This is a genomic window from Kitasatospora sp. NPDC032757, from assembly GCF_055579305.1.
The window spans coordinates 1-56205 of the sequence record NZ_JBVINN010000008.1; the positions used below are offsets into that span (position 1 = coordinate 1).

At 73.4% G+C, this 56205-nt stretch carries 48 protein-coding genes, 1 tRNA gene and 1 rRNA gene (1 of these 50 only partly in view); 22 read left to right on the forward strand and 28 right to left on the reverse strand.

The features are described from left to right. Positions 1-176 precede the first annotated feature (176 nt). Positions 177-293, forward strand: a 5S ribosomal RNA gene (rrf, locus tag ACZ5WK_RS12985). A 76-nt stretch (positions 294-369) separates the two neighbouring features. Here rrf and ACZ5WK_RS12990 read toward each other — a convergent pair. Both ACZ5WK_RS12990 and ACZ5WK_RS12995 read right to left on the reverse strand, forming a co-directional pair. Further along, on the reverse strand, positions 370-822 hold the full coding sequence (locus ACZ5WK_RS12990) for a GNAT family N-acetyltransferase (RefSeq protein ID WP_465547407.1): 453 nt from the start codon (positions 820-822) through the stop codon (positions 370-372). Between the two features lie 132 nt (positions 823-954). Further along, on the reverse strand, positions 955-1764 hold the full coding sequence (locus ACZ5WK_RS12995) for a VOC family protein (protein ID WP_465547408.1): 810 nt from the start codon (positions 1762-1764) through the stop codon (positions 955-957). Between the two features lie 158 nt (positions 1765-1922). Between ACZ5WK_RS12995 and recD2 the strand changes: the two genes are divergently transcribed. From recD2 to ACZ5WK_RS13010, 3 genes are all read left to right on the forward strand, one after another. Then, entirely contained in the window at positions 1923-4169 is a 2247-nt protein-coding gene (recD2, locus tag ACZ5WK_RS13000) for an SF1B family DNA helicase RecD2 (RefSeq protein ID WP_465547409.1), read from the forward strand. Between the two features lie 224 nt (positions 4170-4393). After that, complete coding sequence (locus ACZ5WK_RS13005; protein ID WP_465547410.1) at positions 4394-5683, forward strand: citrate synthase; 1290 nt, start codon at positions 4394-4396, stop codon at positions 5681-5683. Between the two features lie 528 nt (positions 5684-6211). Further along, the gene (locus tag ACZ5WK_RS13010) at positions 6212-6931 is read left to right on the forward strand and encodes an SDR family NAD(P)-dependent oxidoreductase (RefSeq protein WP_405361525.1); all 720 of its coding nucleotides are present in this window, start codon (positions 6212-6214) and stop codon (positions 6929-6931) included. Between the two features lie 61 nt (positions 6932-6992). Here the strand turns inward: ACZ5WK_RS13010 and ACZ5WK_RS13015 are convergent, their stop codons facing one another. The 3 genes from ACZ5WK_RS13015 to ACZ5WK_RS13025 form a co-directional block, all read right to left on the reverse strand. Continuing rightward, positions 6993-9281 carry a heavy metal translocating P-type ATPase gene (locus tag ACZ5WK_RS13015; RefSeq protein WP_465547411.1) on the reverse strand — a complete coding sequence of 763 codons (2289 nt, stop codon included), beginning with the start codon at positions 9279-9281 and terminating at the stop codon, positions 6993-6995. An 86-nt stretch (positions 9282-9367) separates the two neighbouring features. Continuing rightward, positions 9368-9586, reverse strand: a complete 219-nt coding sequence (locus ACZ5WK_RS13020) for a heavy-metal-associated domain-containing protein (protein WP_465547412.1) — start codon at positions 9584-9586, stop codon at positions 9368-9370. Positions 9587-9825: 239 nt separating this feature from the next. Then, positions 9826-10764: a PrsW family intramembrane metalloprotease gene (locus ACZ5WK_RS13025; RefSeq protein WP_465547413.1), complete on the reverse strand. Its 939-nt coding sequence runs from the start codon at positions 10762-10764 to the stop codon at positions 9826-9828. A 149-nt stretch (positions 10765-10913) separates the two neighbouring features. On the opposite strand from ACZ5WK_RS13025, the gene ACZ5WK_RS13030 reads away from it, so the two are divergent. Beyond that, positions 10914-12089, forward strand: a complete 1176-nt coding sequence (locus ACZ5WK_RS13030) for a PP2C family protein-serine/threonine phosphatase (RefSeq protein WP_465547414.1) — start codon at positions 10914-10916, stop codon at positions 12087-12089. On the opposite strand, the gene dhaL is transcribed toward ACZ5WK_RS13030, so the two are convergent. Both dhaL and dhaK read right to left on the reverse strand, forming a co-directional pair. Beyond that, positions 12080-12712, reverse strand: coding sequence for a dihydroxyacetone kinase subunit DhaL (gene dhaL / locus ACZ5WK_RS13035; RefSeq protein WP_465547415.1), 633 nt, complete (start codon positions 12710-12712; stop codon positions 12080-12082). The two genes, ACZ5WK_RS13030 and dhaL, sit on opposite strands and share 10 nt — an antisense overlap. Before the next feature lie 14 nt (positions 12713-12726). Further along, positions 12727-13722 (reverse strand): dihydroxyacetone kinase subunit DhaK, encoded by a 996-nt coding sequence (dhaK, locus tag ACZ5WK_RS13040; RefSeq protein WP_465547416.1) that lies wholly within the window; start codon positions 13720-13722, stop codon positions 12727-12729. Between the two features lie 228 nt (positions 13723-13950). Here dhaK and dhaM point away from each other — a divergent pair, with 228 nt between their 5' ends. Further along, a complete protein-coding gene (dhaM, locus tag ACZ5WK_RS13045) occupies positions 13951-14343 on the forward strand; it encodes a dihydroxyacetone kinase phosphoryl donor subunit DhaM (protein ID WP_405361533.1) in 393 nt (130 codons plus the stop codon). A 20-nt stretch (positions 14344-14363) separates the two neighbouring features. Here the strand turns inward: dhaM and ACZ5WK_RS13050 are convergent, their stop codons facing one another. Next, on the reverse strand, positions 14364-16082 hold the full coding sequence (locus tag ACZ5WK_RS13050) for a bifunctional 3'-5' exonuclease/DNA polymerase (RefSeq protein ID WP_465547417.1): 1719 nt from the start codon (positions 16080-16082) through the stop codon (positions 14364-14366). Between the two features lie 171 nt (positions 16083-16253). Here ACZ5WK_RS13050 and ACZ5WK_RS13055 point away from each other — a divergent pair, with 171 nt between their 5' ends. After that, positions 16254-18278 (forward strand): M3 family metallopeptidase, encoded by a 2025-nt coding sequence (locus ACZ5WK_RS13055; protein WP_465547418.1) that lies wholly within the window; start codon positions 16254-16256, stop codon positions 18276-18278. Positions 18279-18360: 82 nt separating this feature from the next. Here ACZ5WK_RS13055 and ACZ5WK_RS13060 read toward each other — a convergent pair whose 3' ends face one another. Both ACZ5WK_RS13060 and ACZ5WK_RS13065 read right to left on the reverse strand, forming a co-directional pair. After that, positions 18361-19827, reverse strand: coding sequence for a glycoside hydrolase family 5 protein (locus ACZ5WK_RS13060; protein ID WP_465547419.1), 1467 nt, complete (start codon positions 19825-19827; stop codon positions 18361-18363). Between the two features lie 121 nt (positions 19828-19948). Next, positions 19949-20575 carry a TetR/AcrR family transcriptional regulator gene (locus ACZ5WK_RS13065; protein ID WP_465547420.1) on the reverse strand — a complete coding sequence of 209 codons (627 nt, stop codon included), beginning with the start codon at positions 20573-20575 and terminating at the stop codon, positions 19949-19951. Between the two features lie 152 nt (positions 20576-20727). Here ACZ5WK_RS13065 and ACZ5WK_RS13070 point away from each other — a divergent pair, with 152 nt between their 5' ends. Beyond that, on the forward strand, positions 20728-21948 hold the full coding sequence (locus ACZ5WK_RS13070; RefSeq protein ID WP_465547421.1) for an acyl-CoA dehydrogenase family protein: 1221 nt from the start codon (positions 20728-20730) through the stop codon (positions 21946-21948). A gap of 108 nt (positions 21949-22056) precedes the next feature. On the opposite strand, the gene ACZ5WK_RS13075 is transcribed toward ACZ5WK_RS13070, so the two are convergent. The 3 genes from ACZ5WK_RS13075 to ACZ5WK_RS13085 form a co-directional block, all read right to left on the reverse strand. After that, positions 22057-22290 (reverse strand): hypothetical protein, encoded by a 234-nt coding sequence (locus ACZ5WK_RS13075; RefSeq protein WP_465547422.1) that lies wholly within the window; start codon positions 22288-22290, stop codon positions 22057-22059. A gap of 136 nt (positions 22291-22426) precedes the next feature. Further along, positions 22427-23236, reverse strand: a complete 810-nt coding sequence (locus tag ACZ5WK_RS13080; protein ID WP_465547423.1) for an enoyl-CoA hydratase/isomerase family protein — start codon at positions 23234-23236, stop codon at positions 22427-22429. 92 nt (positions 23237-23328) lie between these two features. Then, positions 23329-24015, reverse strand: a complete 687-nt coding sequence (locus tag ACZ5WK_RS13085) for a TetR family transcriptional regulator (protein ID WP_465547424.1) — start codon at positions 24013-24015, stop codon at positions 23329-23331. Between the two features lie 238 nt (positions 24016-24253). On the opposite strand from ACZ5WK_RS13085, the gene ACZ5WK_RS13090 reads away from it, so the two are divergent. After that, on the forward strand, positions 24254-25729 hold the full coding sequence (locus tag ACZ5WK_RS13090) for an MFS transporter (RefSeq protein ID WP_465547425.1): 1476 nt from the start codon (positions 24254-24256) through the stop codon (positions 25727-25729). 169 nt (positions 25730-25898) lie between these two features. Here the strand turns inward: ACZ5WK_RS13090 and ACZ5WK_RS13095 are convergent, their stop codons facing one another. Next, on the reverse strand, positions 25899-26447 hold the full coding sequence (locus tag ACZ5WK_RS13095) for a GNAT family N-acetyltransferase (RefSeq protein ID WP_465547426.1): 549 nt from the start codon (positions 26445-26447) through the stop codon (positions 25899-25901). A gap of 87 nt (positions 26448-26534) precedes the next feature. Here ACZ5WK_RS13095 and ACZ5WK_RS13100 point away from each other — a divergent pair, with 87 nt between their 5' ends. Continuing rightward, positions 26535-27167, forward strand: a complete 633-nt coding sequence (locus tag ACZ5WK_RS13100) for a TetR/AcrR family transcriptional regulator (protein WP_465547427.1) — start codon at positions 26535-26537, stop codon at positions 27165-27167. Between the two features lie 384 nt (positions 27168-27551). On the opposite strand, the gene ACZ5WK_RS13105 is transcribed toward ACZ5WK_RS13100, so the two are convergent. Next, positions 27552-27624 (reverse strand) — tRNA-Arg (locus ACZ5WK_RS13105). Between the two features lie 651 nt (positions 27625-28275). On the opposite strand from ACZ5WK_RS13105, the gene ACZ5WK_RS13110 reads away from it, so the two are divergent. The 5 genes from ACZ5WK_RS13110 to ACZ5WK_RS13130 all read left to right on the forward strand — a co-directional run bounded on the left by ACZ5WK_RS13110 (position 28276) and on the right by ACZ5WK_RS13130 (position 33929). Next, the gene (locus ACZ5WK_RS13110) at positions 28276-28824 is read left to right on the forward strand and encodes a single-stranded DNA-binding protein (RefSeq protein WP_465547428.1); all 549 of its coding nucleotides are present in this window, start codon (positions 28276-28278) and stop codon (positions 28822-28824) included. Positions 28825-29170: 346 nt separating this feature from the next. Continuing rightward, entirely contained in the window at positions 29171-30628 is a 1458-nt protein-coding gene (locus ACZ5WK_RS13115) for a Cys-Gln thioester bond-forming surface protein (RefSeq protein ID WP_465547429.1), read from the forward strand. Between the two features lie 263 nt (positions 30629-30891). Continuing rightward, positions 30892-32556: an energy-dependent translational throttle protein EttA gene (gene ettA / locus ACZ5WK_RS13120; RefSeq protein WP_396325003.1), complete on the forward strand. Its 1665-nt coding sequence runs from the start codon at positions 30892-30894 to the stop codon at positions 32554-32556. Positions 32557-32665: 109 nt separating this feature from the next. Continuing rightward, entirely contained in the window at positions 32666-33139 is a 474-nt protein-coding gene (locus tag ACZ5WK_RS13125; RefSeq protein ID WP_396325004.1) for an acyl-CoA thioesterase, read from the forward strand. A 97-nt stretch (positions 33140-33236) separates the two neighbouring features. Continuing rightward, positions 33237-33929: a DUF8185 domain-containing protein gene (locus ACZ5WK_RS13130; RefSeq protein ID WP_465547430.1), complete on the forward strand. Its 693-nt coding sequence runs from the start codon at positions 33237-33239 to the stop codon at positions 33927-33929. Positions 33930-33995: 66 nt separating this feature from the next. Here ACZ5WK_RS13130 and ACZ5WK_RS13135 read toward each other — a convergent pair whose 3' ends face one another. From ACZ5WK_RS13135 to ACZ5WK_RS13180, 10 genes are all read right to left on the reverse strand, one after another. Further along, a complete protein-coding gene (locus ACZ5WK_RS13135; RefSeq protein ID WP_396325006.1) occupies positions 33996-34400 on the reverse strand; it encodes a globin in 405 nt (134 codons plus the stop codon). A gap of 91 nt (positions 34401-34491) precedes the next feature. Continuing rightward, entirely contained in the window at positions 34492-35694 is a 1203-nt protein-coding gene (locus tag ACZ5WK_RS13140) for an ABC transporter permease (protein ID WP_465547431.1), read from the reverse strand. Next, positions 35691-36608: an ABC transporter ATP-binding protein gene (locus tag ACZ5WK_RS13145; protein ID WP_396325008.1), complete on the reverse strand. Its 918-nt coding sequence runs from the start codon at positions 36606-36608 to the stop codon at positions 35691-35693. Before ACZ5WK_RS13145 ends, ACZ5WK_RS13140 begins: the two co-directional genes overlap by 4 nt. 244 nt (positions 36609-36852) lie before the next feature. After that, positions 36853-38166, reverse strand: a complete 1314-nt coding sequence (locus ACZ5WK_RS13150; protein ID WP_465547432.1) for an FHA domain-containing protein — start codon at positions 38164-38166, stop codon at positions 36853-36855. A gap of 72 nt (positions 38167-38238) precedes the next feature. Further along, positions 38239-39594 carry a vWA domain-containing protein gene (locus ACZ5WK_RS13155; protein WP_396325010.1) on the reverse strand — a complete coding sequence of 452 codons (1356 nt, stop codon included), beginning with the start codon at positions 39592-39594 and terminating at the stop codon, positions 38239-38241. 66 nt (positions 39595-39660) lie between these two features. Next, positions 39661-41010 carry a PP2C family protein-serine/threonine phosphatase gene (locus tag ACZ5WK_RS13160; RefSeq protein WP_465547433.1) on the reverse strand — a complete coding sequence of 450 codons (1350 nt, stop codon included), beginning with the start codon at positions 41008-41010 and terminating at the stop codon, positions 39661-39663. Positions 41011-41013: 3 nt separating this feature from the next. Continuing rightward, positions 41014-43656 carry a serine/threonine-protein kinase gene (locus ACZ5WK_RS13165; RefSeq protein ID WP_465547434.1) on the reverse strand — a complete coding sequence of 881 codons (2643 nt, stop codon included), beginning with the start codon at positions 43654-43656 and terminating at the stop codon, positions 41014-41016. Between the two features lie 5 nt (positions 43657-43661). After that, positions 43662-45047: a hypothetical protein gene (locus tag ACZ5WK_RS13170; RefSeq protein ID WP_465547435.1), complete on the reverse strand. Its 1386-nt coding sequence runs from the start codon at positions 45045-45047 to the stop codon at positions 43662-43664. A 205-nt stretch (positions 45048-45252) separates the two neighbouring features. After that, the gene (locus tag ACZ5WK_RS13175; RefSeq protein WP_465547436.1) at positions 45253-46200 is read right to left on the reverse strand and encodes a glutamate ABC transporter substrate-binding protein; all 948 of its coding nucleotides are present in this window, start codon (positions 46198-46200) and stop codon (positions 45253-45255) included. A 16-nt stretch (positions 46201-46216) separates the two neighbouring features. Beyond that, on the reverse strand, positions 46217-47605 hold the full coding sequence (locus ACZ5WK_RS13180; protein WP_465547437.1) for a hypothetical protein: 1389 nt from the start codon (positions 47603-47605) through the stop codon (positions 46217-46219). Between the two features lie 328 nt (positions 47606-47933). Between ACZ5WK_RS13180 and ACZ5WK_RS13185 the strand changes: the two genes are divergently transcribed. The 3 genes from ACZ5WK_RS13185 (at position 47934) to ACZ5WK_RS13195 (ending at position 50650) form a co-directional block, all read left to right on the forward strand. Beyond that, positions 47934-48509, forward strand: coding sequence for a nucleosidase (locus ACZ5WK_RS13185; protein WP_396325016.1), 576 nt, complete (start codon positions 47934-47936; stop codon positions 48507-48509). Between the two features lie 39 nt (positions 48510-48548). Next, positions 48549-49067, forward strand: a complete 519-nt coding sequence (locus ACZ5WK_RS13190) for a DinB family protein (protein ID WP_465547438.1) — start codon at positions 48549-48551, stop codon at positions 49065-49067. Between the two features lie 107 nt (positions 49068-49174). After that, positions 49175-50650 carry a trypsin-like serine peptidase gene (locus tag ACZ5WK_RS13195; RefSeq protein ID WP_465547439.1) on the forward strand — a complete coding sequence of 492 codons (1476 nt, stop codon included), beginning with the start codon at positions 49175-49177 and terminating at the stop codon, positions 50648-50650. A gap of 86 nt (positions 50651-50736) precedes the next feature. Here ACZ5WK_RS13195 and sigJ read toward each other — a convergent pair whose 3' ends face one another. Further along, the gene (gene sigJ, locus ACZ5WK_RS13200) at positions 50737-51648 is read right to left on the reverse strand and encodes an RNA polymerase sigma factor SigJ (RefSeq protein WP_465547533.1); all 912 of its coding nucleotides are present in this window, start codon (positions 51646-51648) and stop codon (positions 50737-50739) included. A gap of 134 nt (positions 51649-51782) precedes the next feature. Between sigJ and ACZ5WK_RS13205 the strand changes: the two genes are divergently transcribed. Continuing rightward, a complete protein-coding gene (locus ACZ5WK_RS13205; RefSeq protein WP_465547440.1) occupies positions 51783-52547 on the forward strand; it encodes an SDR family oxidoreductase in 765 nt (254 codons plus the stop codon). Positions 52548-52624: 77 nt separating this feature from the next. Next, complete coding sequence (locus tag ACZ5WK_RS13210; RefSeq protein WP_465547441.1) at positions 52625-53155, forward strand: hypothetical protein; 531 nt, start codon at positions 52625-52627, stop codon at positions 53153-53155. Positions 53156-53164: 9 nt separating this feature from the next. On the opposite strand, the gene ACZ5WK_RS13215 is transcribed toward ACZ5WK_RS13210, so the two are convergent. Continuing rightward, positions 53165-53782 (reverse strand): cysteine hydrolase family protein, encoded by a 618-nt coding sequence (locus ACZ5WK_RS13215; protein WP_465547442.1) that lies wholly within the window; start codon positions 53780-53782, stop codon positions 53165-53167. A 71-nt stretch (positions 53783-53853) separates the two neighbouring features. Between ACZ5WK_RS13215 and ACZ5WK_RS13220 the strand changes: the two genes are divergently transcribed. Then, the gene (locus ACZ5WK_RS13220) at positions 53854-54807 is read left to right on the forward strand and encodes a GlxA family transcriptional regulator (RefSeq protein WP_465547443.1); all 954 of its coding nucleotides are present in this window, start codon (positions 53854-53856) and stop codon (positions 54805-54807) included. A 9-nt stretch (positions 54808-54816) separates the two neighbouring features. Here the strand turns inward: ACZ5WK_RS13220 and ACZ5WK_RS13225 are convergent, their stop codons facing one another. After that, complete coding sequence (locus ACZ5WK_RS13225; protein WP_465547444.1) at positions 54817-55833, reverse strand: TetR/AcrR family transcriptional regulator C-terminal domain-containing protein; 1017 nt, start codon at positions 55831-55833, stop codon at positions 54817-54819. A 262-nt stretch (positions 55834-56095) separates the two neighbouring features. Between ACZ5WK_RS13225 and ACZ5WK_RS13230 the strand changes: the two genes are divergently transcribed. Next, on the forward strand, positions 56096-56205 hold the 5' portion of the coding sequence (locus ACZ5WK_RS13230; RefSeq protein WP_465547445.1) for an FAD-dependent monooxygenase. Its footprint extends 1003 nt past the window's final position; 110 of the gene's 1113 nt are visible here — the first part of the coding sequence; it begins with the start codon at positions 56096-56098; its stop codon lies off the right edge, out of view.

The following is a 56205-nucleotide window of genomic DNA, read 5'->3' on the forward strand; positions in this document are numbered from 1 at the left end:
GGCTCCCAGTAGACGACTGGGTTGATAGGCCGGATATGGAAGCCCTGTGAGGGGTGGAGTTGACCGGTACTAATAGGCCGAGGGCTTGTCCTCAGTTGCTCGCGTCCACTGTGTTGTTCTGAAACAACGACCCCATGACATGGCCTGTCGTGGTGCGGTTGACAGTTTCATAGTGTTTCGGTGGTCATAGCGTGAGGGAAACGCCCGGTTACATTCCGAACCCGGAAGCTAAGCCTCACAGCGCCGATGGTACTGCAGGGGGGACCCTGTGGGAGAGTAGGACGCCGCCGAACAATCATTCACAAAGAACCCCCGATCCGTCACGGATCGGGGGTTCTTTGCGTTTCCGGGACAACGGTGTTCCGAAAACTACAGCGCGAGTTTGAAGCCGAGGTGCGAGGCGACGAATCCGAGGCGCTCGTAGAAGCGGTGGGCGTCGGTGCGGGTCGCGTCGGAAGTGAGCTGGACGAGGTCGGCGTCGAGTTCGCGGGAGCGGTCGACGGCCCAGAGGATCAGCTCCGTGCCGAGGCCGCTGCCGCGCTCGTCGGCGTGGATCCGGACCGCTTCGATGATGGTCCGGGTGGAGCCCTTGCGCGAGAGGCCGGGGACGACGGTCAGCTGGAGGGTGCCGATGGTCCGGCCGGCGCGTTCGGCGACGACCAGGTGCTGGTGCGGGTCGGCGTCGATGCGGGCGAAGGCGTCGCGGTACGGGGTGAGGTCGTCGGGGCTCTCGCGGGTGGCGCCCAGGGTGTCGTCGGCGAGCATGGCCACTATCGCCGGAAGGTCGTCGGCGGTGGCCCGGCGGATCGTCAGGTCGGTCATGATCACAGCCTAGGCGGACCCCTGGAAGCCCGACCAACCCCCTGCCCCGCTCCCTTACCTCTCCGCGGCCCGGCTGTGCCCCACAGCAGCCCTCCAGGCCCCCCAATGGCCCTCCCGGCGGATGACCCGGCGTCACCCACCCTCCGCCGCGCTGGTGATGACGGCGAAGACGGCGTCGTGCGGGTCGATCAGCTGGGCGAGTCGGCCGACGCCGTGGACGTCCATGGCGGGAATCCGGACGGTCGCGCCGAGCTGTTCGGCGAGGGCGACGGCGGCGTCCACGCTCCGGACCTCGATGTAGGGGAGCCAGTGCGAGGTGGTGCCGGCGGCGGTCTGTTCGGGGCCGAGCTGCATGATGCCGCCGTGCGCGTCGTCCGTGCCGCCGCCGGCCGGGGTGAGGACGGTGTACATCACCTCGCCGAGCGGGACGTCCTGTTCCTGCCAGGAGAAGACGGCGCGGTAGAAGGTCTTGGCCGCCTCGGCGTCGACGCTGTAGCACTCGGCCCAGCAGAAGGTGCCGGGTTCGGTGACGGCGTCCAGGCCGGGGGTTTCGCGGGGCTCCCAGACGGCGAACTCGGCACCGGCGGGGTCGGTGCAACCGGCCGTCCGGCCGTCGGTGAAGACGCTGAACGGGGCGAGGCGGACCGTGCCGCCGGCGGCCTCGACGAGTTCGGCGGTCCGGTCGGCGTCGAGGGTGCGGAAGTAGATCGTCCAGCCGGGGCGGGTGGTCCCTTCGGCCGGGTCGGCGGCGGCACGGTGCGGGGCGAGGGCGGCGACGGTGCGGCCGTCCTGCTGGAAGAGGCCGTAGCCGCCGGCCTCCGGGCCGGTGGAGGCGAAGGTCCAGCCGAAAACGGTGGTGTAGAAGGTGACGGAGGCGGCGGTGTCCGGGCTGGTGAGGTCGAGCCAGTTGGGCGAGCCGGGGGCGAAGGCGGTGGTGAGCATGGCGGCACTGCTCCTCGGGCGATGCCTGTCGCGATGGGGCGCGGGCAGGACGGAAGGTCCCCCTCTGCGTCTACCAGCCTGGCACCAGGGCGCCCGGTGTCGCACCCGGGCGGTACGGTGCGTAGCGGAACTGCACCCGTACTGGTAGAGGGGGCCGGGTGGCCAGGCAGACTCAGCAGGCGCCGGCGGGTCCGGCGGGCCCGCCGCGTCAGCTCGCCCAGGTCGAGGGCGTCCTGGAGCGGATCACGTACGCCAACGAGGAGACCGGCTACACGGTCGCGCGGGTGGACACCGGGCGCGGCAGCAACGACCTGCTGACGGTGGTGGGCGCGCTGCTGGGGGCGCAGCCGGGGGAGTCGCTGCGGCTGCACGGGCGGTGGGGGTCGCATCCGCAGTACGGCAAGCAGTTCGTGGTGGAGAACTACACGACGGTGCTGCCTGCGACGATCCAGGGCATCCAGCGCTATCTCGGCTCGGGGTTGATCAAGGGGATCGGGCCGCGGTTCGCCGAGCGGATCGTGGAGCGGTTCGGGGTGGACACCCTGGAGGTGATCGAGCACGAGCCGGGCCGGCTGATCGAGGTGCCGGGGCTGGGGCCGAAGCGGACCAAGAAGATCGCGGTGGCGTGGGAGGAGCAGAAGTCCATCAAGGAGGTGATGGTCTTCCTGCAGGGCGTCGGCGTCTCCACTTCCCTGGCGGTGCGGATCTACAAGCAGTACGGGGACGGTTCGATCGGGGTGGTGAAGAACGAGCCGTACCGGCTGGCGTCGGACGTCTGGGGTATCGGCTTCCTGACGGCGGACCGGATCGCGCAGGCGGTGGGGATTCCGCACGACAGTCCGGAGCGGGTGAAGGCGGGGCTGCAGTACGCGCTGTCGCAGAGCAGCGACCAGGGGCACTGCTACCTGCCGGAGGAGCGGTTGATCGCGGACGGGGTGAAGCTGCTCCAGGTGGACGTGGGGCTGGTGATCGACTGCCTGGCGGAGCTGGTGGCCGCGGAGGGGGTGGTGCGGGAGTCGGTGCCGGGGGAGGGCGGCGAGCCGATCACCGCGGTGTACCTGGTGCCGTTCCACCGGGCGGAGATCTCCCTCTCCAACCAGCTCTTGCGGCTGTTGCGGGCGGAGTCGGACCGGATGCCGTGGTTCGCGGACGTGGACTGGCCGGCGGCACTGGGCTGGCTGGCGAAGCGGACGGGCACGGAGCTGGCCCCGGAGCAGGAGCAGTCGGTGCGGCTGGCGCTGACCGAGAGGGTCGCGGTGCTGACCGGCGGTCCCGGCTGCGGCAAGTCGTTCACGGTGAAGTCGATCGTGACGCTGGCGCTGGCGAAGCGGGCCAAGGTGGTGCTGGCGGCGCCGACCGGGCGGGCGGCGAAGCGGCTTGCGGAGCTGACCGGGGTGGAGGCGTCGACGGTGCACCGGCTGCTGGAGCTGCGGCCGGGCGGGGACGCCGCGTACGACCGGGACCGGCCGTTGGACGCCGATCTGGTGGTGGTGGACGAGGCGTCGATGCTGGACCTCATCCTGGCGAACAAGCTGGTCAAGGCGGTGGCGCCGGGGGCGCACCTGCTGTTCGTGGGGGATGTGGACCAGCTGCCGTCGGTGGGCGCCGGCGAGGTGCTGCGGGACCTGCTCGCGGAGGGCGGGCCGATCCCGTCGGTGCGGCTGACCAGGATCTTCCGGCAGGCCCAGCAGTCGGGGGTGGTGACCAACGCGCACCGGATCAACGAGGGGCTGCCGCCGATGACGGAGGGGCTGGCGGACTTCTTCCTGTTCGTGGAGGACGACGCCGAGCGGGCGGCCGGGCTGACGGTGGACGTGGTGGCGCGGCGGATCCCGCAGCGGTTCGGCTTCGACGCGCGGCGGGACGTCCAGGTGCTGGCGCCGATGCACCGGGGCCCCGCGGGCGCGGGGAACCTGAACACGCTGTTGCAGGCGGCGGTGTCGCCGGCCCGGGAAGGGCTGGCGGAGCGGCGGTTCGGCGGGCGGACGTTCCGGGTGGGGGACAAGGTCACGCAGATCAGGAACAACTATGACAAGGGGCGGAACGGGGTCTTCAACGGCACCGTGGGAGTGGTGACCTCGCTCAGCGTGGACGACCAGCGGCTGACCGTGCTCACCGACGAGGACGAGGAGGTGCCGTACGACTTCGACGAGCTGGACGAGTTGGCGCACGCGTACGCGGTGACGATCCACCGGTCGCAGGGGAGCGAGTATCCGGTGGTGGTGATTCCGGTCACCACGTCCGCATGGACGATGCTCCAGCGGAATCTGCTCTACACCGCTGTGACCAGGGCGAGGAAACTCGTGGTGCTCGTGGGGTCACGGAAGGCGATCGCCCAGGCCGTTCGAACCGTCAGCGCAGGTAGGAGGCATGCCGCGCTGGACCATCGGCTGGCCACTGGATGATTCTCCAACGGATGGTTGCCTCTATTGTTCTCTTGACGTGAAGAGATTTACGGCAGAGCCTGGTGTGGTGCCGATCTTGTCCGGTTCGTACCGGCTGCGGCGGCAGGTTTTGTAGGGGCGGTCCCTTTCGGGCCACCCCGGGTGCGCGGCTGTCCGCCAGATGGGGGATGGTAGAGACAGTCAGGGCACCTTGGAAGAGGATTCATTTCGTCGGTGAGGAAGACGTGAGCGACAACTCGGTAGTACTGCGGTACCAGGACGGCGAGTACGAGTACCCCGTCGTCGAGAGCACTGCGGGCAACGCCGGCTTCGACATCTCGAAGCTGCTCCCGCAGACCGGCCTGGTCACCCTGGACAACGGCTTCGGTAACACCGCCGCGTACAAGTCCGCGATCACCTTCGTGGACGGCGACAACGGCATCCTGCGCTACCGCGGCTACCCGATCGAGCAGCTCGCCGAGCAGGGCAGCTTCATCGAGACCGCGTACCTGCTGATCAACGGCGAGCTGCCGACGGCCGACCAGCTGTCGGAGTTCAACCGCGAGATCACCCAGCACACCCTGCTGCACGAGGACGTCAAGCGCTTCTACCAGGGCTTCCCGCGGGACGCCCACCCGATGGCGATGCTGTCGTCCGTGGTCGGCGCGCTGTCCACCTTCTACCAGGACAGCCACAACCCGTTCGACGCCGGCCAGCGCCACCTGTCGACGGTCCGCCTGCTGGCGAAGCTGCCGACGATCGCGGCCTACGCGTACAAGAAGTCGGTCGGCCAGCCGTTCGTCTACCCGCGCAACGACCTGAGCTACGTCGAGAACTTCCTGCGGATGACCTTCGCGGTGCCCGCCGAGGACTACGAGCTCAACCCGGTCATCGTCAACGCCCTGGACAAGCTGCTTATCCTGCACGCGGACCACGAGCAGAACTGCTCGACCTCCACGGTCCGCCTGGTCGGCTCCAGCCACGCCAACCAGTTCGCCTCGATCTCGGCCGGCATCTCGGCGCTCTGGGGCCCGCTGCACGGCGGCGCCAACCAGGCCGTCCTGGAGATGCTGGAGAGCATCCAGAAGGACGGCGGCGACGTCGACGCGTTCATCCGCAAGGTGAAGAACCGCGAGGACGGCGTCAAGCTCATGGGCTTCGGCCACCGCGTGTACAAGGCGTTCGACCCGCGCGCCGCGCAGGTCAAGCTGCTGGCGCACGAGGTGCTCGGCCAGCTCGGCAAGTCCGACGAGCTGCTCGACATCGCGCTCAAGCTGGAGGAGCACGCGCTGCAGGACGACTTCTTCGTCTCGCGCAAGCTCTACCCGAACGTGGACTTCTACACCGGCCTGATCTACCGCGCCATGGGCTTCCCGACCAGCATGTTCACCGTGCTGTTCGCGCTCGGCCGGCTGCCGGGCTGGATCGCCCACTGGCACGAGATGATCAACGACCCGACCAGCCGGATCGGCCGTCCGCGCCAGATCTACACCGGCACCGCGATCCGCGACTACGTGGAGCTCGGCGCCCGCTGAGGCTCCGGCGCCCGCTGACGCAGGACCAGGAAGGGCCCGGCCGCACCGTGCGGCCGGGCCCTTCGCCGTCACCCGCGAGGGTGGAAACGTACGGCGCACGACTCCGGGGGCGGCCGCAGCCCGGGACGGCCGCTCAAAGCGTCCCAGACCCGCCACTCCCCGGCGCCGTGCGCGAAGGCCGCCGACAGGTCGGCGACCGTCCCGGGGCCCGCCGGAGCCCCGTCGGCGGCAGTCGGTGTCCGCGCGGAGACGTGAAGCCGTTCGCCACGTCCCCGCCCACCGGAAAAACTGCCGCACTACCAACCTAAGACGTATCAGGGTGCGAGAAGTTACGCCCGGGGTGTGTGACCTGCCTCTCGCCACGCTCCGTGTGCGCGCCGTACCGGGCCCATATCACACCTTCCGCCGGCGGGAACGTCACCCTCCCCACAGTGACGGCAACCGAGCGTGATAGGAATCGTGGCATTCCGGTACGGACCGTCCCGCACCCTCGCAGCGTGGCGGCGGAACTGGGGAGGGAGTGCGCAGATGGCCAGGAACGTCGTTGTCACCGGCGGTGGCACGGGGATCGGGTACGAGGTGGCCCGCCGGTTCGCCGAGGCGGGCGAACAGGTCGTGATCGTCGGCCGCCGGCGGGCGGTGCTCGAACAGGCCGCGGCCGACCTCGGCCCGAACGTCACCCCGCTGGTCTGCGACCTCGCCGACCCGGACGCCGTCGAGGCGGCGCTCGGTGAACTGCCCGAGCGGATCGACGTGCTGGTGAACAACGCCGGCAGCCGGGAGACCGTGATCGGCGGCGGTCCGCACGCCCTGCTGGCCCGCTGGCGCGGCGACTTCGAGCGCAACGTGCTGACCGTGGTGCTGCTCACCGAGTCCATCCGGGACCGGCTCACCCCGGGCTCCGGCCGGGTCGTCACCGTCAGCTCGATCGCCGCCCTGCGCGGCGCCGGCTCGTACGGGGCCGCCAAGGCGTCGCTGCACGCCTGGAACCACTTCCTGGCCGCCCAGCTCGGCACCTCGGGCATCACCGCCAACATCGTCGCCCCGGGCACGGTCGCGGGCACCGAGTTCTTCGGCCCGCGGCTGGACGAGGCCGAGGTCTCCCGGCGGGCGGCCCGGACGCTGCTCGGCCGGATCGGGGAGGCCGGCGAGGTGGCGGCGGCGGTCTACTTCCTGGCCTCGCCGGAGGCCGGCTTCGTCACCGGAGAGATCCTGCACTGCAACGGCGGCGAGCTGCTCGGCCGTTGAGCGGACGCATGGACGTGAGAGGGCCCGGACCGAGCTCGGTCCGGGCCCTCTCACGTCGGTCTCAGGCGGCCCGGAAGCGGCGCAGCCGGAGGCTGTTGGTGACCACGAAGAGCGAGGAGAAGGCCATGGCAGCGCCCGCGATCATCGGGTTGAGCAGTCCGGCGGCGGCCAGCGGGATCGCCGCCACGTTGTAGCCGAAGGCCCAGAAGAGGTTGCCCTTGATGGTGGCCAGGGTCCGGCGGGAGAGCCGGATGGCGTCGGCGGCGGCGAGCAGGTCTCCGCGGACGAGGGTGAGGTCGCCGGCCTCGATGGCGGCGTCGGTGCCGGTGCCCATGGCCAGGCCCAGGTCGGCCTGGGCGAGGGCGGCCGCGTCGTTGACGCCGTCGCCGACCATGGCCACGACCCGCCCCTCGGCCTGGAGGCGCCGCACGGTGGCGACCTTCTCCTCCGGCAGCACCTCGGCGATCACGTCGTCCGGCCTGATGCCGACCTCGGCCGCCACCGCCCGGGCCACGGCGGCGTTGTCGCCGGTGAGCAGCATCGGGGTCAGCCCGAGGGCGCGCAGGCCGTCGACGGCCTCGGCACTGGTGGGCTTGACGGCGTCGGCGACCTCCAGGACGGCGCGCGCTTCGCCGTCCCAGCCGACGGCGACGACGGTCCGCCCGGCGGCCTCGGCGTCCGCCTCGGCCCGGGCCAGCGCCGGCGGGAGGGGCAGCGCGCGGTCGGCCAGCAGGGCGGCGCGGCCGGCGACCACGGCGCGGCCCTCGACGGTGCCCCGGACGCCGAGGCCGGGGACGTTCTCGAAGCCCTCCACGCCGGGCAGTTCGCCCGTCCGGTCGGCGGCGGCGGTGGCGATCGCGGTGGCGATCGGGTGCTCGGAGGCGTGCTCGACCGCGCCGGCCAGGCGCAGCGCCTCGGTCTCGGTGGTGCCCTCGGCGGTGTGGACGGCGAGCAGGGTCATCCGGCCGGTGGTGACGGTGCCGGTCTTGTCCAGGACGACGGTGTCCACCTTGCGGGTGGTCTCCAGCACCTCCGGGCCCTTGATCAGGATGCCGAGCTGGGCGCCGCGGCCGGTGCCGACCAGCAGCGCGGTCGGGGTGGCCAGGCCGAGCGCGCACGGGCAGGCGATGATCAGCACGGCGACGGCGGCGGTGAACGCCTCGGTGGGGCTGTCGGAGACCAGCAGCCAGCCGACCAGGGTGCCGAGCGCGATCAGGATGACCACCGGCACGAAGACGGCGGAGATCCGGTCGGCCAGCCGCTGGGCGGCGGCCTTGCCGTTCTGCGCGTCCTCCACCAGCTGGGCCATCCGGGCGAGCCGGGTGTCGGCGCCGACCCGGGTGGCCTCGACCACCAGCCGGCCGCCGGCGTTGACCGTGGCACCGGTGACGGCGTCGCCCACCGCGACCTCGGCCGGTACGGACTCGCCGGTCAGCATCGAGGCGTCCACGGCCGAGGCGCCCTCGACGACCACGCCGTCGGTGGCGATCTTCTCGCCCGGGCGGACCACGAAGCGCATCCCGACGGTCAGCCGGTCCACCGGCAGCCGGACCTCGCGTCCGCCCCCGCCGTCCTGGAGGACGGTGACGTCCTTGGCGCCGAGGTCGAGCAGGGCGTGCAGGGCGGCGCCGGCCCGCCGCTTGGAGCGTGCCTCCAGGTAGCGGCCGAGCAGGATCAGCACGGTGACGGCGGCGGCCGTCTCCAGGTACAGGGTGGACGAGGCGTCGGTGGCGCCGACCGAGAGCGAGAACGAGTGCCGCATGCCGGCCATGCCCGCGTCGCCCCAGAACAGGGCCCAGAACGACCAGCCGAAGGCGGCCAGGGTGCCGAGCGAGACCAGGGTGTCCATGGTCGCGGCGCCGTGCTTGAGGTTGGTCCAGGCGGCGCGGTGGAACGGCAGCCCGCCGTAGACGACCACGGGGCCGGTGAGCGCGAAGGCCAGCCACTGCCAGTTGGTGAACTGCATCGACGGGATCATCGACAGCATGACCACCGGGACGCTGAGCACGGCGCTGACCAGCAGGCGGTCCAGCAGGGGGTCGGCGGGGGGCTGTTCGGGCGTCGTGCCGGCCCCGGCGGCCGCGGCCTCGGGGGCGGTGGCGGGCGGCGGGGGGAGTTCGGCGGTGTAGCCGGTCTGCTCGATGGTGGCGATCAGGTCGGCCACGTCCACCCCGGGCCCGAAGTCGACCCGGGCCTTCTCGGTGGCGTAGTTGACGGTGGCCTCGACGCCTTCCATCCGGTTGAGCTTCTTCTCGATCCGGGCGGCGCACGAGGCGCAGGTCATGCCGCCGATGGACAGCTCGACGCGCTCCCGCAGGGCCGCCACGCCCGGGGTGGAGGTGGTGCTCATGCTGGTCAGCTCCTTGGTCAGAGCGTACGGCGGGGGCCGCGGGGTGCGGGCCCCGCCGTGTGGTCTGTCTTCGAGGGCCGCGAGGCTCAGGCGGACCGGCCGACCAGCTCGTAGCCGGCCTCGTCGACGGCCGCGCGGACCTGCTCGTCGTCCAGCTCGGCCGTCGAGAGGACCGTCACGGTGCCGGCCTTGGCGTCGGCCGCCACCTCGGTGACGCCGGCCAGCGCGGAGAGCTCCTTGCTGACCGAGCTCTCGCAGTGGCCGCAGCTCATGCCGGTCACGGTGTAGGTGATGGTGCTGGACATCGGAGCCTCCGGGAGGTCTGTACCGCCGCGGGCACGTGCCCGGGCTGTTCGTCTGATAACACCATACCCCTGCGGGGTATGACCCAGGGAAGGGGGTGATGTGGTGCGGATCGCATCCGGCCGCCCGGCGGCGCGGACGCGGTCCGAGAGCAGAGCGTATGCGCCCGAACACGCTGCGCCCGAATCCGCGCCGGGTGGCGGGCGGATTCAGGCGCAGCGTGCGGTCCTGCGGGGGTCGTTCAGGCGGGGGCTGCCGGGAGCTGGGCCGGGATCGTGGCGCGCTCGCGGCGGATCAGCAGCCGCAGCCAGAGGAGGCCGCCCAGCGCGACCACGACCAGCCCCAGGGCGTCGTAGAGCGTGTAGAGGTGGACCTGCTCGCCGGTCGGGTCCGGCAGGTAGCCGAGGTCGAACAGGGCGCGCTGCCGGTCGCTGGTGGTGGTCCTCGCGACCAGCCAGACCGCGATGGCGCTCGTCGAGTCCCAGAGCGCGTGCAGGAGGGCGACGCCGAGGTAGGTGAGCGCGACCGGAGGGGTGAGGCGGAAGTGGCCGCCGCGCCGCTCGCGGAAGAGCACCCCGCCGAGGATCGCCGTCCACAGGATGTGTCCGACCGGTGCCAGGACGCCGCGCAGGATCTCCGTCTCGACCAGGTTCCTGAGCGAGAGGCCCTGGATGCTGAGCACCGCGTTGAACGCGTAGCCGGCGCTCTCGAAGGCGGCGAAGCCGGCGCCGACCGTGGCGCCCAGTACCAGCCCGTAGCGCAGGCCGCCGACCCGCAGGTGCCGGCAGATCACGACCAGGGCGGCGAGCTTGACCGCCTCCTCGATCAGGCCGACGCCGAGGTACGTCCAGGCCGAGGGGGAGAGCAGGTACGTCTCCAGCACCGAGGCGCCGAGTACGCCGATGATGCCGCCGATGCCGAAGCAGGCGAGGATCCGGTCCGCGCCCAGGTCGGCGGCGTAGCGCTCGTACGCCCAGACCACCATCGTGGCCGGCACGAGGAAGCTGCCGAGCAGCACGATCGTCGGCACCAGGTTGCTGTTGCCGGTCAGGAAGGTGACGGCGACGGTGGCGACCCAGAGCAGTAGGCCGACCAGGAAGATCCTGAGCCATTGGCCGGGACGTGCCGCCGCACGCGCCGGCGGGTCGGAGATGCGGGGGGTGTTGCGGTATCCGGACACCGGTGATGGCCTCCCTTGCGAGCCGCTTTTAGTCGCACTGTATGACAAAGCGGTCATTTCGGTACCGATTGGCCCAGTGCGGCTCGGGTGGGCGGGGCCGGCCCCGGGGTGCGGGGGTGAGGTGGCTGATCGTCCGTTATGTTCGATATGTGTTCCCGATCCGCCGAGCCCAGTCGCCCGCGGTCCCGACCGCCGTGGGCCTGTCGCCGGGCCGGCGGCGCGGCGCGCTGCTCGCCGCCGACCTCCAGGACGTGCCGTTCTGGCGCCGGGCGACCCCGGCGCTGATCGCGATCGGGCTGGTCGGGCTCGCGGACCTCTTCTCCGGCAAGGACCGCTACCTCGCGCCGCTGATGACAGTCGTCCCCACCATCGCCGCACTCACGCTGCGGCCCGTCGAACTGCTGATGGTCTGCCTGCTCGGCCTCTTCGCGTTGTTCGGCCTCAGCCACTACGACGAGGTCGACAACGTCAACGACGAGCGCTTCCTCTACGGCGCGATGGTCAGCTACCTGCTGCTCACCCTGTTCTCCGCCTGGGTCGCCCACCTCAGGATGCGCCGGGCCGCGGCCTTCGCGGCCGTCAGCTCCGTCGCCGAGGCCGCCCAGCGGGCGCTGCTGCGGCTGCCCGGCCCGGTCGTCGGACCGCTGCGCCTCGCGGTCCGGTACGTCTCCGCCGCCGACGCCTCGCGGATCGGCGGGGACCTCTACTCCGTCCTGGAGACCCCGCACGGCACCCGGGTGGCGGTCGGGGACGTCCGCGGCAAGGGCCTGGGAGCCGTGCAGACCGCCGCCGTGGTGCTCGGCGCCTTCCGCGAGGCCGCGTACGACGAGGCCGGGCTGCGCGGGGTGGCCGCCCGGATCGAGGCCAGCGTCGAGCGGCACGCGCCGGCCGGGGAGTTCACCACCGCGCTGTTCGCGGAGTTCCGCACACCCGGGGTGATGGAGCTGCTCCAGTACGGGCACGTCCCGCCGATCCGGGTGGACCCGGACGGCGGGGTGCACGTCCTCGACGCGCCCGATCCGTGGGTGCCGCTCGGCCTCGGCCGGCTGGCCGCCGGCGAGCCGACCAGCTGGGACCAGCCGTTCGGCCAGGACGACGTGCTGGTGCTCTGCACCGACGGCGTGATCGAGGCCAAACACCGCCGGAACGGCGAGTTCTACCCGCTGGCGCAGCGGGTCGGCCCGCTGGTGCGGGGCGCGGCCCGCTCCGCCACGGAGCTGGAGGCGGCCGTCGGCCGGGTCTACGCCGACCTGCTGGAGCACACCGGCGGGGAGCTGCGGGACGACGCCCTGCTGCTCCTGATCACCCGGACCGATCAGCTCTGAGCCGCGGTGACCTCGGCGAGGGCACGGAAGACCAGGGCCGTCGAGGTCGCGCCCGGATCCTGGTGGCCGACGCTGCGCGGGCCCAGGTAGGAGGCGCGGCCCTTGCGGGCCTGGAGCGGCACGGTGGCGAGCGCGCCCCGCTCGGCCGCGTCCGCCGCCGCCCCGGCCGCCTGCGGCAGGCCGGCGCCCGCCGCCACCGCGGCCCGGTAGGCGGCCAGTGCCGGGGTCCAGGCGTCCACGATGGTCTTGTCGCCCGGCTCGGCCCTGCCGAGGTCCCGCACCGCCCGGAGTCCGGCCGCCAGCGCGTCGCCGAACACGGCCGGGCCGGCCGGGGCGGGCAGGGCGGAGCCGAGAGCACGGAAGGCCTTCCCGTACAGCGGTCCGGAGGCGCCGCCGACCTTGGAGATCAGCGTCGTACCGGCCTTGGTCAGCACAGCCCCCGGGCCCGCCGGGTCGAGGCCGTCCAGAGCGGCCAGCACGGCGGTGAAACCGCGCTGCAGATTGCTGCCGTGGTCGCCGTCGCCGATCGCGGAGTCCAGCTCGGTGAGCCGCTGCTGCTCCTTCTCCACGGCGGCGGCGATCGCGCGCACCCAGGCCTCGGCGAGCGGGGTGTCGAAGTCCATGTCCGTCCCTCTTCTCAGGCCCGCTTGAGGGCGGGGGTGTCCACCGGGGCGTCCCACAGCTCCAGCAGCTCGCCGTCGGCCTTGGCCAGGGTGAGCGAGAAGCCCGCCATGTCCAGGCTGGTGACGTAGTTGCCGACCAGGTTGCGGGCCACCGTGATGCCGCGCTCGGCCAGCCGTGCGGCCACCTCGCCGAAGACGATGTACAGCTCCAGCAGCGGGGTGCCGCCGAGACCGTTCACCAGGGCGATCACCTCGTCGCCGGCGGTCAGCTGGTGGTCGGCGAGGATCGTCTCCACCACCTCGGCGGCCAGCTCGCGGGCCGGGCGCAGCTTCTCGCGGCGGCGGCCGGGCTCGCCGTGGATGCCGACGCCGACCTCGATCTCGTCCTCCGGCAGGTCGAAGCCGGGCTTGCCGGCGGCCGGGACGGTCGCGGCGGTCAGCGCGATCGCGAAGGAACGGGAGGCGGCGTTCACCCGCCGGCCCATCGCGGCCACGTCGTCCAGCGTGGCGCCGCGCTCGGCCAGCGCGCCGGCGATCTTCTCCACCAGCACGGTCGCGCCGGTGCCGCGGCGGCCGGCCGTCCACGTCGAGTCCTCGACCGCGACGTCGTCGTCGACCAGCACGGTGCGGACCTCCAGGCCCTCCTCGGCGGCGAGTTCGGCGGCCAGCTCGAAGTTCATCACGTCACCGGTGTAGTTCTTCACCACGAAGACCACGCCCGCGCCGGAGTCCACGGCCTTGGCGGCGGCCAGCATCTGGTCCGGCACCGGGGAGGTGAAGATCTCGCCCGGGCAGGCGGCGTCCAGCATCCCGCGGCCGACGAAGCCGCCGTGCAGCGGCTCGTGGCCGGAGCCGCCGCCGGAGACCAGCGCGACCTTCGAGGCCGGCGGGCGGAGGGCCCGGGTGATCACCCGGTTCGCGAGGTCCACCGTCAACTCCGGGTGGGCGGCGGCGAATCCGGCCAGCGCGTCCTCCAGGACGCTTTCCGGGGTGTTGATCAGCTTCTTCACGGCGCTTCGCTCCCTCGGCAGACGATGCTGACCCGACGCTACGCCAGATGGGGGGCGGCGGCACGGGGTACGGCGAGGGGCGGCGTGTCCCGGGGCGGGGCGGGGTTCGGGCGGAGCCAAGGCGTTCGGTCGGTGGCCGGTGGGGCTGGGGCGGGGGCGGCGGCACCGGGCGCGACACGGGGCACGGGTCACTCGTGCGGAGCAGCGGGGCCGCCGTAGGGTCGGCGTATGAGCGACTACGTGGGCATCGTCCTGGTCTCGCACAGCGCGCAGCTGGCCGCCGGGCTGAAGCAGTTGTTGGGGGAACTCGCCTCGGACGCGGTGCGGGTGGTGGTGGCGGCCGGCACGGAGGAGGGCGGGATCGGCACCAGCTACGACCTGATCGCCCGGGCCGTCACGGAGGCGGACGGCGGGGCGGGCGTGGTGGTGCTGCCGGACCTCGGCAGCTCGGTGCTGACCGCCGTCACGGTGCTGGAGGACGAGCCGCGGCCCGGGGTGGTGCTGGTGGACGCGCCCTTCGTGGAGGGCGCGGTCTCGGCGGCGGTCACCGCCTCCACCGGGGCGGCGCTGGCCGAGGTGGTGGCGGCGGCCGAGGAGGCGCGGACCTTCCGCAAGCTCTGAGCGGCCGCGAGCTGCGGCCGCTACTTGGCGTCGGCGTAGCAGTCCACCACGGCGGTGCTGAGCGGGAACCGGACCGGGGTGTCCCCGAAGACCAGCTGCCGGGCCTCGTCGGCGGAGGCGGCGACGGCGGCGGCCACCTCGTCGGCCAGGTTGGCAGGGGTGTGCACGATCACCTCGTCGTGCTGGAAGAAGACCAGGTGCGGCCGGTCGGCCGGATCCGCCACCGGCAGGGCGCCCAGCCGGCGGCGCAGCGCCGCGAGGAGGGCGAGCGCCCAGTCGGCGGCGCTGGCCTGGATCACGAAGTTGCGGGTGAAGCGGCCCCGGGCGCGGGCCGAGCGGCCGCCGGCGTCCCCGGCCGTCTCCGGGGCCTCGGTGAGGTCGAGCCAGTCGGCGGAGGGCGGGGGGCAGACCCGGCCCAGCCGGGAGGCGACCACGCCGCCGTCCTCGCCGGTGCGGGCGGCCGCCTCGACGTAGCCCATGGCGGCCGGGTAGCGGCGGCGCAGGGTGGCGAGCAGCGGGCCGATGTCGCCGCTGGTCTGCCCGTACATGGCGCCGAGCAGGCCGAGCTTGGCCTTGTCGCGGTCCCCCTGGAAGGCGGAGGCGGCCAGCGCCTCGTAGAGGTCGCCGCCGGCGGCGGTGCGGGCCAGGCCGGCGTCCTCGGAGAGGGCGGCGAGGACGCGCGGCTCCAGTTGGGCGGCGTCGGCGACGACCAGCAGCCAGCCCGGGTCGGCGACCACGGCGCGGCGCAGGATGCGGGGGATCTGCAGGGCTCCGCCGCCCCGGCTGGCCCAGCGGCCGGAGACCACGCCGCCGACCACGTACTCGGGGCGGAACCGGCCGCCGCGGGCCCAGGCGTCCTGCCAGGCCCAGCCGTGCGCGGCGTGGATCCGGGAGAGCTCCTTGTAGCGGACCATCAGCTTCGCGGCCGGGTGGTCGACCCCCTTCAGCTCCCAGGACCGGGTGGAGCCGAGCTGGATGCCGCGGTCGGCGAAGGCGCGCAGCACCTGGCTGTGCGAGTCGGGGTTGAAGGGGCGCCCGCCGAGGGCCTGTTGGAGTTCGGCGGCCAGCTCGGCGAGCAGTCTGGGCCGGCTGCCGGGGACGGTGGGGCGGGGGCCGAGCAGCTCGGTGAGCAGCCGGTCGTGGATGTCGGCGCGCCACGGCAGGCCGTCGTACGCCATCTCGGCGGCGACCAGCGCGCCGGCCGACTCGGCGGCGACCAGCAGCCGGAACCGGGAGCGCGCCGCCGGGTCGGTGATCGCGGCCAGCCGGCGCTGCTGCTCGGCGTGGACGGCGACGACGGCGGCCAGCGGGTCGGCGCCGGGCGGCAGTTGCAGCCGGTCCGGGGCGAACAGGGTGTCCTGCCCGTCGTCGTACTCGGCGGAGCCGGGTTCGGGCAGGTCGGCCGGGACGGGCAGGCCGCGGAGCCGGGCCCAGGCGGCGCCGAGCGAGCGCGGCGCGCCGAACCGGCCCTCGTGGGCCAGCAGCAGTGCCTCGGTCAGCCGCAGGTCGTGGCAGCGGGCGAGCCGGTCGGGCAGCCGGGGGAGCAGCGGGGCGTAGGCGCTGTCGGCGGCCGCCCAGACCCAGCGCACGGTGCCGGCCCGCTCGGCGGCGGCGGCGACGGCGGCGGCGAGGTCGGGGGCGGCGCTGGGCGGGCCGAGCGGGGCTCCGGCGTCGTCGAGGGGCTGGAGCCGGCCGCCGGGGCCGTGCGGGTCGGGGACGAGGGCGATCCGGGGTGCCATGGGGGCTCCTCCTCTCGGGCGGACGGGCAGGGACCTCGACGGTAGCCGGTGGGTACGACAATGCGGTCCGGACGGCGCGCGCGCCGGGTGGCGCGCTGGTCCCCGGGCGGTGCGCCGCCGAGCGGCCGGGGGCCGTAGGCAGCGCCGGTGACACCGCGTAGGGTCGGCGAAATGACCGAGAACCCCTTCTTCGAGCCCAGCACCCTGGTCTACGAACTGCCGCTCTTCGCCGAGATCCGGGAAGAGCACTACCTGCCCGCGTTCGAGCGCGGGATGGCCGACCAGCTCGCCGAGATCGCCGCGATCACGGCCGATCCGGCGCCGCCGGCCTTCGACAACACGGTGGCCGCGCTGGAGCGCTCGGGGGCGCTGCTGCGGCGGGTGCGGGCCGTCTTCGACAACCAGTCCTCCGCGGACACCTCGCCGCTGGTGGACCGGGTGGACGCCGAGATCAGCCCGAGGCTGGCGGCGCACAGCGACGCGATCCTGCTGGACGCCGCGCTGTTCGCCCGGATCGAGGAGCTGTACGGGCGGCGCGCCGGGCTGGGCCTGGACGCCGAGTCGCTGCGGCTGCTGGAGCGGTGGCACACCGCCTTCGTCCGGGCCGGGGCCCGGCTGGGCGCCGCGGAGCAGCAGCGGCTGCGCGCGCTGAACGCCGAACTGGCCACCGCCTCCTCGGAGTTCCGGCAGAACGTGGCGGCCGACTCGAAGGCCCGCGCGCTGGTGCTGGACTCCGCCGAGGAGCTGGCCGGGCTCTCGCCGGACGCGATCGCCGCCGCCGCCGAGAACGGCCGGGCGCTCGGGCACGACGGCAAGTACGTGCTCAGCCTGAAGAACTTCTCCAACCAGTCCGAGCTGGCCTTCCTCACCGACCGCTCGGTGCGCGAGCGCCTGCTGGCGGCCTCGCTGGGCCGCGCGATCGAGTCCAACGGCCCGCTGGCGATCCGGATGGCCGCGCTGCGCGCCGAGCGGGCCCGGCTGCTCGGGTACGACACGCACGCCGCGTACGTGGTGGCGGACGAGACGGCGGGCAGTGTCGGGGCGGTGGACGGGCTGCTGGCCCGGTTGGTGCCGCCGGCCGTGGCCAACGCCCGCCGGGAGGCGCAGGAGCTGGCCAAGCTGGCCGCCGCCGACGGGATCGAGGAGATCGCCGCGCACGACTGGGCGTACTACTCGGAGCAGGTCCGGCAGGCCTCGTACCAGGTGGACGCGGCGGCGCTGCGCCCGTACTTCGAGCTGGAGCGGGTGCTGCGGGACGGCGTCTTCTTCGCCGCCAACCTGGCGTACGGGGTGACCTTCACCGAGCGGCCGGACCTCGTCGCCTACCACCCGGACGTGCGGGTCTTCGAGGTGTTCGAGGAGGACGGCGGCTCGCTGGGGCTCTTCCTCGGGGACTTCCACGCCCGGGCGTCCAAGCGCGGCGGGGCCTGGATGGACGAGCTGGTCACCCAGTCGCGGCTGCTGGGGAAGCGGCCGGTGGTGTTCAACAACCTGAACGTCGCCAAGCCGGCGGCCGGTGAGCCGGTGCTGCTCTCCTGGGACGAGGTCCGCACGCTGTTCCACGAGTTCGGGCACGCGCTGCACGGGCTCTTCTCGGACGTCCGCTACCCGTACTTCGCGGGCACCGCCGTGCCGCGGGACTTCGTCGAGTTCCCCTCGCAGGTCAACGAGATGTGGATGGTCCGGCCGGAGGTGCTGGCCAACTACGCCAGGCACCACGTGACGGGTGAGCCGCTGCCCGCCGGGTCGGTCGAGCGGATGGCCGCGGCGGAGGGCTTCGGGCAGGGCTTCCGCACCGTCGAGTACCTGGCGGCGACCCTCCTGGACTGGGCCTGGCACACCCTGCCGGCCGGCCAGGAGGTCGCGGACGCCGAGGAGTTCGAGGCGGCGGCGCTCGCCAAGGCCGGTGTGGCGGTGGCGGAGATCCCGCCGCGCTACCGGACGGCGTACTTCTCGCACATCTTCTCGGGCGGCTACAGCGCGGGCTACTACGCGTACATCTGGTCGGAGGTGCTGGACGCCGAGACGGTGCAGTGGTTCGGGACCAACGGCCGGAGCGTGCGGGAGAGCGGCGAGGTGTTCCGCCGTGAGCTGCTGTCGCGCGGGGACAGCCGGGACGCGCTGGACTCCTTCCGCGCGGTGGTCGGGCGCGACCCGCAGACCGGCCCGCTGCTGGCGCGCCGCGGTCTGGCGTAGTGCCCTCGGAGGGTGGCCCGCGCACGGCGGGCCACCCGGGGTCCGACGGGTCCGACGAGGGCCGACGGGGCCCCGTCGGGGTCTAGCGGGGTGTGAGGGTGACGGTGACCGGGGTGCCCGGGCGGGTGTGCGGGAGGCGGATCCGGGCGGTGCCGGCCCGGTCCCCGGCCGGCTGGTCGAGGTCGACCCGCGCGCCGGCCGGGGTGACGGTGACCCGCACGCCGGCGGGGAACGCGGCGGCGGGCAGGGCCAGTTCGGTGGCGTGGCCGGTGCCGTCGGCGGTCCAGCGGACGGTGTGGCCGGCGGCCGTCGCGGTGGTGGCCGCGTCCGTCCCGGCGACCGCCGTCGGATAGGGGCCGAAGACCGGTTCGTCGCCGGGGGCGGGCCGGCCGGCCGGGTCGAGTGCGCAGTAGCCGCCGTTGCCCCGGCACCAGTACCACATCGCCCAGCCGGCGGCGAAGCCGTCCATGGCCGCGACCTGCCGGCGGACCAGCCGGGTGTTGCCCGGCCTGCGGGAGTCGGGCGGCCCCCACTCGCCGACCAGGACCGGCAGCCGGTGGGCGGCCGGGTAGGCGGTGATCGCGGCGGTGTACCGCTCGACGAAGCCGCCGCTCTCGTCCCAGTCGGCGCCGGACTCGACCGCGGTGTCGTAGAAGTGCGGCGCGTAGCCGAGCCGGGGGCCGCCCCGGCGCGGGTCGGTGAAGCCGGGCAGCCGGGTGGGCACGCCCTGGCCGACCAGGACGGTCGGTTCGACGAACAGCCAGGCGTGGGTGTCCACTTGGCGCACGGCCCGGATCAGGCGGCGGTACATGTCGGCGAGCCGGCCCTGTTCGAGGGCGGCGGAGGCGGCGGCGAGCACCGCCGGGTCAGTCGGGTCGCCGTCCACCGGGCCGAACGGCTCGTTGAACAGGTCGTAGCCCAACAGGGATCGGTGGCCGCGCAGTTCGCGGGCCAGCCGGGTGTAGAAGTCGGCCTGCCAGGCGCGCAGGTCGGGGTCGTCGTAGAGGTGGCGGAAGGCGGCCTGGACGGCGGGCTGGAAGTAGCCGGCGAACCAGTCGTCCGGGTCCGGGGTGAACGGCAGGCCGTCGTCGCGGGTGGCCCAGAGCGGAATGCCGCGGTCGCCGCCGCCGAACTTCGGCCCGTAGACGTCCTGGTGGAAGTCGACCAGGGCCAGCACGCCGTACCGGTCGGCCCAGCCGAGCAGCCGGTGCAGACGGGCCAGTTCGGCCGGATCGAGGCGGCCCCGCCCGGGCTCCAGCCTGGTCCAGGAGACGGGCACCCGGATCAGCGTGAAGCCCTGCTCCGCGAGGGACCTGACGTCCTGCTCGGTGGCCTCGGCGTACTTGTCGAGGTTGAAGCCGCGCAGCTGGAGCCGGCGGCCGGAGTCGTCGGTGAGACTGGTGCGGCCGTCGGGGGCGGTGGCCGTCCCGGTGGGGAACTCCGCCCGGTGCGGCGCCGCCCGGGCCGCGGCCGGGGTGGCGGCGAGCGGCGTGGTGAGGGCGGTGGTGGCGGCGAGCAGGAGGGCAACGGCGGTGCGGCGCAGACGCATCGGGACCTCACAGGATCTCGCGGGCCGAGGCTCGCGGGCCGGGGGTGGGGCCCGATGATGCCCGGATCGCCGTGTACTGCACAAGAGTTCGGGCCGGGTTCGGCGTCGGCCGGGGCGGGGTTCAGGCCGGCGGCGGCTCGGCGGCCGGGGCGGGGAGGACGGCGGTGGGCAGGTCGGCGGCGGCCGCGAGCCGGCCCCAGAGCAGGTCGGCGAGCGCCTGGACCATCCGGGTCCGCGAGCACGGTCTCGACTCCAGCCACCAGTCGCCGGCCGCCAGCACCATGCCGGTGATGCCGCGGCCCCAGGCCTCGGCGAGGAGTTCGCGGTCCGCGCCGAGGTCGACCTGGCTCTCGACGGCCCGGGTGATCTCCTCCGCGATCTGCCGCAGCGCCGGGGCGAGCGCGTGGCCGACGCCGCTCGGGTCTCCGGGCTCGGGGTGCGTGAGCAACCGGTAGACCTGCGGGCGGGCCTCGATCCCGGCCAGGTAGGTGTCCAGTACGTGCTCGACCCGGTCGCGGCGCTCCAGCGGCTCGCTGAGCGCGGCCCGGACGGCGGCCAGCAGGCCGCTGGTGTGGCGCTCGGTCAGCGCCCTGATCAGGCCGTTCCGGTCGCCGAAGTGGCGGTACAGGATCGGCTTGGTGATCCCGGCCTCAGCGGCGATGGCGTTCATGCTGGCGGCCGGGCCGTCCCGCTGGATCACCCGGTCGGCGGCGTTGAGCAGCTGCTCGCGGCGGGGCTCTGGGGACATGCGCTGCTCCTCGTTCGGGCCGTTGACATCAGTTACCAATCAGTAGCAGACTCCCTCGATGTTACCGGGGGTAACACCCGGCGTGGCCGCGTCGGCAGCTGCCGGCGGCGGGCCGCCTCCCGGCAGCCGGCTCTTCATCGGAGGTATGCATCATGGGCACGTTCTCGCTGGACCCGGGCGCCGACCAGCTCGCCGTACGCGACTGGCTGCACGGCTTCGCCGCCGACGTCATGCGCCCGGCCGCGGCCGAGTGGGACGAGCGGGAGGAGACCCCCTGGCCGGTCATCCAGGAGGCCGCCAAGCTCGGCATCTACTCCCTGGACTTTTACGCCCAGCAGTACTTCGACCCCTCCGGCGTCGGCATCCCGATCGCCATGGAGGAGCTGTTCTGGGGCGACGCCGGCATCGGCCTGTCCATCGTCGGCACCACGCTGGCCGCCGTCGCGGTCCTCGCCAACGGCACCGAGGAGCAGATCGGCACCTGGGCGCCGCAGATGTTCGGCACCCCGGACGACGTCAAGGTGGCGGCGTTCTGCTCGTCCGAGCCGGACGCCGGCTCCGACGTCTCCGCGCTGCGCACCCGCGCCGTCCACGACGAGGCCACCGGCGAGTGGGTGCTGAACGGCACCAAGACCTGGGCCACCAACGGCGGGATCGCCGCCGTCCACGTCGTGGTCGCCACCGTCGACCCCGCGCTCGGCTCGCGCGGGCAGGCCTCCTTCGTGGTGCCGCCGGGCACCCCGGGGCTGAGCCAGGGCCAGAAGTTCAAGAAGCACGGCATCCGCGCCTCGCACACCGCCGAGGTGGTGCTGGACTCCGTCCGGGTGCCCGGCCACTGCCTGCTCGGCGGCAAGGAGAAGCTCGACGAGCGGCTGGCCCGGGCCCGTGAGGGCACCCGGAGCGGAAAGGGCAAGAACGCCGCGATGGCCACCTTCGAGGCCTCCCGCCCGGCCGTCGGCGCGCAGGCGATCGGGATCGCCCGGGCCGCGTACGAGGTGGCCCTCGACTACGCCAGGACCCGGGTGCAGTTCGGCCGGCCGATCATCGACAACCAGGGCGTGGCCTTCCAGCTGGCCGACATGAAGACCCGGATCGACGCGGCCCGGCTGCTGGTCTGGCGGGCGTCCTGGATGGCGGCCAACAACCAGCCGTTCACCGCGGCCGAGGGCTCGATGTCCAAGCTCTACGCGGGCGAGACCGCCAAGTGGGTCACCGCGCAGGCGATGCAGATCCTCGGCGGCAACGGGTTCACCCGCGAGTATCCGGTGGAGCGGATGCACCGGGACAGCGCGATCTACTCGATCTTCGAGGGCACCAGCGAGATCCAGCGGCTGGTGATCGCCCGGGCGATCTCCGGGATGCCGATCCGCTGACCGCGGCCGGCGTCAGCGGGCCGCCCAGAAGGTGAGCCCGGCGGTGAGGGCGCCCACCACCGCGCCGGTTCTACGGGCCGGGCTGGTCCGTCGCAACGCCCACAAGGGTTAGCGAGAACCCCCCCCGCTTTCAGCCGGAGGAGGAGTCACGATGAAGGGGAACACCGTGAGCCGCCGCTGCCGGTGGCCGACGTGCCGGTCCTCCAACGTGTCCTTGCGGATGCCGCGCCGGATGAACAGGGTCGGGATGACGGCGGCGAACAGCGCCGCGAACAGTGCCCAGCCGAGGCCCCGCCAGCCGTAGCGCAGGACGCCGAGCAGCGGCAGCATCGCGATGATCACGTTCTTCGGCTCGACGCCGTCGGTGACCCGGCGGCCTCAGAGGGCGGTGCTCGTCGGCGTGGTCATCGCGGTGGGTGCTCCCGGCGGCTCGGCTGGACCTTCGATCGGATGATCGTAGTGGTCCGTGTGCGAGTGATCAGAACCGTGGCGGGCGGCCCTCCAGGAAGGCGGCGAGGCCCTCGCGCACGTCCGGGGCCTCCCGGGAACGGCGCTCCCAGGGCCGCAGCGCCTCGGCGGCCTCCTCCGGCGGGACGCCCAGCGCCGCCTTGACCGCGCCGATCGTCTGCGGCGAGCGCTGGGTCAGCAGTCGGGCGAACTCCAGGGCGTCGGCATCCAGTTCGGCGGCGGGCAGGACCCGGTCGGCGAGGCCGATCGCCGAGGCGCGCACTCCCGTCAGCAGCTCGCCGGAGAACAGCAGGAGCTTGGCCCGGGAGGGCCCCACCAGCCTGGCCAGCCGCAGGGTGGGGACGGCCGGGTAGACCACCCCGAGTTTGGCCGGGGTGATGCCCATCCGCGCGTCGTCGGCGACCCACCGGAGGTCGCAGGCGACCGCCAGCTGACAGCCGCCGCCGACGCAGGCGCCGTGCACCACCGCGATCGTCGGGTGCGGGAAGTCCGCCAGCGCCTCCTCGGCGGCGACGTTGGAGGCGTGATAGGCGTCGGCGTGGTCCGGGTCGGCGTAGACCTCGGACAGCTCGGCGATGTCCGCGCCGGCACTGAAGGTGCCGCCCGCGCCGGTGACCAGGAGGGCGCGGACACCGGGCTGTCCGGCGATCCGGAGCAGCACCTCGGGCAGCGCCTGCCAGATCGCCAGGGTGATGGCGTTGCGCCGGGCCGGCCGGGTGAACTTCAGCACGGCGACGCCGTCCTCGCCGACGTGGGCGCGGAGGCCGTCGACGTGGGTGGGCAGCGGGGAGCGGTCCCGCGTGAGCAGCGGCTGGTCCATGCGCACCTCCGGAGATCGTGGTGCGGACACTCTCTCAGGCGGCGCGGGCGGGGCCCCGGCGCGGGTCTCGGGCAGGGACGCCGACGCGGGTCTCAGGCGGAGGCCCCGGGCGTGCGGGTGCCGTAGTCGCCGAGGCCGTGCTCGACCAGGTCGAAGGCGCGCCTCGCATTCTCGACGGCCTCCGGCAGCACCTCGGCGGCCCGCTCGCCGGCCATCATCCGGCGCTGGTTCTCGCTGGTCAACGTCGTCCGGACGCCGAGCAGTTGGGCGGCCGCCGCTTGGGCGAGGAGCCGGTCGCCCGCCGGGTCCTCGGCCAGCAGCTCGGCGGCCAGCAGCTCGTTCGCCGCGTGGCCGAACGCGGTGGTCGCGCGCAGGGCCAGCGCGGGGGTCCGGTGGATCAGCCGCACCACGTCGACGGTGAACCGGTGGTCGTTGAGGCCGGTGGCCGGGTCGAACTCGGCCAGCGCGGCCAGGAAGTGGGTGCGCAGCGCGGCCACCACCGAGGTGCCCGGGGCGCGCTCGCGCACCACCCTGGCGGGCTCGTCGGTGTGCTGCTCCATCGGCGCCATGACCAGGTCTTCCTTGGACGGGAAGTAGTTGAAGACGGTCATCTTCGAGACGTCGGCGGCGGCGGCGATCTCGGCCACCGACACCTCGTCGAAGCCCCGCTCGGCGAACAGGGCGACGGCACTGTGCCAGATCCGCATGGCCGTCTGCCGCTTCTTGCGCTCGCGCAGGCTCAGCCCGTCGTGGGCGCCGGCCCCAGTGCTCTTCACCATGGCGCGACTGTACCAGGATCAAACATATACCAGGTCGGAATATGTGTTGGGTCAGAAGATTGGTTCAGTCATAAGATTGGTCGGGGCGAAGAATTGACCGGGTCAAAAAAGACTGCCATGGTGGTGCCGTGCCGCCGGGCCGGGCCTCCCCGGTGCGGCCCGGCTCCTGCTCGATCGCCCGAATTCCGCTACCCCGGGGGGACTTCCGATGACCGCCACCGCGCCGTCAGCGGCTCTGATGACAGAGCCTCAGCGCAAGCTGGGCATGCTGCTCTGCCTGATCACGATGATCCTGGCCGTGCTCGACACGAACATCGTGTCGGCGGCCACCGTGCCGATCGTCCGGGACCTCGACCCCGTCCACGGCGTCGACCGGCTGCCCTGGCTGGTCAGCGCGTTCGCCCTGGCCGCCACCGCACTGCTGCCGCTCTACGGCAAGCTCTGCGACCTCCACGGCGCCAAGCGGGTGCTGCTCGCGGCCGTCGGCGCCTTCCTGTTCGGCTCGGCGCTCTGCGGGGCGGCGCAGTCGATGGAGCAGCTGATCGCCTTCCGGGCCGTCCAGGGGATCGGCGGCGGCGGGCTGATGAGCGTGACCATGGTGGTGATCGCCCAGCTCAAGGACCCGGCGGGCGGGAAGAAGGGCGGCGGGGGCGGCCTGGGCGGCATCGTCGCCGGCGCCGGCATGGCCCTCGGCCCGCTGATCGGCGCTCTCCTCGCGGACCACCTCGACTGGCGCTGGATCTTCTACGTCAACCTGCCGCTCGGCCTGCTCGTCCTGGTCGGCGCCGCCCTCGTGCTCAAGCTCCCGAAGGGCGCCGGCCGCCGCGGCCTGGACTTCGCCGGCGCCACGCTCGCCGCGGCGTTCGCCACCTCGCTGCTGCTGCTGACCGAGTGGGGCGGCAAGGACTACGCCTGGACCTCCCCGCAGATCCTCGCGCTGGCCGCTGCCGTCGTGGCCTCCCTCGGCCTGTTCGTCTGGCGCCAGGCCACCGCCGCGGAGCCGGTGCTGCCGCTCTCGCTCTTCCGCGTCCCGGAGATCCGGATCGGCTTCGCGGTGCAGGGGCTGGTCGGCATGGGGCTGATGGGCGCGATCATGTACGTGATGCTGTACCTGCAGGTCGCCCGCGGCGTGGCCGCGACCTCGGCCAGCCTCTACCTGATCCCGATGGCGACCGGTATGACGGTCGTCGGCATGGCGGTCAACCGGCTGACCGCGCGCGGCGTCCAGGACAGGACGCTCCTGGCCGCCGGCGGGGCCTGCGCCACCGTCGCGCTGCTGCTGCTCGGGCAGAGCGGCCCGGACACCTCGCTCTGGCTGGTGCGGGCCGAGCTGGGGCTGCTCGGCGTCGGCCTCGGGCAGCTGATCGGCCGGCTCATCACCGTCGTCCAGGACGCCGCTCCGTCACACCAGTTGGGTGTCGCCACCACCGGCATCCGGTTCTTCCAGACGCTCGGCAGCGCGCTGGGGGCGGCGCTCTTCGGCACCGTGCTCGCCCGGGTCTTCGAGGGCGGCGAGCCCGGCACCCCGCTCGGCGCGGTCGGCCGGATGACCGGTGCGGCCCGGGAGCACGCGGTGCAGGGCTTCGTCGACGCGGTGGACGTGGTCTTCCTCTCGGCGGCCGGGGTGATGGCGCTGGTCGTGGTGCTCGCGCTGCGGCTGCCGCGGCGTCCGGTGGAGGAGCCGGCCGTCGAGCGGCAGGTGCTCGCCGCCTGAGCCCGGCCGGTCGGGGGCCGGGGTGGTTTCCGTGGATCGGCGCGGGCCCGGTGGACTTCGGTCCACCGGGCCCCTGTTGTGTCCGCGCCGCCGGGCCGGGGGCCGCCGCGGGGCGGGCGGCGAGCACCTGCCGCTCGACGGCCGGGGTCGGCCTGGGTCGGGCGGTGGGTCAGGCGGAGGGCTTCCACTCGTGGGCGAGGAGCGACCAGACCTCCTTGTCGTGCCGGACGCCGTTGTGCGGGTAGTGCTCCCGCATCGTGCCGTCGAGCTTCATGCCCAACCGCTGGGCGAGCGCCCGGCTGCGGAGGTTGGCCGGGCTGGTGTACCACTCGATCCGGTGCATGCCCCGGGTGGTGAAGGCGTAGTCGATCAGGTGGCGAACGGCGGTGCCGACCAAGCCCCGGCCCTCGCCGGCGGGCTCCGTCCAGACCCCGATCTCGCAGTTTCCGGCGGCGGCGTCGAACTGCGGGAACATCACGCCACCGACCAGGGTGCCGTCGACCCAGATGCCGTAGATCCGGCCGGCGTCGGCGGCCTGCCGGTCGGCGTAGCGCTGGAGGGTGGCGCGGGCCGAGTCGAGGTCGGTGGAGTAGCCGGCCCAGCCGATCCACGGGTCGGTGTGGGCGCGGGCGCGGTCGATGTGGGCGAGGAACTCGGGGGCCTGCCACGGTTCCAGGGGGCGCAGTTCGGCGTTGTCGGCGAGCGGGACGGTGAACATGGGCAGGCCTTTCGAAGAGCGGTCGGGTCGACGGTCCGGGGTGGTCCATACATACATAACAAACGTTTGGTATGTACGATAGCCCCCATGACGCCAGCCCGTGGAGACCATGACGCCCGTCGCCTGGAAGTCTCCGAGGCGGTCTGGCGGGTGCTCTCCTCCCGCGGCTTCGAGGGGCTGACGCTGCGCGCGGTGGCCGCCGAAATGGGTGCCTCGACCGGGCTGCTGACGCACTACTTCCCCAACAAGCGGGCCCTGGTGGCCTACGCGCTCGACGAGCTGGACCGGCGCTCCCTCGAACGCCCGCGCCGCGCCGCGCCCGCCGACGGCAGTGCGCCGCCGCCGGCCGGGCTGGCCCGGCTGCGGGCGGCGCTGCTCGACATCCTCCCGCTGGACGGACCGGCCACGGCCGGCAACCGGATCTGGGTCGGCTCCTGGGACGTCGCGCTGGCCGACCCGGAGCTGGCGGACGCGCACGCCGCGCGGTACGCCCGGGCGCGGGAGGCGCTGAGCGGGTACGTGGCGGCCGCGCAGCGGCTCGGCGAACTGCCTGCGGGTGTGGATGCGGCTCAGCTCGCGGCGGGGGCGCAGGCCTTCGTGCTGGGGCTGGTCGTGCAGGCCCTGTTCGCCCCGGCGGAGTTCCCGCCCGCGCGGCAGGCGGAGCTGCTGGACGCCTACCTGGCGGGGCTGGTGGCCTCGGGGAGCCGGCCCGGGTCGTAGCGCGGACCCGGCCGGGGCCGGCGTGCGGTCGTGGCGCGGGCGGGGCGGGGCGGGGCGGGGCCGGGGCGGGGCCGGGGCGGGTGTGGCGTGCGGCCGGGGTGGGCGCGGGCCGTGGGCATGCGTCCGCGGGGCGTGCCCCGGAGCTCGTCGGCCGCTGCCGGCCCGCGCCGGGGGCGGTGCCGGACTGGCCCGCGGTTTCCGTTCGAGTCCGACCCGTCCGCGTGGTGCGGTCGGCCGGTGCCGGTGTTTCCCGTGGGGTCGTTTCCGACGCGGCGACGACACGCATTGTCACGGGTTATGTGCGGTCGGTGTGCGTGCTTTTCCCGGCGGCCGGGCCGGCATAGGCCCCACCGGCGTGGTGGCCTGCGGGAATTCGCGCGTGGGTGCCCCCAGCAGGATTCGAACCTGCGACCTACCGCTTAGAAGGCGGGTGCTCTATCCGCTGAGCTATGGGGGCGGGACGGGCGGCGCCCTGGCGGGCGTGACCGTTGCCGGGATCGGGCGACGAGCGCGTGCGGCGCCCGCTGTCCGGCCCCGTACCTGAGGGTGGGGGTGGGGGTTGGCGGACCCTTGCCCTGTCGGGGACAGGATAAGGGTGCCCAGTTCCTCGGCCGGGTGTAACAACACCGTCGCGGGTGTGTCGGCTTCGGTGGAGCGGTCCGATAATCGCAGGTGAAGGCCGTGCGTGCAGCGGTCTGACGGTCTTCGGCGCCGGACGTTGTGCAGTCGTTACGGGGCTGCCGCCTCACCCGTTATGGATTCGGCACGGAGAAAGCACGACCGTCACCGCGGGTGGGGGGCCGTATTCGGGTTCGTTCGGTCGGATGACGTGGGCGGACGGCCGCCCGGGCCACCCTTGGGGGTGGCCCGGCGGGGCGGGAAGCGGGTCGTTTGTTGTCATGACCGCGCAGAAGAGGGGCTGGAAGTAGTACCGCAAGGCCGAAATTCACCCCTGTGAGTGACACCGGTTTTCCACAGGGCCGAGTTGTCCACAGGATTTCCGATCTGACTGGTCCGGATTTCCCCGGAACTGCACTCTCAACTCGCACCGGTTGATTCCGTACGGTGCATCGGAGAGAACGGAGCGTGTTCTGTGAACGGGACTCAGGTGACGGTGATCGGCAATGTCGCGACCGAGGTGACCTACGCGCGGACGGCCGCCGGAGTGCCGGTGGCGAACTTCCGGCTGGCGTCGACGGAGCGGCGTTACGACCGGCAGAAGGAGGGGTGGGTGGACGGCGAGACGCAGTGGGTGACGGTGACGGCATGGCGGGCGCTGGCGGGTCATCTGATCGGCTCGCTGTCGAAGGGCGATCCGGTGGTGGTGAGCGGCCGGCTGAGGGTGCGTGAGTGGACGGACGGCGAGGCCAGGCGCAGCCGGGTCGAGATCGACGCCCGATCGGTCGGACACGATCTCAGTCGTGGTACTGCGGCCTTCACATGGGCGGCGGGGGTGCGGGGTGAGCCGCCGGGCGGCGGTGGGGAGGTGCTCGACGAGGCGGTGCCCGGGTGGATCGCGGACGCACTGCATGCGCGGAAGGTCTCGGCGTTGGCGCCGGCCGAGGCCCCGCCGGCGGCTTCGGGGGTGGCCGTGGCGGCCGGCGAGCGGGTGGACGGCATGCCGACCGGAGGTGAAGAGCAGATGGCCTTGATCTGACCGGCAGGGATCTCAACTGTCGACAAATATGTTGATCGAGACGGTTGTTGCGCCCACATGCGCAATCCCGGATCGGTTAACCGAGAGTTCCCGGCTTTCTGGCAGATCGTCAGTTTGTGTGGATGATGGGTTGGTTGATAACGATCCAGATACGGAATGGTCCTGATTTCGCATGGGGGTTTGCGTGCCCCCGGGGCTCAATAGGATTCGTCTGGTTCACACACATGCAGCGGCGCCACAGGGGGCGCGGCAATGCAAGGCGGGCTGCCCATCGGCGTGGCCCGGCCCGGAGGGATCCCAGATGTTCCAGAGGCAGGGGCGGAGTCTTCCGCGCATAACCACTGTCATGCTCACGACCAGCATCGCGCTGGGCGGAAGCCTGTTCGCGGCGGGTGCGGCGGTTGCGGCCGACGCACCAGGCGCGGGTGTCACGGCAGTGATCCAGCCGACCATGGAGGCCGAGGAGATCGCCGTCGACGGCCACGGCCTCCAGGGTGGTCTGTTCACCCTCAAGACGCCGAACGGCTCGATCCAGACGTACTGCATCGACATCGACCACCCGGTGAACATCACCAGCGGGGTCGAGTACCAGGAGTCCGACTGGAAGTCGAGCTCGCTCGGCGCGAAGGAGAAGGCTCAGGACGCCGCCAAGATCCGCTGGATCCTGGAGAACTCCTACCCGCAGGTGACCGACCTCGTGAAGCTGGCCAAGGACGCCGGCGTCGACGGTCAGCTCACCAAGGAGGACGCTGCCGCCGGCACCCAGGCCGCGATCTGGAAGTTCTCGGACGGCAAGAACGCCATCCCGAAGGACTCGCAGGCCAAGCAGCTGCGCGACTACCTGGTCAGCGACAAGAACAAGGGCATCGCCGCCGAGCCCAAGCCCTCGCTGAGCCTCACGCCGGACTCGGTGTCGGGCAAGCCGGGCAACAAGCTCGGTCCGTTCACCGTCAACTCCAGCGCCTCCGAGGTGAAGCTGGCGGTCGCCGGTGACGCCGCGGGCAAGGTGAAGCTGGTCGACAAGGACGGCAAGCCGGTCACCGGCCTGACCGGCCCGGTCGCCAAGGACACCCAGCTGTTCCTGGACGTCCCGGCCGGCACCCCGGACGGCGCGGCCACCGTGACGGCCAACGCCGAGACCGTCGTGCCCAGCGGCCGCGTCTTCCTCAGCAAGGGCTACACCCCGGCGAAGCACAGCCAGACCATGATCCTGGCCGGCTCCACCAAGCTCAGCGTCTCCGACGCAGCCAAGGCCACCTGGAAGCAGGGCAAGGGTGCGCTGGTGGACAGCACCGCCCAGGTCGAGTGCGACGCCAACGGCGTCCGCGTCTCCGTCGCCAACGGCGGCGACGAGGCGGCCGACGTCACGGTGACGCCGGGCAAGAAGGTCACCGTCCAGCCGGGCAAGGTCGAGAGCGTGGTCGTCCCGGTCGCGGAGGACGCCGCCTACGACATCACCGTCACCGGCCCGAACGGCTTCACCAAGGAGTTCAAGGGCATCCTGGACTGCAAGGTCACCAGCGTGACCACGCCGACCGGCACCCCGTCGGCCGCCCCGACCACCCCGGCCGCCACCACCCCGGCTCCGGCCGGTACGCCGTCGGCCGGCGCCACCACCACCGCTGCCAAGCCGGCTCCGGCCGCCACCAGCCCGGCCCCCGGTACCACCGGTGGTCTGGCCCAGACCGGTGGTAACGACGCCACCCCGGTGCTCGCCGCCGTCGCCGGCGGTCTGGTCGTGGCCGGCGGTGCCGCGGTCTTCGTCCTGCGCCGTCGCGGCCGCCACGGTCGCAGCGCCGCCTGAGGCAGCAGTGCACCGAGGTCCTGAGCTCCTGAGGGCCTGAAGGACTCCGGCCCGGCTCCCCGCATCCGTTTGCGGGGAGCCGGGCCGAGTCGCGTTCCGGCTGCATGCGAGGGGTGCGGCGGGAGCCGGGCGGGGGAGGAGACGGGAGCGACCGGCCGGATACCCCGGTGGGGCACGGCAGTCGGTTCGGGTCTCGGGGCCGGGTGCGGCACAATGGAAGGCTGCAAGCCGAATTACTCCCGACGACGCCGGAGCGATCTCACGTGGCGGAATACATCTACACGATGCGCAAGGTGCGCAAGGCGCACGGAGACAAGGTCATCCTTGACGACGTGACGCTCAGCTTCCTCCCCGGGGCGAAGATCGGCGTTGTCGGCCCCAACGGCGCCGGCAAGTCCACCGTGCTGAAGATGATGGCCGGCCTGGAGCAGCCCTCCAACGGTGACGCCTTCCTCTCGCCCGGGTACACCGTCGGCATGCTGCTCCAGGAGCCGCCGCTGGACGAGACCAAGACGGTCCTCGAGAACGTCGAGGACGGCGTCAAGGAGATCAAGGCGAAGCTCAACCGCTTCAACGAGATCGCCGAGCTGATGGCCACCGACTACTCGGACGCGCTCCTCGACGAGATGGGCAAGCTCCAGGAGGACCTGGACCACGCCAACGCCTGGGACCTCGACGCCCAGCTGGAGCAGGCCATGGACGCGCTGGGCTGCCCGCCCGGCGACTGGGCCGTCACCAAGCTCTCCGGTGGCGAGAAGCGCCGCGTGGCGCTCTGCAAGCTGCTGCTGGAGGCCCCCGACCTGCTGCTGCTCGACGAGCCCACCAACCACCTGGACGCCGAGTCGGTGAACTGGCTGGAGCAGCACCTGGCCAAGTACGCCGGCACCGTCGTCGCCGTCACCCACGACCGGTACTTCCTGGACAACGTGGCCGGCTGGATCCTGGAGCTCGACCGCGGCCGCGCGATCGGCTACGAGGGCAACTACTCCACCTACCTGGAGAGCAAGCAGTCCCGGCTCAAGGTCGAGGGCCAGAAGGACGCCAAGCGCGCCAAGCGGCTCAGGGAAGAGCTGGAGTGGGTCCGCTCCAACGCCAAGGGCCGCCAGGCGAAGTCCAAGGCCCGTCTGGCCCGCTACGAGGAGATGGCGGCCGAGGCCGACAAGATGCGGAAGCTGGACTTCGAGGAGATCCAGATCCCGCCGGGCCCGCGTCTGGGCAGCGTCGTCATCGAGGTGGAGAACCTCAACAAGGCCTTCGGCGAGAAGATCCTGATCGACGACCTCAGCTTCACCCTGCCGCGCAACGGCATCGTCGGCATCATCGGCCCGAACGGCGCCGGCAAGACCACGCTGTTCAAGATGCTGCAGGACCTGGAGACCCCGGACTCCGGCAAGGTCAAGGTCGGCGACACGGTCAAGATCAGCTACGTCGACCAGACCCGCGCCAACATCGACCCGAAGAAGACGCTCTGGGAGGTCGTCTCCGACGGCCTGGACTGGATCAACGTCGGCCAGGTCGAGATGCCGTCCCGCGCCTACGTCTCGGCGTTCGGCTTCAAGGGCCCGGACCAGCAGAAGCCGGCCGGCGTGCTCTCCGGTGGTGAGCGCAACCGCCTCAACCTGGCGCTCACCCTCAAGCAGGGCGGCAACCTGCTGCTCCTCGACGAGCCCACCAACGACCTCGACGTCGAGACCCTCTCCTCGCTGGAGAACGCGCTGCTGGAGTTCCCCGGCTGCGCCGTGGTCATCTCCCACGACCGCTGGTTCCTGGACCGAGTGGCCACCCACATCCTCGCCTACGAGGGCGAGAGCAAGTGGTTCTGGTTCGAGGGCAACTTCGAGTCGTACGAGAAGAACAAGATCGAGCGGCTGGGCGCCGACGCCGCCCGTCCGCACCGGGCCACCTACAAGAAGCTGACCCGGGGCTGACACCCAGCTGTCACAACGGCCCGGCAGACTGCCCTCCGGGGCGGCCTGCCGGGCCGCGGCCCACCGCCACCACCGCGCGGCGGGTCACCTGACGTCGAGGAGAACACCCGTGGCACGCCACATCTACGCCTGTCCGCTGCGTTGGTCCGACATGGACGCCTTCGGGCACGTCAACAACGTCGTCTTCCTGCGCTACCTGGAGGAGGCCCGGATCGACTTCATGTTCACCCAGGCCGCCGCGGCCGGTGCCGGGGAGTTCGCGGGCGGTTCGGTGGTGGCGCGCCACGAGATCGACTACAAGCGGCCGCTGGTGCACCGGCCCGAGCCGGTCACCATCGAGACCTGGGTGACCAAGATCGGTGTCGCCTCGCTGACGGTCGCGTACGAGATCAAGGACACCGCCGAGGACGGCACCGAGACGGTCTACGTCCGGGCGTCCACCGTGGTCGTGCCCTACGACCTCGCCGAGGGCCGGCCGCGCCGGATCAGCGAGGTGGAGCGGGAGTTCCTCGGCCGCTACACCGACGACCACGGCAAGGACGGCCACAGCCTGGACGCGGAGCCGGTCGGCGCGGCGGCCTGAGCCCGGGCCGCCCGGCCCCGGCCCCGGCCTGATCGGGCCGCCCGGTCCGGCCGGGCGTACGACCAACCACCGACACACGGATTCGAGCTGACACGCGTTGACCGGTACCGCCACCCTCGCCCTCGCCGACGCCGGGGAGGCCGCCGACCTCGCCGCCTTCCTGGTCCGGCTGCTCCGCTTCGACAAGGCGGCGGCGGTCCGGCTGCAGGCGGTGCCCGCGGCGGACGGATCGGGTGTGCTGGCGGTCTTCGGGCGGCTGCCGTTGGGCAGTTCCGGCGCGCTGGCGATCCGCACCGCTCGGCTGACCGCGCTCGGCGCGCCCACCGACCGCACCGTCTCGGCGGGCCGGCTGCTGGACGGCCTGGACGACGGGGCCGACACCGCGGCCCTGCCCGCCGCCGTCACCGGCCCCGCCTGGGCCGGCCTGCTGCCGCCGCGCACCGGCTGGCAGCTGATCGGCGAGCCGCCGGTGGCCGAGGTGTACCCCGAACTGATGGCCGGTGTGCGGGAGTTCCGCGAGCGCAGTGAGGCCGTCCCGGCGCACCACCGGACCAGGACGGTGCTGGACGCGCTGGCCGACGAGATCTGGTCCCGGCCGGTGACCGCGCTGCCCGAGCTGCCGCTGCGCGCCGCGCACGCGGCCCTGGTGATCGGCTTCCTGAAGCCGGGCGCCCCGCTGACCGTGCACCGGGCCGGCGGCTGGCTGCGGTTGAGCGCCCCGGCCGGGTCGGTGGCGGTCCGCACGGCGGCCGCGCCCGGTGCGGGGCTGGGGCTCAGCCCGGTCCGCTAGGGCTTGGGAGCCGGAGTCCCGTCGCCGCCGGGCGGGCGGGAGTCCGACCAGGACCGCGGGGCCGGCTCAGCCCTCGGTGTTGACCATCGAGGCGGCGGCGTAGGTGAGGTAGTCCCAGAGCTGGCGCTCGGCGTCGGCCGGCAGCGCCAGCTCGTCCACCGCCGCCCGCATGTGTCTCAGCCAGGCGTCGTGCGCCGCGCGGTCCACCTTGAACGGCACGTGCCGCATCCGCAGCCGCGGGTGGCCGCGCTGCTCGCTGTAGGTGCGCGGGCCGCCCCAGTACTGCATCAGGAACAGCGTGAGGCGCTCCTCGGCGGGGCCGAGGTCCTCCTCGGGGTACATCGGGCGCAGCAACTCGTCCTCGGCGACGCCCTGGTAGAACCGGTGCACCAGCCGCCGGAAGGTCGGCTCGCCGCCGACCTGGTCGAAGAAGGTCTCCTCGCTGAGCGTGCCACGCCGGATCTCTGTCACCCGACCATGGTCGCAGACGCCGCCGGGGCCGTACACCGGGACCTGAGGACCAGGACTCCCGGTGTACGACCCCGTGGGTACCGCCGTGCGGCTACGCGTCCTCCCAGCGGAAGAACCGCCAGGCGGTCGCGGTGACGACGGCGGCGAACACCAGCAGCCCGCCCATGGCCGGCAGGGCGTCCATCACGCCGCCGCCCTTGGAGAGCACCGACTGGGCGGCGGTGACCAGGTGCTTGAGCGGCAGCGCGTTGGAGATCGCCTTCAGCCAGGACGGCATGTCGTCGGTGGGGAAGAACGAACCCGACAGGAACGACATCGGCAGCACGATGATCTGCGAGATGCCGTTGGCCGCCTCCTCGGTCTTGGCGACGGCCCCGGCCAGCAGGCCGATCGACATGAAGGCGATGGTCGCGCAGACCACCAGCGGGACGATCAGCCACCAGTTGCCGGTGAGTTTGAGCCCGAAGTACGGCGTGGTGGCGATCGCCAGGAAGATGGCGGTCTGGGTCAGTGCCGTCAGCACCGAGACGGCGATCCGGGAGGCCACGATCGACCCGGCGCTCACCGGGGCCAGCCGCAGCCGCCGCAGCACCTTCTTCTGCCGCCAGGACACCAGGGTCAGCGAGGCGCTGAACACGGCGCCGGTGGCCACCGCCCAGCCGAGCAGACCGGGGGTGAGGAACTGGATCGGCTTGAGCGACTCGTCCTCGACCCGGGTCGCGTCCAGGACGAAGGCGGGCGGCTTGCCGGTGGCGGCCTGGTTGGCCTGCTGGACCACCGAGTTGACGATGCCCTGGACGGTGCCGGCACGGACCTGGTCGGCGGCGCTGAAGCGCAGCTCGATCCTGCCGTCCGGGCCCTGCTTGATCAGCGCGTCCAGGTCGCCCTTGCGGACCTTCTCCAGCGAGGAGGCCTCGTTGTCGCTCCTGCTGAGGGTCAGGACCTTCTCCAGCTCGGCCCGGCCGTCGCCCTGCACCGAGTCCAGCAGCTGGACGGCGCCGACCTGCTCCACCTTGGCGTGCGGGCTGCCGGCGCCCTTGAGCAGCGTGCCGAAGAGCATCAGGAACATCAGCGGGAACAGGAGCACGAAGAAGACGGCGGCCTTGTCCCGGAAGAAGGCGACCAGCATGACCCGGGAGAGGCTCACGAAGGCGCTCACCCGCTCGCGCTCCGGCTGCCCGGCGGGCGCGGAGGGGGTCCCGGGCTTCCGCTGGGCCGGGACCGCGGTCCCGGTGCCGTCGGCCTGGGTGCCGCCGGCCCGGGCGGGGTCGGCCTGGGTGGGGTCGGCGGTCATGCGCGGTACTCCCGTCCGGTGAGCTGGAGGAAGACGTCCTCCAGGGTGGCGCCGCGCACCTCGAGGCCGCGCAGGGCGTTCTGCTCGGCCAGCACGGAGAGCACCGGGGCGGGGAGGCGGGTGGAGACGGCGAGCGAGACGCCGTCGTCGTCCACGGTGCCGACCTCGGCGCCGGCGGCGGCCAGCAGTTCGCGGGCCCGCTCGGCGTTCAGCTGGCCGGACTCGACGCTGATCCGTACGGTGTCGTCGATCTCGCGGACCAGCGTGGCCGGGGCACCGGTCCGCAGGATCTTCCCGTGGTCCATGACCGAGACGCGGTCGCAGAGCACCTCGGCCTCGTCCAGGTAGTGGGTGGTCAGGACGACCGTGCGGCCCTCGGCGTTGATGGCCCGCAGGAGGTCCCAGAGGTTGCGGCGGGCCTGCGGGTCGAGGCCGGTGGTGGGCTCGTCCAGGAAGACCAGCTCCGGCTCGTGGACCAGGGCGCAGGCGATCGAGAGGCGCTGGGCCTGGCCGCCGGACATCTTGTCGGTCATCACCCCGGCCGACTCGGTCAGGCCGACCCGTTCCAGCATCGCGTCGGCCCGCTTGGGACCGACGCCGTAGAAGGAGCCGAAGGTGCGGATCGTCTCCCGCGCCGTCAGCTTGTTGAAGAAGGCCGAGGCCTGGAACTGCACGCCGATCCTCGGCAGCAGTTTCGGATTGCGCGGCCAGGGCGCCATGCCCAGCAGCTCGATCCGGCCCTCGTCGGGCTTGCGGATCCCTTCCAGGATCTCCAGTGTGGTGGTCTTCCCGGCGCCGTTCGGCCCCAGGATCCCGTAGAACTCGCCGGCCTCGACGGTGAGTGAGACCCCGTCGACGGCTTGCACATCCCCGTACCGCTGACGGATTCCGTCGGCGGATATTGCTGCAGTCATGGGGCCTGAGACTACGGGTAACGGGGGGCGTTGGGGAGGGATCTGAGCGCGATTTGAAGATCATTTATGGGATCGGAACCGGGCCGGGCCGAACGGGGTCTGACGCCCGTTCGGCCCGGCCCGGGCCCGTTGTCCGGTCGGTCTGTTCCGGCCGGTCTGTTCCGGCTCGTTTCCGGCCCGTCACTCCGGCCCGTCACCCGGCCCGTTTTCCGGCTCGTTTTCCGGCTCGTTCGTCCGGCGGGCCTCAGGCCCGGTGCAGGGTGATGGTGGTCCACGCCCCGATGTGGATCCGGTCGCCGTCGTTCAGCGGGATCGCGGTGTGCGGGGTGATCGGCTCGCCACCGCCGTTCACCGTGGTGCCGTTGGTGGAGTCCTGGTCGACCAGCACCCAGCTCCCGTCGGCCTGTTCGGCCAGCAGCGCGTGCTGGTGCGAGGCGCCCGGGTCCTCCGGCGGGACGGAGAGGTCGATCTCCGGCACGGTGCCGCGGTGCTGGCTGCGCCGGCCGATCCGCAGCTGGCCGCGGCCGGTCAGCGGGATACGCCGCTCGGGGCAGTACGGCGGGAAGAACAGGCCCGCCGCCTCCGGGCCGCTGCGGGCCATCATGTCGGTGAAGTAGTCGCGGTCGGCCGCGACCACGGCGATCCAGTTGGACCGGACCGGCTCCGGCTGCTGGGGGGCCTGGCCGGGCTGACCGGACTGGGGCTGCTGGTGCGCCTGCTGGTGCTGCTGCTGGGCCTGCGGGGGCACCGGCGGGGCCAGGTTGAACGAGGTGCCGAACTCCCCGCCGCGGCCGGTCGGGCCCGGCTGGGCGTAGACCGGACCGGAGTCCTCGCGCGGTGCCGGCTCCTGGTACGAGGGCTCCTGGTACGCAGGCTCGGCCTGGTACGAGGGCTCCTGGTACGCAGGCTCGGCCGGGTACGCGGGCTCCTGGTAGGGCGCCTCCTGGTACGGCGAGCCGGCCGCGGGCGGGTAGCCGTAACCGGACGGCGCACCGGCCTGCTGGCCCTGCTGGCCCTGCTGGTGCTGCGGCGGGGCCGGCGGGAACGGCTGCTCCGGAGGCTGCGGGCCGCCGTAGGCCGCCGGGATGTTGAGCGGGGCCGGCGCCTGGACGGGCCCGGGCACCGGCGCACCGGCGGCGGGGGGCTGGCGGCGTGAGGGCGTGGAGAGGTCGTAGTCGTACCCGCACTCCTCGCAGAACCGCCCGGTCTGCGGGCTCCGGCAGATCGGGCAGAGCACCAGGCCCTCGGTGAGCTCCGGGAAGCCCCGGCCGGCCGGCGGCACGGCCCCGGGCTGTACGGCACCCGGCTGTACGGCACCCGGCTGTACGGCCCCGGGCGGGACCGCACCCGGCACCGGCCCGCCGAACGGCGCCCCGCCCTGCGGGGGGTGCCCGGGCAGGCCCGGGTGGCCGCCGTGCGGGCCGTGCCCCGGCGCTCCGGGCGCGCCCGGGAGCGTGCCGGGCGGCGGCGGGAGGGGCGGTGGCGGTGTCATCGGGAAGCCGCAGAAGTCGCACCAGTCCTCGGCCTGCGACTCATGCCCCCTCGGGCAGATCGGCATCAGGTCCCCCTCAATTCCAGCCAGCTGGGGCAGCATCCGACCGGGCCCCGGCCCGGTCGGCTTCTTCAGCGGTCACTTCTTCACACGGACGGTCTTGGTCGACCGGGTCTCGAGGGTCATCGAGTCGGCCTCGCTCACGTTCTTACGGAACCGAACCGTACCCTCCTTCGGGTCGACCACGTCGACCACCTTCTGCAGCAGCTTGAACGTGCCCTCGTTGCCGGTCGCGTGGGCGATCCGGACGGCGGCGCCGAGCTTGGCGGTCGCGCGGTCGACATCCCCGGCCCGGTGCGCCTCCAGGCCCTCCTGGATGGACGAGGCCAGCTCGGCCTGCCCGGTGTAGTGGGCGACCTGCGGGCTGATCCGGGTGGACGAGGCCAGGTCGTCGGTCCAGACGGCCTTGACCAGGCCCTGGGAGAGCACCTCGGGCGTGCTGCCGGTCTGCGGCGGCAGGACGAGGCTGACCCGGGCGGCGAGCATCTCGTTGCCGACGGCGGCGGCCGGGACCTCGACGCAGACGTGGTAGTCGCGGCTCTCGTCGCCCCAGGAGCCGGTGGGGTAGTCGCCGGCCCGCGGTCCGGCCTCGGCGCGGCGGCCGGTGAGGTCCTCCACCGCGGGGGCGACCTGCTTGACGAACTTCACCACCGCGTTGGCCGGCGTCCAGATCCGCAGCGCGACGTCGGCGACCTGCTTGCCCATCGCGCCCTCCATCATCGCGCGGAAGTCCTCGGCGAGACCGGACGGTTCGGCGACGATGTCGACGGTGCCGAGCAGCGCGGAGGAGATCTTCCGCAGCTCGTCCACCCGCCAGTCGGTGCCGACGCCGCGGCAGTCGGCGGTGAAGTGGCCGGAGACCCGCTCGATGGCGCGGTCCAGGTCGGCCGCCGACTCGTGCTCGTTGTTGCCGTCGGTGAGCAGGATGGCGTGCCGGATGGCGATGTCGCGGCGGGTCAGGAACAGCTTGTCGGCCTTGGCGAGCCAGCTGCCCATCGCGGTGCCGCCGGCCGCGGTGAGGCGGCGCAGCGCCTCCTTGGCCCGGGCGCGGGTGGCGTCCGAGGCGATGGCGAGGGTGCCGTCGCCGGGGTAGATGTCCCTGGCCTCGTGGGTGCCGGCGACGACCGCGAAGGCGACGCCGTCGCGGACGGTGTCGATGGCGGCGGCGGTGGCCTCGCGGGCGCCGCGCATCTTGCTGGCGGGGTAGTCCATCGAGCCGGAGCAGTCCACCATGATCACCACGGCGGCGGACTGGGCGCCCGCGCCCAGCGGGCCCGCGTCGGACACTCCGAGCGGACGGCCGCCGGAGGTGCCGCCGCCGGTCGAGGTGACGGTGACGATGGCGTTCACCTCGCGGGCGCCGTCGGCGAGGAACTCGTTCTGGAAGATCTCCACGTCGAACCTGGGCAGGTTCGGCTTAGCCAGTGTTGCCATGGGCCGGTGGCTCCCGTCGGGTGGTCGGTTGGTGCGTACGGTCGGTGGGGTGGGCGCGGGCGGGCGTCAGCCCACCGGCGGGTGCGGCGGCTGCGGAGGCACGGCGGGAGGCGCGGGCGGCACGGCTGGAGGCGCGGGCGGGGCCGGTGGCAGGGGGGCCGCGGGCGAGCCGATCACCGGCAGGTCCGGCAGCGTCGGGTCGTGGTCCTCGTCGTCGTCGCCGATCCCGGCCGGCCGGATCACCGGCAGGTCCAGCGCGGTGGCGGTGCGGGCGTCCTCGCCGGCGGCGTCGTCCGCCCGCCCGGCGCCGGCCAGCCCGGTCGGCGGGTCGATCGGCAGCACGGCGACGGTGATGTTGTCGTGCCCGCCGGCCGCGACCGCGAACTTCACCAGGTTCTGCGCGGCCGCGAGCGGCTCGGTCCGGGCGTCCTGGCGGACGTAGTGGGCGAGGTCGGTGGCGGCCTCGGCGTAGTTCCAGAGGCCGTCGGTGCAGATCAGCAGCACGCCGGGGACGTGCGGCGTGAAGTCCAGGGTGTGCGGGACGACCTCCTCGGCGTCCGCGCCGAGCCAGCCGGTGATGGCGTGGGCGCGCGGGTCCGCGTAGGCCTCGGCCTCGCCCATCAGGCCGGCCTCGACCATCCGGGCGGCCCAGGAGTCGTCCTGGGTGAGCCGGAACGGCTCGGCGGCGACCCGGTCGTCCGGGATCCAGTACGCCCGGGTGTCGCCGACCCAGCCGATGGTGACCCGGCCGCCCGCGGCGATCGCGCTGACGAAGGTGCAGGCGGGCGCGTTGAGGTCGGGCCGGTGCGGCGAGGCGCCGTCATCGGCGAGGGCGGCGACGGCGGCGGCCGCGTCGGCGACGGCCTGGCGCATCGCCGCGTTGGGCTCGCGGCCGGCCTCCAGCGCGGTGAGCAGCGACTCGGAGGCGGCGTCGACGGCGGTCTCGGAGGCCTCGTCGGGGCGCTCGGAGGAGGAGACGCCGTCGCAGACCACGGCCACCACGACCGGTTCGCCGCCGGGCAGCGAGGAGGCGGCGACGGTGAACGAGTCCTCGTTGCGGTGGTGGCGCACGCCGCGGTCGCTGACCCCGGCGACGCCGGCCAGCGACCTCTCCATGTGGTCGCGCGGGCGCGGCTGCGCGCCCCCGCAGGCCTCGCAGTAGCCGTCGGCGGCGACCTGCGGCAGACCGCAGTGGACGCAGCCGGGGCCGCCCTGGGCCGGAACGGCCGGGGCGGCGGGCGCGTCCGGCACGGTCGGCGGGTGCTCCGCGCCGGCGGTGCCCCGGGCGGCGGACCAGCTCGCGGGCATCGCGCCCGGGGCCGGACTGCCGTCCCTGCCCGCCCCGCAGGAGCCGCAATACACGTCCTCCAGGTCCAGCGGCTCGGAACAGCTCTGGCACACGGTCTGCTGCGGCATTGGTTACACCCACGTCCTGGGGCGGGCACGGTTGGCCCGCTCCACCATCTCGATCCTGGTCTCGGCCCGGTCGGCCAACCGGGCGAGTACCCGGTAGGACTGCTCCAGCGCGAACCGCAGTTCCCGTTCGACGGCAGGCCGTCCCAGCACGGTGACCTCACCGGTCGTCCGGCCGAGGCCGGTCTCGCCGGCGGAGCCCGCCGTGACCCAGCCGAGGGCGGCGCTGAGCACCTCGACGGAGAGCTCCTCACGGCGGCGGTCGTCCAGGCGCAGCGCGGTCAGCTGCTCGGAGCCGGCGCCGAGGTCGGTGCCGAGCGGGTCGGTGGCGGGGCGTTCGCGCAGCCGGGCCCGGACGGCGGCGATCCGGGCGGCGGTGAACTGGCTGGAGGTGGCCGGGACGGACTCCAGCGCGGTGACCGCGCCCGCCCGGTCGCCGTCGGCGAGGCGGACCCGGGCCAGCCCGAAGGCGGCGCTCAGGTAGGCGTGGTCGGTGCTCCACACCAGCCGGTAGAGCTCGGCCGCGTCGCCGCCGTCGCCGAGGAGCTCGGCGCAGATGGCGAGGGCCAGCTTCGGGGCACTCTCGCCGGGGAACGCGTCGTAGACGGCGTCGAAGGCCTCGGCGGCGGCACGCAGCGCGCTCTCGCCGGGCACCCCTTCACCGGAGGCCGCCTCACCGGAGGCCACGTCACCGGACGTCGCCTCACCGGAGGCCACGTCACCGGAGGCCGCCGGGCAGGAGGCCGTGCCGGTGGCCGCGCCGGCCAGGGCGGTCAGGCCGCGGTACCAGACCACCCGCCAGTCGTCCGGGTGGTTCTGCTCCAGCGAGGCCAGCGCCTCCTCGGCGGTGGCGTGGTGGCCGAGTTCGAGGTGGGCGCGCAGCTCGCGCAGCCGGCGCTCGACGGAGTCGGCGGGCGCGCCGGCCAGGGCGGTGAGCGCCTCCGCCGGGTCGGCGGCGAGCAGGGTGGCCAGGAAGCCGGCGTTGGGGTCGGCCGGGTCGACCCGGGGGACGGGCAGTGCGAGCGCGGCGGCGGCCGGGTCCAGCGAAGTGATCCGCAGCTCGCCGGGCCGGACGGTCGGCTGCACCAGCTCGGTGTCGACGACCCGCAGCTCGGGGCCGAACAAGGTGGAGAGCGAGGGCCGCGGCCGGCCGTCCTGGAGTGCCAGGATCTCCCGCAGCACGCCGGTGAGCTGGTCGGCCATCTCCTCGGCGGAGGCGAACCGGCGGGCCGGGTCGTGGTCGGTGGCGCGGACGAGGAAGCGGTAGTACGACTCGTACGCGGCGAAGACCGGGACGGCCTCGGGGCCGGGCAGGGAGTCGCGGTAGGTGGTGCTGTAGCCCTGGAAGTCGAAGGTGAGGACGGCCAGGGTGCGGGCGACGGTGTAGAGGTCGGAGGCGGGGGAGGGGCCGTCGGTGGCGATCTCGGGCGCCTGGTAGCCGATGGTGCCGTAGATCGGGCCGTCGTCGTCGAGGCGGCGGACGGCGCCCATGTCGATGATCTTGAGCGCGTCGCCGCTCTGGATCACGTTGTCGATCTTGAAGTCGCAGTAGATCAGGCCCCGGCCGTGCAGGTACCCGAGCGCGGGCAGCGCGTCCAGCGCGTACGCGATCGCCTGCTCCACCGGCAGCGGCTCGCGGCGGCCGTCCGGGGTGCGGCGCTCGTTGGCGATGTCCTTGAGCGACTTGCCGCCGACGTACTCCATCACGATGTAGCCGTCGGTGGCGCCGGTGCGCAGGTCCGGGTGCTCGGCGAAGTTGATGATGCGGACGATGTTCGGGTGGTCCACCTCGGCCAGGAACCGCCGCTCGGCGACGGCCACTGCGAGCGCGTCCTCGTCCCCGGTGTCCAGCAGGCCCTTCAGGACCACCCACTTGTCGTTGACCCGCCGGTCCACCGCCAGGTAGATCCAGCCGAGCCCGCCGTGCGCCAGGCAGCCGACCACCTCGTACTGCCCGCCGACCAGATCCCCCCGGCGCAGTTTGGGCGTGAACGAGTACGGCGTGCCGCACTTGGTGCAGAAGCCGTCAGGGCGGCCCGGCAGGCCGTTCTTCTCGCGGCCCACCGGGGCCTCGCACTTGGAACAGAACCGCTTGCGCTCCGGCACCTCCGGGTCGGCCAGCACCGCCTGCGCCGGGTCGGCCGACGGGACGGTCGGCACCGTCACCAGGCCGGCGCCGAGCCGGTGGCGGGTGCCCGAGCTGACGCTGCCGCGGCTGCTGCGCGCCGAGACCGAACGGCCGCTGCCCGTCCGGGTGGAGCGGTGCGAGCGGGAGCGGCCGGACATCGAGCGGGCGGAGCCGGTCCGGGCGGAGCGCACGGAGTCCGGCGAGACCCGGGCGGAGGGGACGTACGGCTGGGTGAGCCCGGTGTCACCACCGGGGGCGGTCAGGCCGCACTCGTCGCAGTAGCCGTCGTCGTCGATGGTGCCGGCGCAGTCGCGCGGGCAGGGCGAGCCGGGGCCGGCTGCGGCGGCCGGGGCCGCCGTGCCGGTGACCGGCCCCGTCCCGGCGCCGGCTGCGGGACCGGTCGCGGGACCGGTTTTGACGGAGACCGTGCCTGCCGGTGCGAGCCCGCACTCGGTGCAGTAGCCGTCCGCGTCGATCGTCCCGTCGCCGGTGCAGTCCGGCCGTACGCACGCCTCGCCCATGAACCTCAGCCCCCCAGTCCCTGTTCCTGTGCCTGTCCGTCGACCGGTCCGCCGCCGGGCTGCCCGCCTCCGACCGGCCCACCGCCGGGCGGCGCGGCCTGGGCCGGCCGCAGCGACTGCTGGAAGCGGCCCACGGCCGCGGCCGCCGCCCGCAGGTCGCACGGCGCGCTCCAGAGCAGCCAGCGCGCCTTCTCGTACCGCTCGATCACTTCCGGGTCCTCGGCGACACGCAGCCGTGCCGCCATCGCCTTGTACGCGTCCAGCCGCCCGCGCAGCTCCGCCCGGACGGCCAGCGGCTGGGTCACCTCGGTGAGCGACTGCCGGGCCCGGGCCAGCTCCTTGGCGGCCGCGTCCTCCAGCGCGTCCAGCAGCGGCGCCAGCCGGTGCCACTGGCCGCTCTGGCGCAACTCCAGGGCCAGCACGATCCGTTCGCGCAGTGCCGAGGCCGGCCCGGGCACCGCGGGCACCTCGGTGGCGGCTATCTTCGCCAGCACCTCGCCGCGCGCCCGGCGGGCCTCGGCCAGGGTGGCGTCGGCCCGTTGCAGCAGGTCGCCGACGCCCTGCAGCCGCTCCTCGGCGTCGTCGCGCAGCCGCAGCAGGTCCTCCAGCTCGACCCGGACGCCGTCCAGCGCCCGCCCGGCCCGGTCGAAGCGCTCGGTGTCCACCACCCCGGAAGGTGTGGCCAGCGCGGTGCCGTCCGGGCGGGTGCCGCGCTGGGCCGGCACCCGGGCCGGCCGCCAGAGCGCCAATGGGTCGCTGCGCACCTCGGTCCGCAGCTCCGTCAGATCGGCTTCCAGCCCGGCCAGGTCGTCGCCGAGCGGGTGGCTGCCGGCGTGCACGCCGAGTGAGCCGGCCAGCGTCTGCACCCGGCGCAGCTCGGCCAGCAGCAGGTCGATCCGGGCGGGCAGCGCCGACCAGACGGCGTCGGCGGCGCTGACCACCTCCAGCACGGTGGCGTACCACGCGTTCATCCGGGTCATCAGCTCGTCCAGGCTGACCCGCTCGACCAGCTTGGCGGGCGCGCCGAGCAGCTGCGGGCCGTCCGGGACGGCGCCGCCGGGCACGGTGACCGCCTCGCCGGTCAGCAGCTCGCTGAGCTCGGCGAGTTCGGCCGAGCCGGGCTTGGCCTTGCGGGCGCGGACCGCGCGGGCCGAGGCCAGCGCCTCCGAGTAGCGGTCGAACAGGGCCCAGAGCAGCGGCAGGCCCTGCCCGGCGACGGACCAGCGCTCGTGGGTGCGGCCGACCAGCCCGGCGCCGTCGAGCAGCCGCAGGCCCGGGTGGTCCTGGAGCGAGAGCAGTGCCGACTCGACCGCGTCGCGCTCGGCGCCGAGGCGCGCCAGCGCGCGGTCCACCTCCTCCCGGCTCAGTGCCGGGCCGGCCGAAGCTGCCAACGCCGTGTCTCCTTCGCTGTCCTGGTCTTCTCTGTCGTGCGTCTGTCCTGCGTGTCCTGCGTTGCCCCCGGTCCGCGTCAGGCCGGTGGTCCCCCGGCCCGTGCCGTGGGCCGGTCCGCCCCGACCCTAGCCTGCGATCTCGCGCCCGGACCGGGCCCGGTCGTCAAGGGGCCGTCAGGGCCGGGGCCGGTGCGGGCCACGCGGGTCAGCGCTGCGCCGGCCAGTAGTGGTCGGCGTCGTTCAGCATGTACGGCTTGAGCCAGCGGTCGTAGCCCGCCTGCCAGGCGCCGCTCGTGTGGTAGTCGGCGAGCACCTGGTTCACCCGGGCCGTCAGGTCGGTGCTGTTCTTGAGCATCGCGATGCCCATCACCGCGGGCCGGACCTCGCCGTCCACCACCCGGACGGTCTGGTCCTGGGCGGCCTGGCTGGCCGCGAGGCCGTCGTCGGTCATGGTCGCGTCGACCTTGCCGAGCTGCATCAGCACCAGGCAGTCGAGGTGGTTCTCCACCGAGACGATCTTCCCGACCTTCGGACGGGCTTTCAGCTCGTCCTCGGCCGAGGAGCTCGACGCCGCGCAGACGGTCTTGCCGTCCACCGCCTCGTCGATGCTCTTCGCGGGGGATGCCTTGGGCACCACGACGCGCTGGCTGGTCTTGAAGTACGGCTTGGAGAAGGCGACCTGCTGCAGGCGGTCACAGGTGATCGTCATGGTCCGGACGATCAGGTCGACCCGGCCCTCCTGGATGAAGCCGATCCGCTCCGCGGTGGGCACGGCCTTGAGCGTCACCTTGTCCGGGTCGCCCATGATCGCCGTGCCGATGGCCTTGGCGAGGTCGATGTCGAAGCCCTCGATCTGGCCCGTGTTGGGGTTGCGGGAGCCCCAGCGGTAGCTGTTCTGGTCGACGCCGATGACCAGGCTCCGCTTGGCCTTGATCGCCTTCACCGCCGGGCCGTCCTCGCTGCTCGGCGGCACGCTCTGGTTGGTGTCGCAGTCGGTGCCGGCCTGCTCCTGCTGCGGCGCCTGCGCCGGTTGGAGCGTCGCGGCGGCCGGCAGCACCGCGCCCTGGGGACCGCCCGTGCCGAGCGCCGCCGCGCAGGACGCCAGCAGCGCGACCGCCGCCACCGCCCGGGCCCGTACCGTTCCCTTGCCCATGGTGTCCGTCCCCCCTCTACCGGTACTCGGCCAGTCGCCGGCCGAGGCCGCGGACCGCCGCGGCGGCCGCCACCAGGGCCAGCACCGCCACCGCCGCGGCGGCGGTGCGCAGATCCCCGTCGGTGCCCTCGGCCGCCCGCTCGAACTGCTTCTGCTCGGTGTCGGCGGCCTGCGCGAGCCGCTGGTCGGCGGCGTTGAACGAGGCGTCGGCGGTCTTCGGCACGTCCGCCTCCTTGACCGTCACCGTGGCGTCCAGCGCGCCCTGGTAGTCCGCGTCGACGTTCTCCAGCTTGCTCGCCGCGACGTGCCGGTCGCGCCACTGCCGGTACTGCTGCTGCGCGTCGGCGATGGCGGCCCGGGCGTCCGCCGGGGCGAGCCGCAGGGCGTCCGGCAGGGTGCCGGTCTGCGCCCCCGCGGCGCCGTCCGAGCCGGTCATGTGCTCGGTGGTCTTGGTCCAGAGCTCGGCGTACTTGGTGGAGGAGCCGCGGGCGACGAAGTGCAGGTTCTCCGCCAGCCGGGCGGTCAGCACGTCGACCCGGGCCGCGTTCAGGGCCCGCAGCGGGGCCGCGCCGTTGCGCTCGCTGTCACGCAGGGCGGAGTCGGCGCCCGTGCCGGCGACGGTCAGCCAGAGCACGCCGGCCAGCACGGCCGCGGTCGCCCCGAGCAGCCCGATGTTGAAGACCCGGTTGGTCCGGCGGAAGAGCACGACCTGCACACAGACCAGCGCCGCCAAGGCCAGCACGCCCAGCCCGTACGCGGCCCACGGCACCGACCGGGCCTCGGCGTAGTCGGCCGCCAGCTCCTCGTTCTCGGCGGCGCTGAGCTGCGTGGCGGCCGGCAGCAGCACCGTGCGCATCTGGTCGGAGGCGTACCGCAGGTAGGCGCCGCCGAGCGGGAAGCCCTGCCGGTTGTCGGCCCGGGCGCTCTCCACCAGGCCGGCGTAGACCGGCACCTGCTGGTTGAGCGTGGCGAGCCAGCCCTGGGCGGGGGAGGAGGCGGTGGTGCGCGCGGCAGCCTCGGCGATCAGCCGGGAGGCCGTCGCGAGGTCCTGTTCGTAGCGGTCCCGGACGGACTTCGGCTCGGCACCCGCCAGCAGGAAGCCGGTGGCGGCCGTGGTGTCCGCGTCGGCCAGCGAACGGTGGATGTCGGCGGCCGCCTGGCTCAGCGGCTGGCGGTGCGAGACCACCCGCTCCGCGGCCTGCGCCCGGGAGTTGACCTGCCAGGCGGTGAGCGCGCCGAACGCGACGGTGACCACCACGAGCAGTGCCCCGGCCAACCGCAGCCGGCCCGGTGCCGTGCGGGTGGCCCGGCCGATCCCGGCCACCGGGCCGCGGCCGGTGGCCGCGGTGCCCGGCCGCGCCGGCACCACCGTGCCCGGCCCCTCCGTACGTACTGGTGTCGCCACCTGCCCCACCCTCCCCTGTGGCCCGGCCCGTCGTCCGGGGCCCGGCCGTTGCCAGCAGTATGGCCGTCGCTCCCCGCGGCCACACCCGACTTGCGCCGATCTTGAGCATCTCCGAGTGCCGTCCGAAGGGCACTCTCCGCGGGCACTCTCCCCGAGCACCGGTCCGAAGCACTGTCGCCGAGCACTGCCGGGCCCCCGGATGCGGGGCGGGCGGCGATCGGGTCGACGCGGGATGCACCCTATGCGGTTCCCCGGACAGCCGGAGGGGAGGGGTCCGGTTGTGTGTGTGATCGGCGGTCGGACGGGCGCTCGTCCGTACCATGGCGGTATGCGTCTGATGGGAACGATCTCCGCCGACCGCCCGCTCGTCGTCGTCGCCGTCCGGGAGGAGGCGGCCCACCTCGGTGACCGGCTGCCGGTGCTGCTCACCGGAATAGGGAAGGTCAACGCGGCCGCCGCGCTGGCCACCGTGCTGGCCCAGGGCGAGCACCCGTCCGAAATCCTCAACCTCGGCACCGCCGGCGCGCTGCGGCCCGGCTGGGAGGGCACCCACACGGTCACCCAGGTGATCCAGCACGACCTGGACAGCCCGGCCCTGTTCGAGCTCACCGGCCGCACCTACGGCGCCCCGCTGGTGGTCGGCAAGGGCGAGGGCCCGATCCTGGCCACCGGCGACCTCTTCGTCTCCTCCTCCGCCGCCCGCGACCGGCTGGCGGAGCACGCCGACCTGGTCGACATGGAGGGCTACGCGCTCGCCGCCGTCGCCCACCGGGCCGGGGTGCCCGTCCGGCTGGTCAAGCACGTCAGCGACGAGGCCGGCGACGGCGCCGGCCACACCTGGCGGGAGTCGGTCGACGACTGCTCCCGCCACCTCGCAAAATGGCTGCACGGGCAGGGTTGGTGACGCCACGTCAGTCAGGGGATCGTGGCTAGGCTGGCGGGCGTGACCGAGAACAGTGTCGCGCGCAAGCGCTCCGACGTCCGCCCGCCCGGCCTCAACGCCGACGAGCCGACCACCCTGCTCACCTTCCTCGACTACCTGCGAGAGGCCGTCCTCGGCAAGACGGACGGCCTCTCCGACGAGGACGCCCGCCGCCCCGGCGTCGCCTCCGGCACCAGCCTGCTCTGGCTGGTCCGGCACCTCACGGCGGTCGAACTCAACTGGTTCCTCTGGGCCTACCGCGGCGACGACGTCGAGCCCTGGGACGACGACGCCCCCTCGCCCGGCGACGAGACGGTGGCCGGGTCGGTCGCCGCCTACCGCGAGGCGATCGCCCGGGCCAACGAGGTCATCACGGCCGCGGCCGGTGACCTGGACCGCCCGGGCGTCCGCTCGCTGCGGCCCAACGCCCCGGCGCCGTCGATGCGTTGGCTGCTGGTCCACATGATCGAGGAGACCGGCCGGCACGCCGGCCACGCCGACATCATCCGCGAGCAGCTGGACGGCGCGGTCGGGCGGTGACGGGGGGCGGATGCATCCGTTCCTGACGGGCAGTGGAATACTCCCCCGCGCACCACGGCGCCGCTCGGACGGCACCGTGCGTTTTCACACAGGGGGAACAAGAGTTCATGTCATCGCCACGTATATCCATGCGGCGTGCCCGGGCCGCCGCCGGTGCGTCCGCGCTCACGCTGGCCCTGCTCGCCACCACGTCGGCGTGCGGGCCGGACAACAGTTCGGCGGACGCCGGCGCGGCGGTCAGTGCCGCGGCCGCCGCGCTGCCCACCAATCTCGAAGACCTGAAGAAGTGGAAGTTCGAGGACTGGGAGAAGTGGGCGAAGGACTACGCGCTCCCGGCCGCCGTCGAGGGGTACTGGACCCTCGACAGGCTCCTCCACGCCAAGCCGGACGACCTCGCGCCGCCCGCCGCGCCGCCTGCCCCGGCCTCCCAGGCTCCGGCCTCCCAGGCGCCGGCCGCCTCGCAGGCGCCGGCCACCTCGGCTCCGGCCTCGCAGGCTCCTGCCTCCAAGCCGCCGGCCACCTCGGCTCCGGCGTCCAAGCCGCCGGCCGGCCAGCCGTCGCAGCCCGCGCCGAAGCCGTCGAACACGCAGCAGCCGGCCTCCCAGGCGCCCGCACCGCCGGCTTCCCAGGCGCCCGCACCGCCGGCCTCCCAGGCCCCCGCGCCCCCGGCTTCGCAGGCCCCCGTGCCGCCGGCCTCCCAGGCGCCGCAGCAGCCCCCGGCCTCCCAGGCTCCCGCGCAGCCTCCGGCCCAGGCACCGCAGCAGCCCGGTGACAACGGCAACGACCCGGAGCCGAAGACCGTCAACGCGCAGCCGGTTCCGCACCCGTACACCAAGAACGTCGCGGCGTACGGAAAGATCATGTTCGCCGAGCCGGGGACGAAGGAGTTCAACCGCGTCTGCTCCGGCACCGTGGTGGCCGACCCGGCGCACCCGGGCAAGAGCAACCTCGTCTGGACCGCCGGCCACTGCGTCCACCAGGGCAAGGGCGGTTCGCCCTGGTCCAACGTCACCTTCATCCCCGCGTTCAACAGCAACGGCTCGGGCAGTGGCGGCAAGGCGGCCGACATGTCGCAGCTCGCCCCGTTCGGCACCTGGACGGCGACGCAGTACGTCACCTCCCCGGTGTGGAAGGCGGAGGGCGGCCAGACCGGCTCCGCGGCGACGCAGTACGACTTCGCGATCGTCAAGGTCAAGGCGAACAAGGACACCGGCAAGTCGCTGGAGGAGACGGTCGGCGGCGCGCTGCCCGTCTGGTTCAACGCCCCGCGTGACCAGCTGAGCATCACCGAGTACGGCTACCCCGCCGCGCCCCCGTACGACGGCAACGAGCTGCACCGCTGCGACAGCGGCAAGCCGAGCCGCATGTCCTGGGACCCGACCCGGCCGCCGATGCTCGCCATCGGCTGCACCATGACCGGCGGCTCCAGCGGTGGCGGCTGGGTGACCACCAAGGACGGCAAGCCCGTCCTGGTCAGCAACGTCTCCATCGGCCAGCACGACCGCGAGCCGAAGTTCCAGGCCGGTCCGTACCTGGACGACGTCGCCGCCGGCGCCTACGACTTCCTGTCGAAGAAGGGCTGAGCCCCGCCGCTCGACGACGACCGCCCCCGCACGGCTGCCGTGCGGGGGCGGTTCGCGTTCCGCTCCCGGTCGCTCCGGGAACGCGGCTACTCCTGGAAAGCGGCCAGGTCGAGCGCGTTCAGCCGCTCCGGGTCGGTCAGGACGTCGATCGCCACGATCGTGCCGTCCACCACGGTGAACGCCATGATCGAGGCCGGCTTGCCGTTGGCGCCGATCACCACGACCCCGGCGGCGCCGTTGATCAGCGCCGGGCGGGCGTACGGCGCGAGCGAGCGGTACGTGACCGCCTGGCTCGCCACCATCTCGGCGCCGGTGAGCACCACCGTCCGGAGACGGGCCCGGCCGACCCCGCCGTCGGCGCGCAGCACCACGTCGGGGTCGAGCACGGCGAGCAGCGCGTCCAGGTCGCCGGTGCGGGTGGCGGCGAAGAAGGCGTCGACGGCCACCCGCTGCCGGGCGAGGTCCCGGTCGGGCGCGGGCGCCTGCCCCTGCACCTTGCGGCGGGCCCGGCTGGCCAGCTGCCGGGTGGCGGCCGCGGTCTTCTCGATCAGCGGGGCGATCTCCTCGAACGGCACCGCGAACAGGTCGTGCAGCACGAACGCCACCCGCTCGGCCGGCGACAGCGACTCCAGCACCACCATCAGCGCCAGCCCGACCGAGTCGGCCAGCAGCACCTCCTGCTCCGGGTCGATCACGCCCTCGCGGGCGATCAGCGGATCGGGGATGCGCGACTCCAGCGAGTCCTCGCGCCGCTGCTCGCGCGAGCGCAGCAGGTTCAGGCAGACACGGCTGACCACCGTGGTCAGCCAGCCGCCGAGGTTCTCCACGTCGCTCGTGTCGGTGCGGTCGTACCGCAGCCAGGCCTCCTGGACGGCATCCTCGGACTCGCTGATCGAGCCGAGCATCCGGTACGCCACCGCGCGCAGATGCGGCCGGTGCTCCTCGAACAGCCCGGCCCGGTCCTCGGCCCGGCGCTCGCCCGAGAAGCCGGCCGGCAAAACTTTCTCGTCCACCGTGTCACATTCCTTCGTCGCCGCGGGTCATAGCTGCAGAACCACGAAGCTGCAGAACCACGAAACTAACGGCTGTGGCCGGGAGATCAACTTCCGGCCGGGACGAATCGGAGACGATCATGACGAACGCTCCCATCCTGGTGACCGGCGGCACCGGCACCCTCGGCGGCCACGTCCTCCCGCTGCTGCGGGCCGCCGGCCGCGACGTCCGGGTGCTCACCCGCAGCGCGCGACCGGCCGCGGACGGCGTCGCGTACGTGGCCGGCGACCTGCTCAAGGGCGAAGGGATCGAGGAGGCGGTGGCCGGCGTCTCGACCGTGCTGCACCTCGCCGGCGGCGCCAAGGGGGACGACGAGGCCACCAGGAACCTCGTACGCGCCGCGCAGCGGGCCGGGGTGGAGCACCTCGTCTACATCTCGGTGATCGGGGCGGACCGGCTGCCGCTCGGCTACTTCCGCTCCAAGCTGGGCGCCGAGCAGGCCGTCGCCGGCTCCGGTCTGCCGTACACCACGCTGCGGGCCGCCCAGTTCCACGACCTGGCGCTGAAGGTGGCGGCGGGGATGGCCAAGCTGCCGGTGGTCCCGGCCCCGGGCGGGATCCGCTGGCAGCCGGTCGACGCGCGCGAGGTGGCGGCGCGGCTGGTGGAGCTGGCGCTGGACGCGCCGGCCGGGCACGTCCCCGACCTGGCCGGGCCGACGGTCTACCCGATGGGCGAGCTGGTCCGCAGCTACCTCAAGGCGCGCGGCAAGAGCCGGCCGATGCTGCCGGTCCGCGTCCCCGGCAAGGTCGGCCGCGCCTACCGGGCGGGCGACAACCTGACCCTCAGGGGCGCCGAGACGGGCCGCCGGACCTGGGAGGCGTTCCTGGCCGAGCGGGCGGCCTGAACGCCGCGTCGGCGGGGCGGCCGGGCGGCCGGGCAGCCGGTGCCGGCCTGTCGGACACGGCACCTAGGCTGGCGGGCATGTCGCACTCACTGCTCGCCGCCGTCCGGGACACCGCGGCCGCCGAGGACTTCCTGCGCTGCACGGCGGACTTCGACCTCGGCGGCACCGAGCACGTGGAGGAGGTCGTGCTCGCCTCCGGTGACCGGCTGGAGCCGATCGGCGGGGACGGCGCCGGCGGCACCTACTTCTTCTGCGGGGAGGGCGGGGAGGAACGGCCCGTGCTCTACGCCGACTCCGAGGGCGGCGCCGCGGTGGTGGCGGTCGGACTCCCGGAGCTGCTGCGGCTGTTGCTGGCCGTCCCGTGGTGGCGGGACTGCCCGGGGTTCACCGCCGAGGAGAGTGCCGAGGCGGCCGGGTGGTACCTGGAGGACGAGCCGGGCCTGCTCGACGAGCGGGACGCGGCGGCCGCCGCCCTCGGGCTCGAACTCCCCACCGACGCCGAGGCGCTGGCCCGGCTCCGGTCGGTGGCCACCGGGCCCGGGCCGGGCCGCGACCTCGTGCTGCTCAACGCGGAGGAGGGCAACGCCTACGCCCCGCTCCTGCGCTGATCCGCCGGGTCAGCCGATCACCGCGGGCCGGGCGGCGTTCGCCGCCGCCACCACGGCCTCGGTGGTGACCACCTTGGCGAACCGCATCGCGTGCAGCACCGTGCTGGTGGCGCGGGCGAGTTCGGCGGCGGGGACGGTGACGCCGTCGGGACCCGTCATGTCGAAGGCGTGCATCGCGTCGGCCGGGAAGATCGCGTCGTAGCCGAGGTTGCCGGCCATCCGGGCCGTGGTCTCGTTGCAGACGTTGGTGATGATCCCGACGATGACCACCTGCCGGGCGCCCCGCTCCTGGAGCCAGGCGTGCAGGTCGGGCGTGCCGTAGAAGGCGCTGTTGACCTGCTTGGTGATGTGCAGGTCGGACTTGGCCGCCGCCACGAAGTCCTTGAGTTCGTACCCCGGGGTGCCCGGCACGAGCGGGCCGCCCTTGGAGGCGTGCTGCACCGTCACGATCGGCCGTCCGGTGCTCTCCCAGGCGTCGATGAGCTCGCCGATCCGCTGCTCGGCCCGGGGGTTGTCGCGCTCGCCCCAGAACGCGTAGTCCTCGAAGCCCTTCTGGACGTCGATGACGACGAGGACGGCGTCGGGGTCGAGGGTGAGGGGGGCGTCGAAGGCGCTGGTGTTGGTCATGCGTCCATCGTGCTGCGCCCCGGGGACCCTTCGTGATGGGCGCTGCCGCCACCCGTCGATAGTTTTCTGCCATGCGGATTGTGGGTTGCCTGATCTTCGAGGGTGTCCGGGCGTTCGACTACGCGGTGATCGGGGAGGTGTGGTCGAACCGGCTGACCCGGCCCGGGCTGCCGCGCTTCGAGCTGCGGGTCTGCGGGCCGGAGGGGTCGCGGGTGCGGTTGGGCGGCGGGCTGGAGCGGGTGCCGGACTTCGGGCTGGAGGCGCTGCCGGAGTGCGATCTGATCATCGTGCCGGGGATGGAGATGAACGAGCCGCGCGACCCGGCCGTCCTCGCCGCGCTGCGCGCCGCGCACGAGCGGGGCGTCACCATCGCCTCGCTCTGCGCGGGCGCGTTCGTCCTCGCCGAGGCCGGTCTGCTGGACGGCCGCACCGCCACCACGCACTGGGCGCTCGCCGGGGAACTGGCCCGCCGCTTCCCGGAGGTGGAGGTCCGCCCGGAGGTGCTGTTCACCGGTGAGGGCGACCTCTGGACGTCCGCCGGGGTGGCGGCCGGGATCGACCTCTGCCTGCACCTGGTCCGCGCCGCCCACGGCCAGCAGGCCGCCGCCACCATCGCCCGCGCCATGGTCACCGCGCCCTTCCGGACCGGCGGCCAGGCCCAGTTCATCCCCTCCCCGGTCCCGGACGACGCCGTGGACGACACGCTGGCCCGCGCCCGCGCCGAGATCCTGGCCGCGCTGGACACCCCGTGGACGGTCCGCCGGATGGCCGGGGTGGCGCTGATGTCGGAACGCTCCTTCGCCCGCCGCTTCGTCGAGGCGACCGGCACGACGCCGCTGCGCTGGCTGCTGGAGCAGCGGGTGCTCGCCGCCCAACGCCTGCTGGAGGAGACGGACCTGCCGGTGGACGCCGTCGCCGTCCGCTGCGGCTTCGGCTCGGCGGTGTCGCTGCGGCCCGCCTTCGTCTCCCGGGTGGGCGTGGCGCCGCGCGAGTACCGGCGGACCTTCCGGGGGCGGGCCGGTTAGGGCTTGCCCCTAGCGGATCGTCCCTCCCGGCGGCCGGGCGCTCACCGGCGCACTGCGATCCATGCGCGGGGCCAGCCCGTCCAGCAGGTTGGCCAGGCCGAACTCGAACAGGGCGTCCAGCTCCATGTCGTAGCCGTCCGGCAGCTCCGCCACCAGCCGGCTGAACACCGGGAACCGGCCCGAGGCGGCGAGCGCGCGGAGGGTGGGGAGCTGGCCGTCCATCCACTGGTCCTCGTCGACGCCCGTGGCGGCCCGGGCCTGGGCCTCCCGCTCCAGGTGGACGGCGATGCCCTCGACGTAGCTGTACAGCAGCACATGGATCTGCAGCACGTCCGGCGTGGAGAGGCCGTGGCCGTCCAGCGCGGAGAGCGACCACTCGGCGTGTGTCATCAGGTTGGGCAGCAGCAGCGGCCGGGTGACCGGGCTGATCTGGGCCAGCCAGGGGTGACGGCGGAACACCGCCCACAGCGTCCGGGCGCCCAGCTCCAGGCGGGCCCGCCAGCCGGCGGGCGGTTCGGCGGGGTAGGTGCCATCGCCGAAGGCCGCGTCGGCCGCCAGCAGGACCAGCTCCTCCTTGCTGGTGACATGGCGGTACGGGGACATCGCGGAGACCCCGAGCCGGGCCGCGACGGCGCGCATCGAGAGCGTGGCCAGCCCCTCGGTGTCGGCCAGCTCCAGGGCCGCCCGGATGATCCGATCCCGGCTCAACTCACCCTCGGGAGGAGCGGGTTGGGTCGGCCTGGTGGAGGCGTGGGCGAAAGTCGGGGCGGGCGCCCGGGCGGGCACCTGGGCGGGGCCCGGGGTGGGGTTCGCCACGACGGTGCCGACGCGCGGGAGGGCCTCCACCAGGCCCTCCAGGCGCAGCACGGTGAGCGCCTTGGTGGCGGTGGCCAGGGCGACGCCCCAGTCCTGGGCGATCCGCCGGGTCGAGGGCACGCGCTCGCCGGGGGCCAGCTCCCCGGTGGTGATGCGCCGTCGCAGGTCGGCGGCGATGCGCTGGAAGGGCGGGTCCGTCTCCGGTGCCATGCTGTCGAACTCCTCGGAAGATATTTTTTCACCACTGCCGGTCCTGTACTAGATCAGACGCCATCAGCGTGGATGTCTGTCACGAGCCTTCTGTACTAGCTCAGATGAGCCCATTCGGCGCTGGTGTGGATCTTGCGGCGGCCTGAATTTACGTCGTACATTCATCATGCTTACAGCGTACAGACACGCCGGCCCAGGCGCAGCAGTCCGGAGACGGCCGCACAGTGGCGGCCGTACCGGCATGGCAACGGGGGAGACTCGCATGAAGACCGTCCTCATCTCCGGCGGCGGCATCGCCGGCAACGCACTCGCGTTCTGGCTGCACCGCCAGGGCTTCGCCCCGACCGTCGTCGAGATCGCCCCCGCCCCGCG

Excerpts from the sequence above, each read along its gene's own strand:
- ACZ5WK_RS12990 (WP_465547407.1), bottom strand. The coding sequence starts at position 822 with ATGACCGACCTGACGATCCGCCGGGCCACCGCCGACGACCTTCCGGCG.
- ACZ5WK_RS12995 (WP_465547408.1), bottom strand. The coding sequence starts at position 1,764 with ATGCTCACCACCGCCTTCGCCCCCGGCTCGCCCAACTGGCTCGACCTC.
- ACZ5WK_RS13010 (WP_405361525.1), top strand. The coding sequence starts at position 6,212 with ATGGCCAGGAACGTCGTTGTCACCGGCGGTGGCACGGGGATCGGGTAC.
- ACZ5WK_RS13015 (WP_465547411.1), bottom strand. The coding sequence starts at position 9,281 with ATGAGCACCACCTCCACCCCGGGCGTGGCGGCCCTGCGGGAGCGCGTC.
- ACZ5WK_RS13020 (WP_465547412.1), bottom strand. The coding sequence starts at position 9,586 with ATGTCCAGCACCATCACCTACACCGTGACCGGCATGAGCTGCGGCCAC.
- dhaL (WP_465547415.1), bottom strand. The coding sequence starts at position 12,712 with ATGGACTTCGACACCCCGCTCGCCGAGGCCTGGGTGCGCGCGATCGCC.
- dhaM (WP_405361533.1), top strand. The coding sequence starts at position 13,951 with ATGAGCGACTACGTGGGCATCGTCCTGGTCTCGCACAGCGCGCAGCTG.
- ACZ5WK_RS13050 (WP_465547417.1), bottom strand. The coding sequence starts at position 16,082 with ATGGCACCCCGGATCGCCCTCGTCCCCGACCCGCACGGCCCCGGCGGC.
- ACZ5WK_RS13055 (WP_465547418.1), top strand. The coding sequence starts at position 16,254 with ATGACCGAGAACCCCTTCTTCGAGCCCAGCACCCTGGTCTACGAACTG.
- ACZ5WK_RS13060 (WP_465547419.1), bottom strand. The coding sequence starts at position 19,827 with ATGCGTCTGCGCCGCACCGCCGTTGCCCTCCTGCTCGCCGCCACCACC.
- ACZ5WK_RS13065 (WP_465547420.1), bottom strand. The coding sequence starts at position 20,575 with ATGTCCCCAGAGCCCCGCCGCGAGCAGCTGCTCAACGCCGCCGACCGG.
- ACZ5WK_RS13070 (WP_465547421.1), top strand. The coding sequence starts at position 20,728 with ATGGGCACGTTCTCGCTGGACCCGGGCGCCGACCAGCTCGCCGTACGC.
- ACZ5WK_RS13080 (WP_465547423.1), bottom strand. The coding sequence starts at position 23,236 with ATGGACCAGCCGCTGCTCACGCGGGACCGCTCCCCGCTGCCCACCCAC.
- ACZ5WK_RS13085 (WP_465547424.1), bottom strand. The coding sequence starts at position 24,015 with ATGGTGAAGAGCACTGGGGCCGGCGCCCACGACGGGCTGAGCCTGCGC.
- ACZ5WK_RS13090 (WP_465547425.1), top strand. The coding sequence starts at position 24,254 with ATGACAGAGCCTCAGCGCAAGCTGGGCATGCTGCTCTGCCTGATCACG.
- ACZ5WK_RS13095 (WP_465547426.1), bottom strand. The coding sequence starts at position 26,447 with ATGTTCACCGTCCCGCTCGCCGACAACGCCGAACTGCGCCCCCTGGAA.
- ACZ5WK_RS13100 (WP_465547427.1), top strand. The coding sequence starts at position 26,535 with ATGACGCCAGCCCGTGGAGACCATGACGCCCGTCGCCTGGAAGTCTCC.
- ACZ5WK_RS13115 (WP_465547429.1), top strand. The coding sequence starts at position 29,171 with ATGCTCACGACCAGCATCGCGCTGGGCGGAAGCCTGTTCGCGGCGGGT.
- ACZ5WK_RS13140 (WP_465547431.1), bottom strand. The coding sequence starts at position 35,694 with ATGACCGCCGACCCCACCCAGGCCGACCCCGCCCGGGCCGGCGGCACC.
- ACZ5WK_RS13145 (WP_396325008.1), bottom strand. The coding sequence starts at position 36,608 with ATGACTGCAGCAATATCCGCCGACGGAATCCGTCAGCGGTACGGGGAT.
- ACZ5WK_RS13150 (WP_465547432.1), bottom strand. The coding sequence starts at position 38,166 with ATGCCGATCTGCCCGAGGGGGCATGAGTCGCAGGCCGAGGACTGGTGC.
- ACZ5WK_RS13155 (WP_396325010.1), bottom strand. The coding sequence starts at position 39,594 with ATGGCAACACTGGCTAAGCCGAACCTGCCCAGGTTCGACGTGGAGATC.
- ACZ5WK_RS13160 (WP_465547433.1), bottom strand. The coding sequence starts at position 41,010 with ATGCCGCAGCAGACCGTGTGCCAGAGCTGTTCCGAGCCGCTGGACCTG.
- ACZ5WK_RS13165 (WP_465547434.1), bottom strand. The coding sequence starts at position 43,656 with ATGGGCGAGGCGTGCGTACGGCCGGACTGCACCGGCGACGGGACGATC.
- ACZ5WK_RS13175 (WP_465547436.1), bottom strand. The coding sequence starts at position 46,200 with ATGGGCAAGGGAACGGTACGGGCCCGGGCGGTGGCGGCGGTCGCGCTG.
- ACZ5WK_RS13185 (WP_396325016.1), top strand. The coding sequence starts at position 47,934 with ATGCGTCTGATGGGAACGATCTCCGCCGACCGCCCGCTCGTCGTCGTC.
- ACZ5WK_RS13195 (WP_465547439.1), top strand. The coding sequence starts at position 49,175 with ATGTCATCGCCACGTATATCCATGCGGCGTGCCCGGGCCGCCGCCGGT.
- ACZ5WK_RS13205 (WP_465547440.1), top strand. The coding sequence starts at position 51,783 with ATGACGAACGCTCCCATCCTGGTGACCGGCGGCACCGGCACCCTCGGC.
- ACZ5WK_RS13210 (WP_465547441.1), top strand. The coding sequence starts at position 52,625 with ATGTCGCACTCACTGCTCGCCGCCGTCCGGGACACCGCGGCCGCCGAG.
- ACZ5WK_RS13215 (WP_465547442.1), bottom strand. The coding sequence starts at position 53,782 with ATGACCAACACCAGCGCCTTCGACGCCCCCCTCACCCTCGACCCCGAC.
- ACZ5WK_RS13220 (WP_465547443.1), top strand. The coding sequence starts at position 53,854 with ATGCGGATTGTGGGTTGCCTGATCTTCGAGGGTGTCCGGGCGTTCGAC.
- ACZ5WK_RS13225 (WP_465547444.1), bottom strand. The coding sequence starts at position 55,833 with ATGGCACCGGAGACGGACCCGCCCTTCCAGCGCATCGCCGCCGACCTG.